Genomic DNA, 41896 nt, shown 5'->3' on the forward strand with positions numbered 1-41896 from the left:
CGCTGCGGGGTCGGCCAGAGTCGCGCGCAGGCGCATGAATTCGGCGATCGAGCTGTCGTCGTCCGCCGGAATGCGCAGGTAGCGGAACGGCTCGGAGGCGTTGTTGCGCACTCCGGCCAGGAACACGGCGGCGCCGTCCAGCTCGACGGGCAGCATGTAATTCTGGAATTCGTGGGCTTGGCCCGCATCGTCGATCAGCTTGTATTCGACGCTGGGACCGACGTTGCGCAGGTTTTCGTTCTTTTTGCCTGCGGCGCTGCCGGACACCGACGCGACATGGTCGGCAAAGCTCTGGTTGCCGCCCTTGGGCACGCCGCCGGTCAGATCCTCGACGTTGATGGGCCGCAGGGCCGTGATCTCGATCCCCATGCTGCGCGCGCCGCGGGCAGTGTGAGCGGTTACTTCGCTGGTCTTGCCCACCGTACCGTCAACCGCGAAGGTAGCGGCGTCAGATCCTACTAGCGGATAGCCTTTCAGCGTCACCGCGCTGCCGCCGTCGTCGAAGCTGGATTGGTAGACCGTCATGCCCTTGAAGCGCAGCGGCTCGTTGACCTCGATGGTGGAATCGAAACTCTTGCCGGTGTCCGGGTCGGTGACCTCGACCTCGCTGGCGAAGCGGCTGGGCATGCCGGTGGAGTAATAGTCGACCACGAACTTCTTGAGCTTCAGCGTGAAGGGCATGGGCTGCACCAGGGCGCCGTCGCCCACCATCACGACCGCCGTGCTGGCCTGGCCGCCCTCGGGCACCAGGACGCTGGCGCGGAAACTCGGGTTGTCGACCGACAAGCGGCCGCTTTCCGGCACTTCCGAGATCAGCATGTTTTCGACGATGGGTTTCTTACCACCGAACATGACCTGCAGGCGCACCGGCAACTCGCTGTCCAGCAGGCCGCCGATGCAGATGATGACCATGGCGGCGTGGGCGAACACGTAGCCCAGGCGGTTGGCGCTGCCCTTCTTCGCCGCCAGCAGCACGCCATCCGCATCCTGGCGTTCGCGCACCGCATAACCCAGCCGGCCCAACAGGGATTTGAGGCCCGCAGCCGTCTGCGGCACGTCGGTGGGCTCTTCGGTTTCCACCCGGTGCGGGAAGGCGCGCAAGCTGCTGGCGCGCACATGTTCGCGGAATGAGCGCGCATCGCGCAGCATCTTGGGCGCGTTGCGGATCAGGCAGACCGAGGTCGACACGACCAGGAACCCCATGATCAGCAGGAACCACCAGCTGTTGTAGACGTGCCAGATGGAGAACTTGTCGAACACTTCGAACCAGAACGGCCCGAATTGATCGATGTAGTTGTTGGACGAGCGGTTCTGCTGCAGGACGGTCCCGACCAGGCTCGCCACGCAGATGAACATCAGCAGGCTGACGGCGAAACGCATCGAACCCAGCAATTCGAAGAAATCGCCGGGCAGGCTGCGCAGGGAAGGACGGGAGTGTGTACGGGTCGAATTCATGAAAAAAGGGGGGCCGCGCTATCGGCTACCCCCCTCATAGACAGCGCGCGGCGGAAGCAGGTTCCGCTGCGCTGAGTTTGCAGAACGCGGACCAGCCGCGCGCGTGGCGGGCTGGCGCCTACCGCAGACCGGCGGCGTAGTCCGACACGGCCTTGATGTCGGCGTCCGACATGCGGTCCGCGATGGCGAACATGACGTCGTTCTTGCGGTCGCCGCTGCGGAACAGCTTCAGCTGCTCTTCAATGTACATGGGGAACTGGCCCGACAGCCGGGGGTACTGGCTGGGAATGCCCGCGCCATTGGCAGAATGGCACGAGGCGCAAGCCGGAACCTTGCGATCAGGCAAACCGCCGCGCCAGATCTTTTGACCCAGATCAACCAGCTTCTCCTGGCCGGCCGTGGCGGGCTCCTTGAGCGGCTGCTGCGCCAGGTACAGCGCGATGTTCTGCATGTCGGCGGGCGTCAGGTTCTGCGCCATGGCCGTCATCGGGGTGGGATTGCCGCCCGCGCCATTGCGCACCGGCAGCTTGGCGCCGGGCTTGACCTGGAAGTCGGCCAATTGCTTGGCCAGGTACTCGTGGGACTGCGCGGCCAGGTTGGGGTTCACCGGGATGGTGCTATTGCCCGCCGCGCCATGACAGGACGCACAGGCGATGATGCCCCTGGCCGCATCGCCCTGGTCAAACAGCTGTCCGCCCTTGGCGGCATCTGGTTTTACCGGGCCCGCGGCGCCTTCGGCGGCGAAACTCGTAGTAGATAAGGCGGAGGCGCCGAGCAACAGCCCGCTCGCAACCAACATCCGGGACAGCACACGCTTCATGAAGACCTCGACGATCGCATCGATCAAGGCGCAAAAAGGCGCCCACGCCTGCCCGCACACCCTGGAATACCGTATCGAACCTGTTTTGCCTTCCTGCCTGCGATGTTGCTGCGAACTTGCCGGATAAAGCGTTCAGCAAGCGAAACAGTAAGCAAAAAAGACGGCTCCGCGCACGGGGACCACTGTTGCAAACGCCGGATTATACAATAGGGCTCGAAACCAACCGTATCCAAAGCCACCCGTGTCCCTCCTACATCGCGCCTCTTTCCTCACGTCCGCGGCTCGCCTCGACCAGTTGCCGGCCGCCGGCGCTCCCGAGGTCTGCTTTGTCGGCCGCTCCAACGCCGGCAAATCCACGGCCATCAACGTGCTGTGCAACCAGCGCCGCCTTGCCTTCTCCAGCAAGACGCCGGGCCGCACGCGCCTGATCAATATGTTCAGCCTGCCCGACCCGCTGGATCCGGAAGGCCACATCGGCTATCTCGTCGACCTGCCCGGCTACGGCTACGCCTCCGTGGCCCGCGACGAAAAAGAAAAATGGGCCGACATCCTGGGCGGCTATCTGCGCGACCGCGAATCGCTGGCCGGCATCGTGCTGCTCATTGACATCCGCCGCGGCGTCACCGAACTGGACCGCCGCCTCGCCAACTTCATCGCCCCCACCGGCCGCCCGGTGCTGGCGCTGCTGACCAAGGCCGACAAGCTGCCCTACGGCCAGCGCGTGCGCACCGTGTTCTCCGTGCGCAAGGACCTGGCCGATATCGGCGCCCTGCACACCATCCCCTTCTCGGCGCCTGAACGCATCGGCCTGGAAGAGGCCGGCGCGCACATAGAAAACTGGATTTCACCCAAGGTCGTACCATGAACCCGCAGATCATCTCCCCTGAATTCCCGGTATCCCGCCCGCGCCGCCTGCGCCGCGACGACTTCACCCGCCGCCTGGTGCGCGAAAACGCCCTGACGGTCAACGATCTGATCTATCCCGTGTTCGTGGCCGAAGGCACTGGCCTGCAGCAAGCCGTGCCGTCGCTGCCGGGCGTGGTCCGCTATTCGCTGGACACGCTGCTGCCGGTGGCCCGCGAATGCGTGGACCTCGGCATTCCCGTGCTGGCGCTGTTCCCCGCCATCGACCCCTCGCTCAAGACGCCCGACGGCATCGAAGCCACCAACCCCAATGGCCTGATCCCGCGCGTGGTGCGTGAACTGAAGAAGCACGTCCCCGAACTCGGCATTCTGTGCGACGTGGCGCTGGACCCCTACACCAGCCACGGCCAGGACGGCGTCATCGACGAGAACGGCTACGTCATCAACGAAGCCACCGTCGAAATCCTGGTCAAGCAGGCGCTCACGCAAGCCGAGGCCGGCGTCGACATGGTCGCGCCCAGCGACATGATGGACGGCCGCATCGGCGCCGTGCGCCGCGCGCTGGAAGCCAACGGCCACATCCATACGCAGATCATGGCCTACTCCGCCAAGTACGCCAGCGCCTTCTACGGCCCGTTCCGCGACGCCGTGGGCTCGGCCACCAACCTGGGCAAGTCCAACAAGATGGCTTACCAGATGGATCCGGGCAACCTCGACGAAGCCCTGCGCGAAGTCGCCGCCGACCTGCAGGAAGGCGCCGACATGGTCATGGTCAAGCCCGGCATGCCCTACCTGGACGTGCTGCGCCGGGTCAAGGACACGTTCCGCGTGCCCACCTTCGCCTACCAGGTCAGCGGCGAGTACGCCATGATCAAGGCCGCCGCCGCCAACGGCTGGCTGGACCACGACAAGGTCATGATGGAAGCGCTCCTGGCGTTCAAGCGCGCCGGCGCCGACGGCATCCTGACGTACTTCGCGATCGAAGCCGCGAAGCTGCTGAAGAGCCAGCGTTAAGCGCTTGCGGCATCGCGGGCCAGGCCACCATGGGCCGCCCGCGACGCCTGCCGCAAATCAAGTCTTGGCGGCCGCATTGCGGCCCGCTGCCGGCGCCCCGCGCCGCAATCCCAGCCAGGTTCCCGCCAGCACGCAGGCCAGTCCCGCGACGTGCGTGGGCGTGACGTGCTCGTCCAGGAACAGGGCCGCGAACAGCAGGCCGAAGATCGGCAGCCAGTTCACGAACAAGGCTGCCCGGCTGATGCCCAGCCGCGCGATGCCGGCATTCCAGACGATGTTGCTGACGCCCGAGGCGATCACCGCGGAAAACAACAGCACCAGCCACGGCCACCACGTCATCTGCCAGGTATCGCCCTGGTAGGACGCGGGCGTCAGCGCCGCGTGCACCACCAGCATCAGGCCGCCGGCCAGGTACATGTACCAGAGCATGCCCAGCGGATCCATGCTGCGCGACATGCGCTGGATCACCAGCCCGCCGCAGACGAACACCAGCACCGCCACGAACACGATCGCATCGCCCCAACCCGTCAGGCCGATCCGCGCGCCGCTGCCGACCACCACCATGCCCACGCCCAGGAGCCCCAACAAGGCGCCGGAAATGCGCACGAGCGTCAGTTTCTCGCGATAGAAGATGGCCGCCAGCAACGCCGACAGCAAGGGGCTGGTCGCCATGATGAGCGTGCCGTTCGCGGCTGACGACACCCGCAGGCCTGTCACCAGTGCAATCTGGTGCGCGTACACGACCAGGAAGCCCGCCAGCGCAACCCAGCCCAGCTCCGCGCGCCCGAGGCGGGGGATGCGGCCGCGGCGGGCCTTGATGATGAGGGTGACTGTGATGAACGCAATGACGATGCGCACGGCCGCCAGGGCCTGCACATCCATGTGCAGCGTCAGGTACTTGACCGAGACGATGTTCAGGCCCCATGTGGCCATGACGAACATCAATTGAAGATAGATAAGACCTGTGCGGTCCTGGCTTGCATCAACTGTCGGGGACGTCACGGGCGCCGGCCTGGAAGGGGAATGGGACGCGCCGCCCACGCGGCGCCGCGGACATGGTATCGCGCCTGGGGCCTGGACTCAATGCGCGCCGAGGTATGCGGCCCGCACGTTGGGATCGCGCAGCAGTTCCGCGCCCGAGCCGCTCAGGGTGATGCGGCCGGTCTCCAGCACATAGGCCCGGTCCGCCACGCCCAACGCCTGGTTGGCCATCTGCTCCACCAGCACGATGGTCAGCCCGTCGTCGCGCAGCTTGCAGATCGCCGCGAAGATGTCCTGCACGATCAAAGGCGCCAGCCCCAGCGAGGGTTCGTCCAGGCACAGCAGGCGCGGTTCGCTCATCAGCGCGCGCGCCATCGCCAGCATCTGCTGCTCGCCGCCCGACAAGGTGCCGGCCAGCTGCTCGCGCCGTTCGCGCAGCCGCGGGAACAGCCGGTAGCCGCGCTCCACGCCTTCGGCCACTGCCGCGGGATCCCTGCGCCGGATGTAGGCGCCCAGCACCAGGTTGTCGTAGACGGTCTGGTCCGCGAACACGCCGCGCCCTTCCGGCGACAGCGCCAGGCCCAGGCCCACGCGCTGATGCGCCGCCACCTGCGTGATATCGCGCCCGTCGAAGGTCACGCGTCCGCCCTGCAAGGGCTCCAGGCCCGCCACGCCCTTCAAGAGCGTGCTCTTGCCCGCGCCGTTAGCGCCGATGATGGTCACGATCTCGCCCGCGCGGATCTCCAGCGACACATCGCGCACCGCCTGGATCGCGCCATACGAAATCTGCACGGATTCTAGTTTCAGCATCGTCTTACGGCCTGTTCCTACGCCTATGGCCTGGCCTCAGGCCATGCCGGTTCCCAGATACGCCTCGATCACGCGCTTGTCCGCCTGCACCTGGGCGGGCTTGCCCTCGGCGATCTTGATGCCGTAGTCCAGCACGATCACGTGATCGGAAATCGCCATCACCAGATCCATATGGTGCTCGACCATCAACAGCGTGATGCCGCAGGACTCGCCGATGCGCACCAGCAGCTCGCCCAGTTCCGCGGTCTCCTGCGGGTTCAACCCGGCCGCCGGCTCGTCCAGCAGCAGCAAGGTCGGTTCGGTGGCCAATGCGCGCGCCAGTTCCACCCTGCGCTGCAGGCCATACGGCAGGCTGCCCGCCGGCGTATCGGCCAGATGCTCCAGGCCCACCATGCGCACCAGGCGATAGGCGTGCTCGCGCGCGCGGCGCTCCTCGGCCCGCGCACGCGGCAGTCCCAGCAGCGAAGCCCAGAAGCCGTTCTTCATGCGGCTGTGGCGGCCCAGCAATACGTTATCCAGCACCGACAGCTCGCCGAACAGGCGCAGGTTCTGGAAGCTGCGGCCGATGCCCAGCTTGCAGATCACATGCGGCCGCTCGCCCGCGATATCCGTGCCCTGGAAGCGGACCACGCCCGCATCCGGCAGCACCACGCCGCTGAGCATGTTGATGAGGGTGCTTTTGCCCGCGCCGTTCGGTCCGATCAGCGCATGCACGTGGCCGCGCCGCAGGCAGAAGGAAATGTCCTGCGCCGGCTTCACGCCGCCATAGGCCTTGGAGAGGCTCTCGACCACCAGCAGCAGGTCTTCTTGCGCCCCAACGGCCTGCTTGGCCGCGGGCGGGGCCGCCGCCTCGCCCGCGCCTTGCGGCCGCGCATCCGCGACCCGCTGCGTGCGGCGCGAGAACAGTCCCATCACGCCGCCTGGCATGAAGTACAGCGCGAACAGCAGCAATGCGCCGTAGAAGAAATGCTGCACCGAGGGCCAGCGCGCCAGCATCGCGTCGATGATGGTCAGCGCAATCGCGCCCACGGCCGGCCCCGCCTTCGAGCCTGCACCGCCGAACAGCACCAGCAGCAGGATGAAGATCGACAGGTTGAAGCCGATGAAGTCCGAGTTGATGTACTGGTTCTGCTGCGCCACCAGCGCGCCCGCAATGCCGCAGGTCACGGCCGCCACCACGAAGGCGATGACCTTGGCGCGATACACGCGCACCCCGACGGAAGACGAGGCGATCTCGTCGGCCTGCACCGACAGCAGCGCGCGCCCGAAGCGCCCGTCCAGCACGTTGCGCAGCAGGAGCTGCGTCGCCACGCACAGCACCAGCGCGAACCACACCCACTGCTGGTTGGTGAACGGGTTGCCGCCCCAGGTCAGCGGCATGATGCCGAACAGGCCCGAAGGGCCGCCAAACACGTCCACCCATTCGGTGACGATCTTCTCCATGACGATGCCGAAGGCCAGCGTCACCATGGCCAGGTAAGGCCCTTTCACGCGCAGCGACGGCAGGGCGATCAGCACGCCGAACACGCCGGCCACCACGGGCGCCGCGGCCAGGGCCAGCCATGGATCGACTTGCCAGCGCGAGGTCAGCAACGCCGCCGTGTAGGCGCCGGCTGCAAAGAGGCCCGCCTGCCCCAGCGACTTCTGTCCCGCATACCCCACCAGCACGTTCACGCCCGCCGCGCACAAGTAGTACACGCAAGCCATGAACACGATGCGCAGGTAGTAATCGTTGTCCACCAGGGCGGCGAACAAGGCTAGCGCCGCCGCGAGCGCCACGGTTATCAAGGTCTGGCCGTGCCGCTTCATACCTTCTCCGCCAGACGCTTGCCGAACAGGCCGGTGGGCTTGACCGCCAGCACCAGGATCACCAATCCGAAGATCGCCACTTCACGCCATTGCGACTGCCAGAGGTTCACGTAGGACTCCAGCAGCCCCAGCACAAAGCCGCCCAGCACGCAGCCGCGCGGATTCGACAGGCCGCCTATCATCGCGCCGGAAAAGCCCTTCAGGCCGATGGCCAGGCCCATGAATATCGAAGCCGACGTGATCGGCGCGACCAGAAAGCCCGCCAGCCCGGCCAACGCCGAACTGGCGAAGAAGGCGCCGGTCATCACCGCGTTCACATTGATGCCCATCAGGTTGGCGACCGCGGGATTGGCGGCCACGGCCCGCATCGCCTTGCCCAGCACCGTGCGGTTCATGATGCGGTCGAACAGCACCATCACCACCACCGCCACGGCGAGCAACAGCAGTTCCTGGCTGCGCACGCCCGCGCCGAACACGCGGATCACGTCGTCGCCGAAGGGCGCCGGCACCGTGACGGGCGCCGGTCCCCAGACCGCGAACGCGGCGCTCTGCAGCAGGATGCCAAAGCCGAGCGTGCTCATGACCCACGCCATGCCCGGGCGCGAAGCGAACGGCCGCACGCCGAACACGTATAGCAGCACGCCCAGCATGCCCATCACCAGCACCGCCGCAAGCCCCGCCAGCAGATACTCCCAACCGCTCAATTCCAGCCCCGTGAAGGCCGCGGTGGTGACCGGCTTGCCGGCAAACAGGAACAAGGCGCCTACCCCGATGAACGCGCCCACGGACACGAATTCCCCATGCCCGAAGTTGAGCGTGCGCGTGGTCGTGAACGTGATGCTGAAGCCCAGCGCCACCAGCGCATAAGCGCCCCCCACTGCTAGCCCGCTGACGAGCGCCTGCAACAATGTCACCAACATGATGGCCCCTTATGCCTGTCGCTGTCCTGCTGCTACTTGGCGACGGCGACGGTCACGTCGTCGGCGTAAGGCACCAGCTTGCCGTCCTGCCAGTGCGCCCACTTGTAATCGCTTACCAGCAGCGCATCGTGCACCGTGGCCGAGAATGGCTTGGTGTAGGTCTTCATCGCGCCTTCGTAGGTGCCATCCAGGTTCTCCAGCGCCAGGCGCACCTTCTCGCCATCGGTGGAGTTCGCCTGCTTGATCGCCATGCCCAGCAGGTTCATGCCGTCATAGGCATGCGCCAGGAAGCCGAACGCGGTGGGCGAGGTCATCTTGGCCGACACGCGGTCATACAGCTTCTGCTGCGCGGCCGTGCGGTTGTCGGTGATGGTGCGCAGGAAGAAGGGCTTCTCCGACAGCGTCTTGCCCGCCGTATCGTAGAAGGCGATATTGTCCGCCGCCCACGAGGTCAGCGTCAGCGGGAACCAGTTGATCTTCTCCATGCTGCGGAACACGTGCGCGATCGGCGTGCTCTGCGCCCAGATCACCACCGTATCCACGCCCGCCGCCTTCAGCTTGTTCAGCTGCGACGTCATATCGGTATCGGCCACACCGAACTTCTCGACCGCCACGGCCTTGACGCCTTGCGCCGCGCCAACTTCCTCCAGGTCCTTGAGCGCGCTCTGGCCGTAGCCGGTGGTCTCGATCATGAAGCCTACATTCTTGACCTTGGGATTCTTCTTCAGGTAGCCGATCACGCCGTCCACCTGTTCGCGGTCCACCATGCCAACGCGGAACATGTAGTTGTCCGCGCCCGCGCGCATGGGCTTGGTGATGTCGGTGCCGGAACCGATGGCGCCCATGACGGGGATCTTCTTCTGGTTCGGGATGTGCTTCCAGGCCAGTGCGTTGCCGGAATTGGTGGGACCAACGATGGCCACGACCTTCTCGTTATCGATCAGGTCCGCCATGTTCTGGATGGACTTCGGCGGCTGCGACAGGTCATCGCGCACCACCAGCACCAGCTTGCGGCCGAGCAGGCCGCCATTGGCATTGATGTCGTCAATGGCCGTGCGCAAACCCAGCACCGCGGCCTGCCCGCTTTGCGCGGACGGCGAAGCCGACAGGTCGCCGTTAAAGCCGATCTTGATGTCCTGGGCGTAGGCCTGCGCGCCCACCGCCAACGCGCACAAGACGGCCGCCTTGGACAAGGTGGAAAAAATCCCCGTTGCTTTCATCGTTGTCTCCTGTGTTTTTCAGATGTGCTGCACGTCGATGATTCTTTTTTCTGCCTCTCGCCCGTGGAGCCTGGCGCTATACCGCGAGATAGCCGCCGTCCACCGGCAGGGACACGCCTGTCACGTACTGCGCCATCGGCGAAGCCAGGAACACGGCGGGTCCCACCAGGTCTTCGGGCTGTCCCACCCGTCCCAGCGGAATGCGCTGCATGAAGTTCGCCAGCCGGGCGGGATCGTCCCGCGTGTACTGCGTCATCGGCGTTTCGATGACGCCCGGCGCAATGGCGTTGACCCGTATGCCGTCGGGCGCGAGGTCGCGCGCCATGGCCTGCGTCATCATCTTCACGCCGCCCTTGGACGGCGAATAGCCCAGGGTGGCGCCTACCCCGGCGAACGACGCGATGGAGCCGACGTTGATGATGACGCCGCGCGTGGCGCGCAACGCCCCCAGGAAGGCGTGGATCATGTTGAAGCTGCCGTTCAGGTTCACGTCCAGCACGCGACGCCAGTTCTCGGCGGCGCGCGGGCTGTCTATGCCTTCGCGGATCAGGATGCCGGCGTTGTTGACCAGCACGTCGATCGGCCCCACTTCCAATTGCACCTGCGCCGCGACCGCCGCGCATGCCTCGGGGTCCGTCACGTCGAGCGCGTGGCTCCAGGCGTCGCCGCCGGTGTCGATGATGGCGCCTGCCGTCTGCGCGGCGTTGTCGGCCTGCACGTCGGTCGCCACCACGCGCGCGCCCGCGGCCGCCAGGCCCAGCGCCAATGCCCGTCCGTTACCCTGCCCCGCTCCCGTCACCAGGACCAGCTTGCCCTGCAGCAGTCCCGCCGGCGCGGCACTCATGCGGCCGCCTGCGCGGAAGCGTCCGCCTGCACGCGCGCTGCGGCCTTGCCGGCGGCGGCAATGCTCTGGCCCGCGATATAGCCGAAGGTCAGCGCCGGACCCAAGGTGATGCCCGCGCCCGGATAGTTGCCGCCCATGATGCTGCAGGCGTCGTTGCCCACGGCGTACAGGCCGGGTATGACCGCCCCCAGTTCGTTCAGTGCGCGGCCCTGGCCATCGACCTTCAGGCCGGCGAAAGTGCCGATGTCGCCGATCATGACCTTGATCGCGTAGTACGGCCCTTTCACGATGGGCGCCACGCAGGGATTCGGGCCATGCAGCGCATCGCCCTGATAGCGGTTGTAGGCCTTGCTGCCCTTGCCGAATTGCGGATCGCGGCCCAGCGCCGCCTCCCGGTTGTATGCTTCGACCGTCTGACGCAGGCTGCCGGCATCGATGCCGGTCTTCTGCGCCAGTTCCGCCACCGACGCGCCGCGAGTCAGATAGCCCGTGTCCAGATAGCGCTTGATGGGCAATGGGAACGGCGCCACGCTGCCCAGACCATACTTGCGCAGGGTCTTGTGGTCGCAGATCAGCCAGGCGCAGGTCTCGCCCTGCCCCTCGCATGCGCGCACCATCTCCTGCACGAAGTCGTGGTACGAACTGCCTTCGTTGGTGAAGCGACGGCCATTGCGCGTGACGGCGATGACGCCCGGCTTGGCGCGGTCGATGAAGTGCGGCATGTAGCCCGGGCTGCCGTCCTTGCGCGTCACCACGGACACCGGCACCCATGCCGCGGCATTGGGCAAGGCGGTGTTGACCTGCCCGCCCGCGCTCTCGGCCAGGCGCAGCCCGTCGCCGCTATTGCCCGTGGGCGACGGAGAGTAGTGTTCCGTGCCGTTGGGTGCGTGTGCATACAGCTGCTTGCGGCGTTCGATGTCGTACGGAAAGCCGCCGGAAGCCAGCACCACGGCGCGCGCGGCGCGCACGCGCACGGCCGCGCCATCGCGCTGCACGACCGCGCCGCGCACGGCGCCGTCTTCGATGATGAGGGACTTGGCCGGCGCGTTCAGCCACAGGGGCACGCCCAGCTTGAACGCGGAGGCCGCCAGCCGGCCCGCCAGCGCATTGCCGTTGGTCAGCGTCATGCCGCGGCCATGCTTGGCCACGTCCAGGAAATGCCGGGTCAGGCGCTTGGCCACGTACCAGGCCGAGGCCAGCGAGCGCGTGACCCGCATGAAGTGCACGATCTCCTTGCCCGAGCCCAGCATCATGCCGAACACAGTCAGCTCGGGCAGCGCGGGCGCCAGGTCCCTGACGTGGGCGCCGAGCTTGCGGCCGTCGTAGGGCCGCGCCACCATCGAGCGTCCGCCCTGCTTTCCGCCGGGCGCTTCCGCGTGATAGTCGGGGAACACCAGCGGCATGTCGAACTGCACTTCGGTGTTCGACGTGAAGAAGTCCACGGCGCGCGGCCCCTGCTCCAGAAAGGCATCCACTCGTTCAGCGTTGTAGCTGTCGCCGGCTTCGTGGCGCAGATAGGCGCGGCCTTCGTCCGGCGTTTCATGGATGCCCTGCACCTTGGCCAGCGAGGTGCCCGGTATCCACAGCCAGCCGCCGGAACGCGCGGTGGAGCCGCCGAAGCGCGGCTCTTTTTCAACGATAAGGACCTTCAGGCCTGACGTTGCCGCGGTGATTGCGGCAGCCATGCCCGACGCGCCCGACCCGACCACCAACACGTCGCAGTCGTATTGACGAGAATCTTCCACGTTGTCTCCATACCCTTGGGGCGGCTTGCTCCCGATCGCAAAACCGGGGCAGCCTTCTTATTCTTTCGACTGTAGAGAACGCATTTGATAATGTCAATATGGTTCACGATTAGCGAAAGTACTAACATAGGCAATCTCATTCGATAAAAGAAAATGGCCACCAGACCCAGCTCCGGCAAGCGCAATGCCGATCACGCTCCTGCCTCGCCGCCGCGCAGGCGCGGCATCCAGTCCATCGAAGTCGGCGGCAAGATTCTGCTGGCGCTGCTGGAACACTCGTCTTCGTTGCCGCTGGGCGCGCTGGCCAAGGCCGCCGGCATGTCGGGCGCCAACGCCCACGCCTATCTCGTCAGTTACGGCAATCTGGGCCTGGTCAGGCAAGACCCGAACACCGGCGAATACGAGTTGGGGCCGCTCGCGCTGCAGCTGGGGCTGGCGGCGCTGCACCGGCTCGATCCCATCAAGATCGCCATCCCCATGACGCGCGAGTTCGCCGAAAGAACCGGACAGACCATCGCCATCGCGGTGCTGGGCAACCTGGGGCCAGTCATCGTTCACCTGCACGAATCCAACTACCCCATCCACGTCAACATGCGCACCGGCACGGTCATGTCGCTGACCAACACGGCGACGGGCAAGGTGTTCGCGGCGCTGCTGCCGCCCAAAAAAATAGAAAGCCTGTTGCATGAAGACCATCTGCGCCTGGGCGCCGTGCCTTCTTTGGGCAAGACAGAAAAGTTCGAACGGACCCTGCGCGAAGTCCGCCAGCGCGGCGTCGCGCGCGCCATGGGCGACCCCATCCCCGGCATCAACGGCCTGAGCGCCCCCGTGTTCGACTCCAACGGCAACGTGGTGCTGGTGATCACAGCCATCGGCGCAGCCGGCGTGTTCGACGTGCGCTGGACCAGTCCGTTGATCGATGACATCAAGCGCTGCGCCGACGCCATCTCGGCTGAACTGGGCTGGCAGAACCACGACGTGCGCGCGACGCGCCAGGGCTAGCGTCCGCAGAACAGAAAGGCCACGCGGCAAAAAAAGGCCGCTGCACGGTCGGTTCCACGCAGCGGCCTTTTGTATGGCGGATCACGCTTGCGGCAAAGCCGCGCGCTTCAGCGCAGCAGGACCTTGTCCAGCGATTCAGTAAAGCGCTTGGCGTCCTGGAAGCCCACCACGCGCGCCTCGGGCAGCTCCTTGCCACCCGGTTCGAAGAACATGATGCCCGGCGGGCCGAACAGGCGGAAGCGCTTGAGCAGCGCGCGGTCATCGGCGTTGTTCGCGGTAACGTCGGCCTGCACCAGCAGCATGCCCGACATGCGCTGCGCAACGCCCGGATCGGTAAAGGTGAAGCGCTCCATCTCGCGGCACGACACGCACCAATCGGCGTAGAAATCCAGCATCACCGGCTGACGGCTTTGCGCCAGCAAGGCGTCCAGTTCCGCGTTGTTGCGCACGCGGGTGAAGTGCACCTCGCCGCTGCTGGCCGCCGCGCCCACGGGCGCATCGCCGCGCGCCGCCAGGTGCGACAACGGCTGCAGCACGTCGCGTCCGCCACTGGCCGCGCCGATCAGCCAGGCCGCGGCCGCCAGCGCCAGCAACAGGCCCACACCCTTGCCGAACATGCGCGCAGCGCCCGCGCCATCGGGCAAGGCATCGAACGCCCGCAGCATCACGGCGGCAACCACGGCCAGGAAAGCCCAGCCCGTCATCTGCACCCAGGTCGGCACTACCGGGATCAGCATCCACCAGGCGGTCGCCAGCAAGAGCATGCCGAACAAGCGCTTCACGCCGTCCATCCAGGGACCGGCCTTGGGCAGCAAGGCGCCCGAGGACGCCCCCACGATCAAGAGCGGCACGCCCATGCCCCAGGCCATTGCGAAGAGCGCCGATCCGCCCAGCACCACGTCCCCGGTCTGCGAGATATACAACAGCGCGCCCGCCAACGGCGCGGCCACGCAGGGGCCGACGATCAGCGCCGACAAGGCGCCCATCACCAAGGCGCCGGTGTAGCGCCCGCCCGGAATGCGCGCCGAGCGCTGCGACAGCCAGCCCTGGATGCCGGCAGGCATCTGGAACGTGAAGGCATCGAACATGGCCAGCGCCAACACAGCCAGCAGGATGGCGAACAGGGTCAGGATCCAAGGCGTCTGCAGCCAGGCGGCGAGTCCGGCCCCGCTCAATCCGGCCGCCACGCCCAGCGCGGTGTAGACGACGGACATGCCCAGCACATAGGTCGCGGCCAGAGCCAGGCCGCGGCCGCGCGACGGCTTGGCCTGCGCGGCCCCGCCGAGCACGATGGAGGACAGGATGGGAATCATGGGCAACACGCAGGGCGTGAATGCCAGCAACAGGCCCAGCACCAGGAACACGCCGGCGGTCTTTACCCAGCCCAGGCCGCCCAGGGCGTCGGCCAGGCCGGTGTCGCCCGCGTTGACCAGCGCGCCGAGCCCGCTGGATGCGCCAGACGCGGCGGCCGGGATTCCTCCCGGTCCAGCCAGTGCATAGCCACCTGCCACCGGCGTGAGTTTCACGCTGCTGTCCATGGGCGGGTAGCACAGCCCCGCATCGGCGCAGCCTTGCGCGGTCAGGGTCAGGGTGAAGGGCTGTCCGCCCGCAGCCACCGGCACGCGGATCACCACGTCCTGGTGGAAGACCTCCATGTCCTTCTCGAAGGTCGGGTCGTACTTGACCTCGCCCTTGGGATAGACGGCTTCGCCCAGCTTGGCGGCGCCGATGGGACTGATGGTGATGCCGAAGCGCTCGCGGTACATGTAGTAGCCGGGCGCGACGCGGTAGCGCAGTTCCAGCGTTTCAGGCGCCACCATCTCGGCGCTGAACACGAAGGCCTTCTCGGGCTCCAGGAACTCGGCCTCGGCGCGCGCGGCAGCCTGCCAGCCCAGCAACAGCAGCATCATGGCCAACAAGGCCAGCCACTGCCTGAAGAAGGCGCGCGGCGCGCGGGACTCGCGCCGGAGCGCGCCGATACCGACTAGTTGCAACATCAGTCTCTCTTGTTCTGCGTGACGGCCGTCTGTTCACGCACCCAGTCCAGATAGGGCGCCGCGCCGCCAATGACAGGCAGCACGATGATCTCGGGCACATCGTAGGGATGCATCTGCGCCAGGGCCTGCACTACGGCCTGGTGGCGCGCGTATGTGGTCTTGATGTGGATGGGGATTTCTTCCGCCCCTTCGACCTCTCCTTTCCACATGTAGATGGACAGGCCCGGCGCGCCAAGGTTCACGCAGGCGGCCAATCCGTCTTCGACCAGGACATGCGCAATCCGCTTGGCCAGCAGCAGGTCGGGCGCATTGCTGATGACCAGCACAACGTCGTCATCTCGCAACATGGAGGCTCCTCGGGATACCCGTATGGGACGTAACTCGGGGTATTTTATCGGTATTGCGGCCATCGTCCGGATCCGCCGGGCCTGAACGCGCCGCCATGCCACCCGCACCCACCGAGGCACGCATGTCCGATAACTGCCTGTTCTGCCGCATCGCCCGTCACGAAATCCCCGCGCACGTGGTCCACGAGGATGAACGCCTGCTGGCCTTTCTCGATATCCACCCGGTGCGCCCCGGGCATGTGCTCATCATCCCCAAGCAGCACTATCCCTATTACGAGGATATGCCGGCCGACCTGGCAGGCAGCATCCTCAACCTGGGCCAGAAGCTCGGACGCCACATGAAGCGCCTGTATGACGTGGAACGCGTGGGCTTCGCCTTCACCGGCATCCACGTGGCGCATGCGCACGCCCACGTCATCCCCATGCATCACCCGCAGGACGTCACGTCCACCCAATACATCGAGCAGCAGGACCTGACCTTCAAGATGCCGCCGCAGCCCGCGACCGAGGCGCTGGCCGCAACGGCGGCGCAACTGCGCAGCGAGCTGCACGCCTCGTAGCGCGCGGCGGCCGCACAAAAAAACAAGGGCGGGTCCGAAGACCCGCCCTTGTCGCTTATCGAGCTACCGAAATTATTCGGCGCTGTCCTCAGCGGCTTCATCGACTTCCGGACGGTCAACCAGTTCCATGAAAGCCATGGGAGCGTTGTCGCCTTGACGGAAGCCCATCTTCAGCACGCGGGTGTAGCCGCCGTTACGGGCCGCGTAGCGCGGGCCGATTTCGGCGAACAGCTTCACCACCGCATCGCGATCGCGCAGACGGGCAAAAGCCAGACGCTTGTTCGCGAGCGTGGGCTCCTTGCCCAGCGTGATCAGGGGTTCGATGACGCGGCGCAATTCTTTCGCCTTCGGCAGCGTGGTCTTGATGGCTTCGTGGGTGATCAACGAAACGGCCATGTTGCGGAACATGGCAAGACGGTGACTGCTGGTGCGGTTGAGCTTACGCAAGCCATTACCGTGACGCATGATAAGTTTCCTTTGAATCTAAAGATGGCGTCAGCCATCGGGTTGCCGGCTCTTCTATCAACCTGCAATCAGGCCGCGGTCCGGTAGAAAACGGTGCATTTTACGACGGTTTCGCAAACTGGCCGGCGCGAGGCCGGCTGCCTGCGGGAACCGCCCCTTTCCAGAGGCGGCACCCTTTCAAGACTTAGGGACGCTCCAGGCCCAGGGGGGGCCAGTTTTCGAGCTTCATGCCCAGCGTCAGGCCGCGTGCGGCCAGGACTTCCTTGATCTCGTTGAGCGACTTGCGACCCAGGTTCGGGGTCTTGAGCAGCTCGTTTTCGGTACGCTGGATCAGGTCGCCGATGTAGTAGATGTTTTCGGCCTTCAGGCAGTTGGCCGAACGCACGGTCAGTTCCAGGTCGTCGACCGGGCGCAGCAGCACCGGATCGATCTGCGGCGTGCCGCGGACCGGGGCTTCGTACGAATCGCCAGCGCCTTCCAGGGCGGCGAAGACCGAGATCTGGTCCATCAGGATGCGAGCCGACTGGCGCACCGCTTCCTCGGGCGAGATAACGCCGTTGGTTTCGATGTCCAGGACCAGCTTGTCCAGGTCGGTACGCTGTTCCACACGGGCGCTTTCAACCGCGTAGCTCACGCGGCGGACCGGGCTGAACGAAGCGTCCAGAACGATGCGGCCGATGGTGTGGGTGCGGTCTTCCGACAGCGCGCGCACGTTGCCCGGCACGTAGCCGCGGCCCTTTTCAACCTTGATCTGCATTTCCAGCTTGCCTGCATCCGTCAGGTTGCAGATGGCATGGCCGGGGTTGATGATCTCGACGTCGTGCGGCAGCTCGATGTCGCTGGCCAGCACGGTGCCCGCGCCGGTCTTGCGCAGAACCAGGGTCACTTCGTCGCGATTGTGCAGCTTGAAGACCACGCCCTTCAGGTTCAGCAGGATGTCGACGACATCTTCGCGAACGCCCGGGATGGTCGAGTATTCGTGCACCACGCCCGTCATCTGGACTTCGGTGGGCGCGTAGCCGGTCATCGAAGACAGCAGGATGCGGCGCAGGGCGTTGCCCAGCGTGTGACCGTAGCCACGCTCGAACGGCTCCATCACGATCTTGGCATGGTGCGTGCCGACCGGTTCGACTTCAATGGAGCGCGGCTTCAGGAAACCTTGAGTGGACATTTACTGTGTTCCTTTTCAATACCCTCGGCTCGTTACACCGATAAGGCTGATGGACAGGGTGAAACTTGAAATGCGGACGGCGCGAAAAACACCGGCCAATACTTACCGCAAAGCCCGCTCCGCCTGAAGGCGGAAAGCGGGCTGCTGCGGGACGTGCAAACGGGTCGCGAGACCAGCTCGCCGGCGCATTGCGAAGGTAGCGCCAGCAGGCCTGATTAACGCGAGTACAGTTCGACGACCATCGATTCGTTGATGTCGCGAGCGACGTCAGCGCGATCGGGGGCCGACTTGAACGTACCGGTCAACTTGGTCGTATCGACTTCCACCCACTGGGGGATGCCGATGCTGGTGGCCAGGTCGAGCGATTCCTTGATGCGGCCTTGCTTCTTGGCCTTTTCGCGGACCGACACGACGTCGCCAGCCTTGACCAGCATCGAAGCGATGTCAGCCGTGTGGCCGTTCAGTTCGATGGCGCGGTGGCTCACCAACTGGCGAGCTTCGGCGCGGGTCGAGCCGAAGCCCATGCGGTAGACGACGTTGTCCAGGCGCGATTCCAGCAGCTGGATCAGCGTTTCGCCGGTGTTGCCACGGCGACGCTCGGCTTCAGCGAAGTACTTGCGGAATTGCTTTTCCAGCACGCCGTACATGCGCTTGAGCTTTTGCTTTTCGCGCAGCTGCAGACCGTAGTCGGAAGTGCGGGCACCCGAAGTGCGGCCGTGTTGGCCAGGCTTGGAATCCAGCTTGCACTTGGAATCCAGCGAGCGGCGGGCGCTCTTCAGGAACAGATCAGTACCCTCGCGACGCGAGAGCTTGCATTTGGGTCCAGTATAACGAGCCATGTGGATTCCCTTTAGATACGACGACGCTTCGGCGGACGGCAGCCGTTGTGCGGAACGGGCGTGATGTCGGCGATGGACGAAATCTTGATGCCCAGCGCGTTCAGAGCGCGGACCGACGATTCGCGGCCAGGGCCGGGGCCCTTGATGCGCACTTCCAGCGTCTTGATGCCGTACTCCAGCGCAACGCGGCCAGCCGTTTCAGCAGCGACCTGCGCGGCGAACGGGGTCGACTTGCGCGAACCCTTGAAGCCAGCACCGCCCGACGTGGCCCACGACAGCGCGTTGCCCTGACGATCGGTGATGGTGATGATGGTGTTGTTGAACGACGCGTGAACGTGCGCGATGCCGTCCGAGACGTTCTTCTTGACCTTTTTGCGCACGCGCGAAGCGCCGCTGGTGGAAGCTTTCGCCATAATCCAGTTCCTCGATTATTTCTTCAGGGACGCAGCAGCACGACGCGGGCCCTTACGGGTGCGGGCGTTGGTGCGAGTGCGCTGGCCGCGCACGGGCAAACCGCGCTTGTGACGCATGCCGCGGTAGGTTCCCAGGTCGATCAAACGCTTGATCGAGAGCTGTACTTCACGACGCAGGTCGCCTTCAACCGTGAACAAACCAACATGTTCGCGGACGCGTTCCAATTCAGCGTCGCTCAGATCCTTGACCTTTTTGTCAAAGGGTACGTTTGCCGCTTCGCAAATCTTGCGAGCGCGCGTACGACCGATGCCAAAAATGGCGGTCAGGCCGATCTCGGCGTGCTGTTGCGGCGGAATGTTAATGCCAGCAATACGGGCCATGACTGTTCCTTGAATAAATCCGTTGCGTAGTCGCTAACCCGAGTTAGCCTTGACGCTGCTTGTGACGCGGGTCGGTGCAGATAACGCGCACCACGCCGTGACGTTTGATAACTTTGCAGTTGCGGCAGATCCGCTTAACCGATGCCATTACTTTCATGGTTGACTCCTAATTTTCCGTAATCCGGTTCCGCTCATTTGGAGCGGAAAACTATCCTGGCTCGCGTCAGGTCATAGGGCGTGAGCTCCACTGTGACCTTGTCACCCGGCAGGATCCGGATGTAATGCATACGCATCTTGCCGGAAATATGGCCCAACACCACGTGGCCGTTTTCGAGCTTGACGCGAAATGTCGCGTTCGGGAGGTTCTCAAGAACCTCACCTTGCATCTGAATGACGTCGTCCTTGGACATTCTTTTGCTTACCGCATCGGCAAACCCGCGCCCTTGAAGTTAGCCTTCTTGAGCAACGAGTCGTACTGGTGAGACATCATGTAGGCCTGAACCTGCGCCATGAAATCCATCGTCACCACCACAATAATCAACAGGGACGTACCACCGAAGTAGAAAGGAACGTTCCAGCGCATCACCAAGAATTCCGGCAACAGGCACACCAACGTGATGTAGATGGCACCTGCGAGCGTCAGACGCATCAGGATCTTGTCGATGTAGCGCGCTGTTTGTTCGCCCGGACGGATGCCCGGAACAAACGCACCACTCTTCTTCAGGTTGTCCGCCGTTTCGCGGCTGTTGAACACCAGAGCCGTGTAGAAAAAGCAGAAGAAAATAATCGCGACCGAGTACAGCGTGATGTAGAGCGGTTGACGAGGCGACAGGGCCGCAGCCAGGTCGCTAAGCCAGCGCATGTTCTCACTGCTGGAGAACCAGCTCGTGATCGTGGCCGGGAACAGAATGATCGACGATGCGAAGATCGGCGGAATCACCCCTGCCATGTTCAGCTTCAGCGGCAAATGCGAGCTTTGACCACCGTAGACCTTGTTGCCGACCTGACGCTTGGCGTAGTTCACCGTGATCTTGCGCTGTCCGCGTTCCACGAACACCACAAAAGCGGTAACCAGCACCACCAGAGCCACGATGAACAGTGCCGAAAGCACGGACATCGAGTTGGTGCGGACCAGGTCCAACAGTGCAGCCAGCGCCGCGGGCAGACCCGCAACGATACCTGCGAAGATCAGGATGGAAATCCCGTTGCCCAGACCACGTTCCGTGATTTGCTCACCCAGCCACATGACGAACATGGTGCCGGTGACCAAGGTCACGACGGTCGTAAAGCGGAACAGCATGCCCGGATCGATCACCAGTCCCTGCTGGGACTCCAACGCTACCGAAATGCCCACAGCCTGCACCAGCGCCAGCACGACCGTGCCGTAGCGGGTGTATTGGGTGATCTTCCGACGGCCGGCTTCGCCCTCTTTCTTGAGCGATTCCAGCGACGGCACCACCACAGACATAAGCTGCATGATGATGGATGCCGAAATGTACGGCATGATCCCCAGGGCAAAAATCGAGAAGCGCGAGAGCGCCCCGCCCGAGAACATGTTGAACAGGCCCAGGATCCCGCCCTGGTTCTGACGGAACAAGTCCGCCAGCGCATCCGGGTTGATGCCCGGCACGGGGATGTGTGTACCCAAACGGTAAACCACCAGGGCGAGCACCAGGAACACGAGGCGGCGCTTCAGATCGCCGTACCGTGCTCCGGTTTTGCCCAATGCCTGCGCGTTAGCCACTCGTCACCTCGTGATCAAGCAAGCGAGCCGCCCGCGGCTTCGATGGCGGCGCGAGCGCCGGCCGTCGCGGTAATGCCCTTGAGCACGACCTTGCGCGAGAGTTCACCCGACTTGATGACCTTGGCGAAACGAACCGCCTGGCCAATCACGCCAGCGGCCTTCAGCACTTGCACGTCGACTTCGTCGATGGGCAGGGCTTGCAGGTCCGACAGACGGACTTCGGCGTACAGGTGCTGACCGAGCGGGGTGAAACCACGCTTGGGCAGGCGACGCTGCAGCGGCATTTGACCGCCTTCGAAGCCAACCTTATGGAAACCGCCCGAACGCGACTTCTGACCCTTGTGACCACGGCCGGCGGTCTTACCCAGACCCGAACCGATGCCACGGCCGACGCGGCGCTTGGCGTGCTTGCTGCCCTCAGCGGGCTTCAGCGAATTAAGTTGCATATCCGACATGGTGATTCCTTAGGCTTCCGAGACGGAAACGAGATAATCCACCTTACGGATCATCCCACGCACCTCGGGCGTATCGACCAGCACGCGGCTGCTGTTGATACGGCCCAAGCCCAAACCGCGAACCGTGTCACGGTGCGATTGCTTGGTACCGATCACCGAGCGCACGAGGGTCACTTTGATCTGCTTCTGAGCCATGATTTACCCCAGGATTTCTTCGACCGACTTGCCGCGCTTGGCAGCAACATCAGCCGGAGTCATGGAGGCGCGCAGGCCGTTCAACGTGGCGCGAACCATGTTGTAGGGGTTGCTCGAGCCCAGGCTCTTGGCAACCACGTTACGCACACCCATCACATCAAAAATAGCGCGCATCGGGCCGCCGGCGATAACGCCGGTACCTTCAGCAGCGGGCGAGATCAGCACGGTAGCGGCGCCATGCTTGCCAACCACGGTGTGGTGCAGCGTGCCGTTCTTCAGAGCGACCTTGAACATGCCGCGACGGGCCTGTTCCATAGCCTTCTGAACGGACACCGGCACTTCACGCGCCTTGCCCTTACCCATGCCGATGCGGCCATCGCCATCGCCAACCACGGTCAGCGCGGCAAAGCTCATGGTGCGACCACCCTTGACCACTTTGCTCACGCGGTTGACCGCGATCATCTTTTCGCGGAGGCCGTCATCGTTCTCTTTTTCCGCGGCGTTCTTGCCTTGTACTTTAGCCATTTGACAGATCCTCGCTTAGAACTTCAGGCCGGCTTCACGCGCGGCATCGGCCAGCGCTTTCACGCGGCCATGGTAACGAAAGCCCGAGCGATCGAAAGCGACCAGTTCAATACCGGCAGCCTTGGCCTTTTCGGCCACGCGCTTGCCGACCAGCGACGCAGCGGCTTTGTTGCCGCCCTGACCGGACTGGCCGGACAGTTGCGCGCGCACTTCGGCTTCGACCGTCGAGGCGCTGACCAAAACGCGATCGCCTTCCGGCGAAATGATGTTGGCGTAGATGTGCTGGTTCGAGCGGAAAATCGAGAGGCGATGAACGCGCAGCTCGTTGATCTTCCGGCGGGTCGGAACCGCACGACGCAAACGGGAAACTTTTTTGTCCATGATTCGTCCTTGCGTGCGCCGTTATTTCTTCTTGGTTTCTTTGATGACGACGCGTTCGTCCGAGTAACGCACGCCCTTGCCCTTGTAGGGTTCGGGTTCGCGGTACGCGCGGATTTCAGCGGCCATCTGACCGACGACTTGCTTGTTGGCGCCCTTGATGACGATTTCCGTCTGGGTCGGGCACTCGGCCTTGATGCCGGCCGGCAACTGGTGCAAAACGTCGTGCGAGAAACCGAGCTGCAGCTTAACGGCGTCGCCTTGGATCGATGCGCGGTAACCCACGCCGACCAGGGTCAGCTTGCGCTCGAAGCCCTTGCTCACGCCCGTGACCATGTTGGCCACCAGAGCGCGCACGGTACCCGACATGGCGTTGGCGTGACGGCTGTCGTTGGCGGCGGCAAACGTGAGCTTGCCGTTGTCCAACGCAATCGTGACGTCGCCGGTCAGGGCTTGGGTCAGGGAGCCCAGCGGGCCCTTGACGGTGATCTGATCCTGCTGGATGTTGGCTTCAACACCCTTGGGCAGTTCGACCGGATACTTAGCGATACGTGACATTCGAATTTCTCCTTAGGCCACGTAGCACAGCACTTCGCCGCCGACGCCGTTGGCGCGAGCCTTACGGTCGGTCATGACGCCGCGCGAGGTCGAAACGATAGCCACGCCCAGGCCGTTCATGACCTGAGGAATGCTGGTACGGCCCTTGTAGATACGCAGACCGGGGCGCGAAACGCGTTCGATGCGCTCGATGACCGGACGGCCAGCGTAGTACTTCAGGGTGATCTCGAGCTCAGGCTTGGCCTGGGTGCCCTTGATTTCAAAGCTGTCGATGTAGCCTTCGTCCTTCAGCACAGCGGCAATGGCCGCCTTCAGCTTCGAGGAGGGCATGCTCACCGTAACTTTGTCCACTTGCTGCGCATTGCGAATGCGGGTCAGCATATCGGCGATGGGATCGCTCATGCTCATATTGTTTCTCCTACCAGCTGGCCTTGGTGATGCCGGGGATTTCACCCTTCATCGCCATTTCACGCAGTTTGTGGCGCGTCAGGCCGAACTTGCGGAACACGCCGCGCGGACGACCGGTGACCACGCAACGGTTACGTTGACGCGTCGGGTTGGCATTGCGCGGCAGCTGTTGCAGCTTGAGCCGAGCTTGGTAACGTTCTTCGTCGGTCTTCGACTGGTCGTCGATGATCGCCTTCAACTCAGCGCGCTTGGCGGCGAACTTGTCAGCCAGCTTGGCGCGCTTGATGTCGCGATTGATGAGGGAAAGTTTAGCCACGTCATCAGCCCCTTAGTTACGGAACGGGAAGCTGAAGGCCGTCAACAGCGCCTTGGCTTCTTCGTCGGTCTTCGCGGTGGTGGTGATGCTGATGTTCAGCCCACGCAGCGCGTCGATCTTGTCGTACTCGATTTCGGGGAAAATGATCTGCTCTTTCACCCCGATGTTGTAGTTGCCACGGCCGTCGAACGCACGACCCGAGATGCCGCGGAAGTCGCGCACGCGAGGCAGCGCAACCGCCACCAGGCGATCCAGGAATTCGTACATGCGTTGACCGCGCAGCGTGACCATGCAACCGATCGGGTAGTTTTCGCGGATCTTGAACCCGGCGATAGCCTTCTTGGTCTTCGTCACGACGGGCTTCTGGCCGGCGATCTTGGTCAGGTCGCCAACAGCGTGCTCGATGACTTTCTTGTCCGACACCGCTTCCGACACACCCATGTTCAGGGTGATCTTGGTGATGCGCGGCACTTCCATCGTGCTCTTGTAGCCAAACTTGGCTTGCAGGTCGGCAGCGACCTTGCTCTTGTAGAGATCTTGCAAACGAGACATGTCTATCGCCCCTTACGCCTTGGCGCCGACAACGGCACCATTGGAACGGAACACGCGAACCTTGCGGCCTTCGACTTCTTGCACGCCGACGCGATCGCCACGGCCGGTGGCCGGGTTGAACAGCGCGACGTTCGAGATGTGAATCGGCATGGTCTTTTCGACAATCCCGCCCGGGTTGTTAGCCATCGGGTTGGCTTTCACGTGCTTCTTGACGACGTTGACGCCTTCGACCAGAACGTGGTCGGCATCGACGCGCGCCAGCACGGTACCGCGACGCTTCTTGTCGCGGCCGGTCAGGACAATGACTTCGTCGCCTTTACGAATGTTGTTCATCGTAGGGCTCCTTACAGCACTTCCGGGGCCAACGACACGATCTTCATGAACTTCTCGGTACGCAGTTCACGCGTAACGGGTCCGAAGATGCGGGTGCCGATGGGCTCCAGCTTGGCGTTGAGCAACACGGCGGCATTGCCACCGAAACGAATCAGCGAACCGTCTTTACGGCGCACGCCCTTGGCGGTACGAACCACCACGGCATTGTAAATTTCGCCTTTCTTGACGCGTCCGCGCGGAGCCGCATCTTTGACGCTCACCTTGATGATGTCGCCGATACCGGCATAACGGCGCTTGGAGCCACCGAGCACCTTAATGCACATGACATGACGCGCACCAGTGTTATCGGCCACATCCAGCGTGGTCTGCATTTGGATCATGATTTTTCCTGTTCCAACTTAACTGGAAATACGGTTTTCCCAACAAGGGAACACTGCAATTCCTGCCAGTTTTGGTCCCGTCAGGTCTGCCGCCCTGCTTTTGTGTTGGCATGTCTGGAGCTTTCGCCCTACTCACGCAACTGGTTGGCAACGCAACGACCCTGGGTTGAAATCCTGCGGGTATTCCCCCAACACGTCGGGCTAACCTGCATAGGCGCGGGCCAACTCGATCGACAATCTGGGAAAGCTGATAATTCTAACGTGGTTAATTTTTGAGCGCAAGCACTTTGTGTGGATAACCCACAAAAGCCACGCTTTCCCCTTGGCCGGGGGTGAACCGAGGCTATCCGCCCCCTATTTCTGGCGGTAGTAGCCCTTCTCCCAGGCATCGTGGTTGGCCTTGCCGCGACGGATTTCGTCCGTGAAGGGGGCAGCCATGAGCACCAGGCGGTTGAGCCATTTTACCGGAGCGCGGCAGGGACGCTCGAAGTCCACGAAGAGCACGGCGCGCAGTCCGGCGGTGTCGTTGTGGACCTGGTGCGGGTACAGGTCGTCGAACACCACCGCCTGCCCTTCGCGCCAACTGTAACGCTCGCCCCCGACCTCGATCCAGCATTGCTCGGCCGGTTCGGGTACCACCAGCCCCAGGTGCAGGCGCAGGACGCCGTTGTACGGCCCCGTGTGCAGGGGGATGCGCTTGCCGGCCTCCAGGATGGAGAAGAACGCCGTGCGGATGCCCGGGATTCCCTGCAGCGCCCGGGCGGTCGCCGGGCAGCGCGCCAGATTGCGCTCGGAGCGCAGGCCGTAGCCCATGAAGACGAAAGTCTTCCATTGGTCGTCCGAGGTGATCTGGCCCACGTCGGGAGAGATTTCATGGAAGGCGGGCAGGTGCTGGCGTTCGGAGAGCAGGCCTGCCAGCTCAGCGCGGATGGCGGGCGCCTGGGCCTCGAGCGCGGCGACCCAGGGAAACTGGCCATTGTCGAAAATGGGACGGTCGCCGACCAGCGAGGCCTGGGCGATCCGGTTGCGCAACCAGTCTATGAAACGGAAAAAGGTGCGCGAGTAGAAACTGGGCTTGCTGGGCGGACGCGCATCGAGGGGTTGCACAATAGGTAGCCGGATAGACAGCCAAAGATGCACCATTTTGTCCATGCCGGCGCGGGCACGCAAGACTTGCGCCAGCAGATTGGCTCCAAGGCGCCGCCGGGCATTGGCCCTCCCCGCCGCGGACAAGCTGGTTTAGACTGGCGTGGGCGACAGTGATCGCTATCCACTCCTATTTCGCAAGGGAAGACAGGCATGTATGAACAGTTGGCGCTGTATATCGACGGCGAATTCGTCGCCGGAGAGGGCAGGCGCACCCAGGACGTCATCAACCCGGCCACGCTGGAAGTTCTCGGCCAGCTGCCCCACGCCACCGAAGCGGATCTGGATCGCGCGCTAGCCGCCGCCCAGCGCGCGTTCGAGTCGTGGAAGAAATCCTCTCCCATGGACCGCTCGGCCATCCTGCGCAAGGTTGCGACGCTATCGCGCGAACGCGCCCAGGAAATCGGCCGCAACATGACGCTGGACCAGGGCAAGCCGCTGGCCGAAGCCGTGGGCGAAGTCACCTCCTGCGCCGAACACGCCGACTGGCACGCCGAGGAATGCCGCCGCATCTACGGCCGCGTGGTCCCGCCTCGCAATCCTGACGTGCGCCAGATCGTGGTGCGCGAACCCATCGGCGTCTGCGCCGCGTTCACGCCCTGGAACTTCCCGTACAACCAGGCCATCCGCAAGATCGCCGCCGCCATCGGCGCCGGCTGCACGGTAGTGCTGAAGGGTCCCGAGGACTCGCCCAGCGCCGTCATGGCCATTGCGCGCATGTTCCACGACGCCGGCCTGCCCAAGGGCTGCCTGAACATCGTCTGGGGCGAACCCGCCAAGATCTCCGACTACCTGATCCGCTCGCCCATCGTGCGCAAGGTGTCGTTCACCGGCTCCGTGCCGGTGGGCAAGCAGCTGGCCGCGCTGGCCGGCGCCCACATGAAGCGCGTCACCATGGAACTGGGCGGCCACTCGCCCGTGCTGGTGTTCGACGACGCCGACATCGACCGCGCCGCCACCATGCTGGCCAAGTTCAAGGTCCGCAACGCCGGCCAGGTGTGCGTGTCGCCGACCCGCTTCTATGTCCAGAACGGCGCCTACGAGCAGTTCCTCGCGCGCTTCTCCGAAGTGCTGAAGAACATCAAGGTCGGCGACGGCCTGGAAGCCGGCACCGACATGGGCCCGCTGGCGCACGAGCGCCGCGTCCCCGCCATGAGCGCCTTCATCGACGACGCCAAGAAGCACGGCGGCAAGGTGGTGGTCGGCGGCGGCCCGCTGGACCGCAAGGGCTTCTTCTTCGCCCCCACGGTCGTGACCGAAGTGCCCGACAACTCCATGCTGATGACCGAGGAGCCCTTCGGCCCGGTCGCGCCGGTGGTCCGTTTCACGGATACCGATGAAGTGCTGCGCCGCGCGAACAGCCTGCCCTTCGGCCTGTCGTCCTACGTGTTCACGAACTCGCTGCAGACGGCCACCAAGGTCTCCAACGGCCTTGAAGCCGGCATGGTCAACATCAACCACTTCGGCAGCGCCCTGGCCGAGACGCCCTTCGGCGGCATCAAGGACAGCGGCATCGGCAGCGAAGGCGGTCTGGAAACGTTCGACGGCTACCTGGTCACGAAGTTCATCACGCACATCTGACCCGGCAGTGACAACAAAGCCCCGCAGGATTTCTGCGGGGCTTTGTTTTGCCTCATGCCTGGAGAACCGGGCCGGGATGTCCGCGAAAGAAGGCCGCTCAGGAACTTGCCCGCAAATCGCGCGGCGTCATGCCAAACCGGCGCTTGAACAGTCGGCTGAAATGCGAGGGATGCGAGAAGCCCACTTGATAGGCCAGTTCGGCAATGCTGCGGTGGCTGTGCTGCGGGCTCAACAAAAGCTCGCGGCACTTGTCGAGCCGCTGGTCGAAGATGAAGGATTCCACCGACAGACCGCCCGCGCGCAGGATGCGATGCAGATAGGCCACCGACAAGCCGCAGCCCTGCGCCACCTGCTGCGGGGACAACGCGGGATCCGCCAGATGCTGGCGGATATAGGCCAGCACGCGCTGCCGATGCGCCAGCGTGACGCTGCTGTCCGACTCCGATGCATGCCCCTGCCCTGATTGCACCAGAAACAGTACGATCAGGTCGATCAGGCGCTCGCCCAGTTCCGCCGCCTCGACATCCGACCAGCCGTCCACGCCTTTGAACAAGTGGTCCATGTAGCTGGCCAGCAAAGCGCCGCGCGGCGAACCGTCGTCGACGCGCAGCTTGTAGAAGGCGCCGACGCGGGAATCGCGCTGCAATAGGGCGCTGCGCGGAAACGACACGCTCAGGCTGCGGTACCCCGCAGCGCCCTGTGCCGTGGCCTGGTAGGGCAGGCTCTGGTTCATCAGATAGACGCAGCCGGGTTCGACCTGGAACTCCCGCCCCTGCTGCTGCACAACCAGGGGTCCCGCCAGCGGCAGACCGAAGGTATAGAACTCCTGATCCAGGCGCGACACGTTGCCGGCGGTGCGCTCCAGCTTCTGTCCCTGGTAATGGAGGTCGTTGAACTGCAGGCTGCCCCGCCGCGCGTAGCGCACATGTCCGGCGAAATTGTCGGGCCGGCCGCCATGCACCTCGAAGGGACCGAACGCGTGCGACAACGCCGCGCGCCATTCGTCGCGCCGGTCAGCGCCAGCGCTGACCGAAATGGCGAATTCCGTATCGGACATGGTTCGGTCTCCTTGGACGCCTGCGCCGCGGCCGGGCGCTCGTGATCCTGCGTCTACATATTCTTGACTCACCCTGCTGCGGGGTGTCCGGCGCCTTGAAGGCGCGCTTGGCGCAAGTCTATATTCAGCCCGATAAGCACACAACCTGGACAACCCGGGAGGAGACTCATGGCACCAGCGCCCGCACCAGCCGGCCGCCACGCGCCGGCTTCGCGCTATCTGCGCTGCGCAGGCCGCGAGCTGCATTACACCGAATGGGGCGCCGCGGACGCGCCCCCCGTCATCATGTGGCATGGCCTGGCCCGCACTGGCCGCGACTTCGACGACCTGGCGCAGGCGCTGGCGGACGACTACCGCATCATCTGCCCGGACGCGATCGGCCGCGGCCTGTCGCAATGGAGCCCCGACCCGGTCGCCGAGTACCAGCTCGACTTCTATGCAACGCTGGCCCGCGCCCTGGCGGACGGGCTGTCGCTGGATCGCGTGCGCTGGGTGGGGACGTCCATGGGTGGCGCCACCGGCATGCACGCTGCCGCCACGACCCTGCGCGACCGGATCTCGCACCTGGTCGTCAATGACATCGGGCCCGAACTGCCGCAGGCCGCCATCGACCGCATCGTGGCCTATGTCGGCGCGCCGCCGGCCTTCGATACGGTCACCGAACTCGAAGCCTGGCTGCGCGTCGCCTATAAGCCCTACGGCTGGCAGAGCGACGAGCAATGGCGCCGTATGGCAGAAACATCCGTGCGCCGGCTGCCGGACGGCCGGATCACCCTGCACTACGATCCGGCCATCGTCGGCCAGTTCAGCAACCACCCGCGGGACTACGACCGCTGGAATGGTTACGACTCGCTGCGCATGCCGCTGCTGTTGCTGCGCGGCGCCGATTCGGACCTGCTGCTGCCCGAAGTCGCCGACGCCATGACCCGCCGCGGGCCGCGCGCGCAGCGCATCGACTTCCCCGATTGCGGCCACGCCCCTGCTCTCAATGTCGCTGCGCAGATCGACGCCATCCGCCAGTTCCTTGCCACGCCGGACCACACGGCGGCTGACCGCCCCCAATAACAGGAGATACCCATGAAACGCGTCCTGCTCGCCGCGCTCGCCGGCCTCTGCATGAATTCCGCCATCGCGGCGAAAGACTTCGTCGTGGCCCACGTCTACGACAAGACCGGCCCCCTGGAGGCCTACGCCAAGCAAACCCAGAACGGCCTGATGCTGGGGCTGGAGTATGCGACGCAGGGCACCATGACGGTCGCCGGGCGCAAGATCCGCGTCATCGAAAAGGACAACCAGGGCAAGCCCGACGTGGCGCGCGCGCAGTTGGCCTCGGCCTATGCGGACGACAACGCCGACATCGCCGTCGGCCCCACCTCTTCCGGCGTCGCGCTGGCCATGCTGCCCATCGCCGAGGAGTACGAAAAGATCCTGCTGGTCGAACCCGCGGTGGCGGATTCGATCACGGGCGACAAGTGGAACAAGTACATCTTCCGCACCGGCCGCAACTCGTCGCAGGACGCCATCGCCAACGCGGTTGCCTTCGACCAGGCCGGCACCTCGATTGCCATGCTGGCGCAGGACTATGCCTTCGGCCGCGACGGCGTGAAGGCGTTCAAGGGCGCCTTGAAGAACGCCAAAATCGTGCACGAGGAATACCTGCCCGCCAACGCCACCGACTTCACCGCCGGTGCGCAGCGCCTGTTCGATGCGTTGAAGGACAAGCCGGGTCGCAAGATCATCTTCATCCTGTGGGCGGGCGCGGGCAACCCGTTCAAGATCGCCGACCTGGACCCCAAGCGCTTCGGCATCGAGATCGCCACGGGCGGCAACACGCTGGCCGCGATGACGCCGCTGAAGTCGCTGGCGGGCATGGAAGGCGCCACCTATTACTACTACGGCATCCCCAAGAATCCGATCAACGACTGGCTGGTGGCGGAGCACCAGAAGCGCTACGGCCAGCCGCCGGACTTCTTCACCGCAGGCGGCATGGCCTCGGGCATCGCCATCGCCACCGCGCTGGCCAAGACCAAGGGCGACTCCGATACCGACACACTGATCAAGGCCATGGAAGGCATGAGCTTCGAGACGCCCAAGGGCAAGATGACCTTCCGCCCCGAGGACCACCAGGCCATGCAGTCCATGTACCACTTCCGCATCAAGAACGATCCGTCGGTGCCGTGGGCCGTGCAGGATCTGGTCAAGGAAATCACGCCGGACCAGATGTCGGTGCCGATCCAGAACAAACGCTGAGCGCGTAGCCCATCCATGCTGGAAACCCAATCGCTCACGATCCGTTTCGGCGGACACGTGGCGGTCAATGAAGTCAGCTGCAGCTTTGCGCCTGGCACCCTGACCGCCATAGTCGGCCCAAACGGCGCGGGCAAGACCACCTACTTCAACCTGATCTCCGGGCAGCTGCGCGCCAGCGCCGGGACGGTGCGCCTGAACGGGCGCGACCTGACCCCGCTGGCCGCCCCCGCGCGCATGCATGCGGGACTGGGGCGTGCCTTTCAGCTGACCCAGCTGTTCCCGCGCCTGAGCGTGCATGAGAACGTGCGCCTGGCCCTGCAATCGCGCCAGCAAGGCATGAGCTGGCGCCAGATCCGGTTCTGGCGCACCTGGAGCGACGACCGGGGCCTGATCGAACGCGCCGACGCGCTGCTGGAACGCACCCGCCTGTCCGCGCGCCGTGACCAGCCTGCCGCCGACTTGCCGCACGGCGACCAGCGCAAGCTGGAGATCGCCATGCTGATCGCGCTGGAGCCGCAGGTTTTCATGTTCGACGAACCGACGGCAGGCATGAGCGTGGACGACGTGCCCGTCGTGCTGGACCTGATCCGCGAACTCAAGAACGATCCGACGAAAACGATTCTGCTCGTGGAGCACAAGATGGACGTGGTGCGCGAACTGGCGGACCGCATCGTGGTGCTGCACAACGGCCAGCTGATGGCCGACGGCGACCCGGCGGCGGTGATCGCCTCGCCCATCGTGCAGCAGGCCTATCTGGGCGTGAGCCCGGCGGAGAAGGCGGCATGACGCAGGCGTTGCTGGAATTGAAGAACGTGCACACGCACATCGGCGCGTACCACATCCTGCACGGCGTGGACCTGGCGGTCGCGCCGGCGGCCGTGACCATGCTGCTGGGCCGCAACGGCGCCGGCAAGACCACCACGCTGCGCACCATCATGGGATTGTGGCGCGCATCGCAAGGCCAGGTGAGCTTTGACGGCACGCCCGTCGGCGGCCCGGGCACGCGCACCTCGCCGCCCGACATGGCACGCATGGGCATGGCTTACGTGCCCGAAAGCATGGGCATCTTCGCCGACCTGTCCGTGAAGGAGAACATCCTGCTCGCGGCGCGCCAAGCCAGGAACGCCAGCCAGCTGGATACGGCGCGGCTGGAATGGATTTTCGGGTTCTTTCCGGCATTGAAGAAGTTCTGGCTACATCCCGCCGGCAAGCTGTCGGGCGGTCAAAAGCAGATGCTGGCCGTGGCGCGCGCCATCATCGAGCCGCGCCGGCTGCTGCTGGTGGATGAGCCCAGCAAAGGCCTGGCGCCCGCCATCATCCAGAACATGATCGACGCCTTCATTGAACTGAAGCAGGCGTCCACCACCATCCTGCTGGTCGAGCAGAACTTCAACTTCGCGCGCCTGGTCGGCGACCACGTCGCCGTGATGGACAACGGCCGCGTCGTCCATGCAGGCGGCATGGCCGAACTGGCCGCGGACGATGAACTACAGACGCGCCTCTTGGGCCTGTCGCTGGGAAGCCATCAATGAGCACGCTCGAACTCGATACCCCGCTGCCGCGCGTGCGCGCGGACCTGCGCCCCGTGCTGCTGGTGGTCGCGCTGGCCGCACTTGCCCTGCCCCTGGTGGGTTCCTTCTCCACCTGGGTCACCCTGACCCTGGCGGGGCTGGCCATGGGCATGATCATCTTCATCGTGGCCTCGGGCATGACGCTGGTCTTCGGCCTGATGGACGTGTTGAACTTCGGCCACGGCCTGTTCATCGCAATCGGCGCGTACATGGCCGCAACCGTGCTGGGCTCCATGGCCGACTGGACCCAGTCGGGCAGCTTGTGGATCAACCTGGGCGCGGTGCTGCCCGCCATGATCGTCGGCATGCTGGTCGCGGGCGCAGTGGGCCTGGCGTTCGAACGCGTCATCGTGCGGCCTGTCTACGGCCAGCATCTGAAGCAGATCCTCATCACCATGGGCGGCATGATCATCGGCGAGGAGATCATCAAGATGCTGTGGGGTCCGCAGACGATTTCCCTGCCGCTGCCCGAGGCGCTGCGCGGCGCATTCCTGCTGGGCGATGCCGCCATCGAGAAGTTCCGCATTGTCGCCCTGCTGACGGGCCTGCTGGTGCTGGCCGGCATGCTGTGGCTGCTCAACCGAACCAAGCTGGGCCTTCTGATCCGCGCTGGCGTCGAGGACCGCGAGATGGTGGAAAGCCTGGGCTACCGCATCCGTCATCTGTTCGTCGGCGTGTTCGTGGCCGGCTCGATGCTGGCGGGACTGGGCGGCGTGCTATGGGGCATGTACCAGCAATCGGTCGTGCCGCAGCTGGGCGCGCAGGTCAACGTGCTGATCTTCATCGTCATCATGATCGGCGGCCTGGGTTCCACTGTGGGCTGCCTGATCGGCGCGCTGCTGGTGGGGCTGATGGCCAACTACACCGGCTTCCTGCTGCCCAAGGCCGCCCTGTTCTCGAACATCGCGCTGATGGTCGCCATCTTGCTGTGGCGTCCCCAAGGCGTGTACCCGGTCACGAATCGCTAGGAACCGCCGACATGTCCGTACGCCTGCTTTCCGGCGATCCTCCGCGCAGCACGCTGCTGGCCCTGGCGCTTATCGCCATCGTGGCCCTGCTTGCCGCCGCACCCTTCCTCTTTCCCGGTCCCAAGTCGCTGGCGGTGGCCGCGAAGATCCTGGTGTTCGTGATTCTGGTCGCGAGCTATGACTTGCTGCTGGGCTACACCGGCATCGTCAGCTTTGCGCACACCATGTTCTTCGGCATCGGCGCGTATGGCGTGGCGATCGCCAGCATCCGCATGGAACCGGGCTGGACCGCGGTGTTCGCAGGCCTGGGCGGCGGCCTGGTGGTATCGCTTGCGTTCGCCTTGCTGATCGGCCTGGCCAGCCTGCGCGTGCGCGCGATCTTCTACGCCATGATCACCCTGGCCGTCGCCGCGGCGTTCCAGACGCTGGTGTCGCAATTGTCCGATCTGACGGGTGGCGAGGATGGGCTGAACTTCAAGGTGCCGCAGATGCTGCGGCCGGCCTTCCGGCCTTTCTCGGAGCAGATCTTCGGCGTGACGGTGGACGGCCGCGTCATCACCTACTACCTGATCGCAGCGGTCTGCGTGGTGCTGTTCCTGCTGTTGCTGCGCATCGTGAATTCGCCCTTCGGCCGGGTGTTGCAAGCCATACGCGAGAACCCGTTCCGCGCCGAAGCCATCGGCTACCGCACGGTGCTTTACCGCAGCCTGTCCAATCTGCTGGCGGCCGCCTTCGCCACGCTTGCGGGCGCCATGTACGCGCTCTGGCTGCGCTACAACGGCCCGGATACCTCGCTGTCGTTCGAGATCATGCTCAACATTCTGCTGATGCTGGTGATCGGCGGGATGGGCACCATGTACGGCGCCGTGGTGGGCGCAAGCCTGTTCGTGTTCGCGCAGAGCTATCTGCAAGATGGGCTCCACGTGATCCACGACGCGGTGTCGGGCGTGGCGCCGTTGGCGCTGCTGTTCGAGCCAGACCGGTGGCTGTTGTGGCTGGGAATCCTGTTCGTGGTGTCGGTCTATTACTTCCCGACGGGAATCGCGGGGCGGTTGCGGGAACTGGCGCGGCGCCCTTGACGGGGCCGGCCCTCAGCGGCCACGCTGCCCCAACGCATCGGCCTCGCGCCGCAATCCGTCGACGCGCCGCTGCATGTCATCCAGGCTGCGGCGCGTGTCCTGGGCGCCGCGGTCCAGCTGCGAACCGGACGGGGTCGGCGTCAGAGCCGGCATGGTCATGTCGGCGCCCGGCTTCAATGGAATCATCATCGGCGGATGCGATCCGGCCGCAGACTTCTCGCTGAAGAGCTTCTCCAGCATCCGCATCTGTTCCCTGCGTTCCCCGATGGCCCGATCCTGGTCCATCAAGGCCTGCTCATTCGCGTCTTCAGTGCCGAAGATCGCCGCGTGATCGCGCGACAGGCCGTCCATGCGCACCCTGGCGTCGGGACCGGCGTCGAGCAAGGCGCGGCCCAGGGCTGCAGGATCCTGCGCCGGCGATGGCTGCTGTCCCGAGGGCGCGGCAGTCTGAGCGGCGGCCGGCAGCGCCGCCATCCATGCGCAAGCCATCAACAAGCCAAACCGCGCCGCATTCATGAAACCGCGCATGATGTCCTGATTCCTGAGTTCGAAGCAAAAGGTCCGGGCGAAAAAAAACGGCAAGGGTTTGATCCCTTGCCGTCTTATATCAGAACGGCGCGCCGTTCCGATGTACTGCTTTACTTAGATGATACGTGCGGCTTCAACCAGACGCACCACGCGCCACGACTTCGAGCGCGAGATGGGACGGCCTTCAGCGATTTCAACCGTATCGCCTTCGTTGTACTGGTTCGATTCATCGTGCGCCTTGTACTTCGCGGAACGCATGATGATCTTGCCGAAGATGGGGTGCTTGACGCGGCGCTCAACGAGCACGACGACAGTCTTGTCCATCTTGTTGCTGACGACCTTGCCAACCAGCGTGCGCTGGCGCTTGGCCACTTGGGTGTTTTGAGTTTCGCTCATCTTTATTTCCCTGCCTTCTCGGTCAGCAAGGTACGAACGCGCGCGATGTCGCGACGCACGTTGCGCAGCTGGCTGGTGTTGGCCAGTTGCTGCGTGGCCTTCTGCATGCGCAGACCGAATTGTGCCTTCAGCAGGCTTTCGAGCTCTTTGCCGAGCTCGGCGGCATCTTTCGAACGGAGTTCGCTAGCTTTCATGTTAGTACTCCTTAAGCACCGATATGACGCGCGACGAACGTGGTCGAAATCGGCAGCTTGGCAGCGGCCAGGCGGAAAGCTTCACGCGCGAGCTCTTCGCTAACCCCTTCCATTTCGTAGAGCACCTTGCCGGGCTGAATTTCAGCAACCCAGTACTCCGGGTTGCCCTTACCGTTACCCATACGGACTTCGGCAGGCTTCTGCGAGATGGGCTTATCCGGGAAAATGCGAATCCAGATACGGCCGCCACGCTTGATGTGACGATTGATGGCACGACGAGCAGCTTCGATCTGGCGAGCGGTCAGACGGCCACGGCCGGTGGCCTTCAGACCGAATTCGCCGAACGACACGTGGGTACCACGGGTCGCCAGACCGGTGTTGCGGCCCTTCTGCTCTTTGCGATACTTTCTGCGAGAGGGTTGCAGCATGGTTATTCTCCTTCAGGCGCCGGAGCAGCGTCCGCCTTGCGGGGACCACCACGACCACGACCACCCGGACGACCGGTGCGAGCACCGTCCGGACGATCACCACGCGGAGCGCGGCGCGGACGACGTTCTTCTTCGCGCGGGGCAGCGGTTTCCGGCGGCAATTCGCCGTTGGCCAGCATGTCGCCCTTGTAGACCCAGACCTTGATGCCGATCACGCCATAGGTCGTGTGGGCTTCGGAGGTGCCGTAGTCGATGTTGGCCTTCAGGGTGTGCAGCGGCACACGGCCTTCGCGATACCACTCGGTGCGAGCAATTTCGATACCGTTCAGACGGCCCGAGCTCATGATCTTGATGCCTTGGGCACCCAGACGCATGGCGTTCTGCATCGCGCGCTTCATGGCGCGACGGAACATGATGCGCTTCTCGAGCTGTTGCGAGATCGAGTCGGCGATCAGTTGAGCATCGGTTTCCGGCTTGCGGATTTCTTCGATGTTGACGTGCACAGGCACGCCCATCAGACGCTGCAGATCAGCCTTCAGGCTTTCGATGTCTTCGCCGCGCTTGCCGATCACCACGCCCGGACGAGCCGAGTAGACGGTGATGCGGGCATTCTTGGCGGGACGCTCGATGATCACGCGACCGACGGAGGCGCTCTTGAGCTTCTTCTTCAGGTACTCGCGAACGCGAATGTCTTCGGCCAGCATCGAGCCGAAGGCCTTGTCGTCGGCGAACCAACGCGAGGACCAATTACGGGTGACCGCGAGACGGAACCCAGTGGGGTGAATTTTCTGACCCATCGTGACTCCTTAAGCTCCGACCTTGACCGTGATGTGGCAGGTCTGCTTCTCGATACGGTTGCCGCGGCCCTTGGCGCGAGCGGAGAAGCGCTTCATCGACTGAGCCTTGTCCACGAAGATCGTGGTGACTTTCAGTTCGTCGATGTCGGCGCCGTCATTGTGCTCGGCGTTGGCGATGGCGGATTCGACAGCCTTCTTCAGGATGGCGGCCGCCTTCTTCGGCGAGAAGGTGAGGATGTTCAGCGCTTGCGAGACGGACTTGCCGCGGATCAGGTCCGCAACCAGTCGGGTCTTTTGAGCGGAGATGTGAACCCCACGGATAATGGCAGTAGTTTCCATCGCTTACCTCTTCGCCTTCTTGTCCGCGGCGTGACCCTTGAACGTACGGGTCAGCGCGAACTCGCCCAGCTTGTGACCGACCATGTTCTCGTTGATGTAAACGGGAACGTGCTGCTTGCCGTTGTGCACAGCGATCGTCAGACCGATGAACTCGGGCAGGATCGTGGAGCGACGCGACCAGGTCTTGATCGGCTTCTTGTCTTTGCCCGCGACGGCCGTGTCCACCTTTTTGATCAGGTGAGCATCGACAAACGGGCCTTTCTTGATCGAACGTGACATAGTGTTCGCCTCTTACTTGCGCTTGCGCCGTTGGACGATCATATTGTTCGTCCGCTTGTTGCGACGGGTCTTGTAACCCTTCGCCGGAGTGCCCCACGGGCTGACCGGTTCGCGTGCTTCGCCGGTACGGCCTTCGCCGCCACCGTGCGGGTGATCCACCGGGTTCATGGCAACGCCACGAACCGTCGGGCGGACACCGCGCCAACGCATTGCACCGGCCTTGCCGATTTGGCGCAGGCTGTGTTCTTCGTTACCGACTTCACCGATGGTGGCGCGGCATTCGATGTGCACACGGCGGACTTCACCCGAGCGCAGACGCACTTGAGCGTAGATGCCTTCGCGAGCCAGCAGGACGGCGGAAGCGCCGGCCGAACGGACCATCTGGGCACCCTTGCCAGGCAGCATTTCGACGCAGTGAATCGTCGTACCCACCGGGATGTTGCGGATCGGCAGCGTGTTGCCAGCGCGGATCGGGGCTTCGACGCCCGACAGCAGCGTGGCGCCGACTTCCAGACCGCGCGGAGCGATGATGTAGCGACGTTCGCCGTCGGCGTAGCACAGCAGAGCGATGTGCGCCGTACGGTTGGGGTCATATTCCAGACGCTCGACCTTTGCCGGGATGCCATCCTTGTCGCGACGGAAGTCGACGACGCGGTAGTGCTGCTTGTGGCCACCGCCACGATGACGGATCGTGATGTGACCGTTGTTGTTACGGCCAGAACCACGGGTCTTCTTTTCCAGCAGCGGCGCGTAGGGCTCACCCTTGTGCAGGTTCGGGCTGACAACCTTCACCATGCCACGGCGGCCAGCCGAAGTCGGCTTAACTTTTACGAGGGCCATTTACTTCACCTCCGCAAAGTCGATTTCCTGGCCGTCCTTGAGCGACACGTAAGCCTTGCGCTCATTGCGACGACGGCCAACGAATCGGCCAAAGCGCTTGACTTTGCCCTTACGGTTGAGGACCTGCACGGACTCGACCTGCACCTTGAAGAGCAGTTCGACGGCAGCCTTGATTTCCGGCTTGGTAGCGTCAGCCACGACACGGAAAGCGACTTGCTGATTCTTCTCGGCAACGAAGGTGGCCTTTTCGGTCACGATCGGGGCCAGAATGACTTGCATCAAGCGTTCAGCGTTCATCCCAGCATCTCCTCGAGTTGAGCGATGGCCGGCTTGGTGATCAGCACTTTCTTGTAGTGGACCAGCGACAACGGATCGGCATAACGGGGCTCGACAACAGCAACGTGCGGCAGGTTGCGGGTGGCGAGGTAAACATTTTCATCAACGCTGTCGGTGATGATCAGGACCGAGTCCAGGCCCAGGCTCTTCAGCTTGGCAGCTGCGTCCTTGGTCTTGGGCGATGCCAGATCAAACGATTCGACGACGGCGATGCGGTCTTCGCGAGCGAGCTGCGACAGGATCGAACGGATCCCGGCGCGGTACATCTTCTTGTTGACCTTCTGGCTGAAGTTCTCTTCGGGCGAGTTCGGGAAAATCCGACCACCGCCACGCCACAGCGGCGACGAAGTCATACCGGCGCGAGCGCGGCCGGTACCCTTCTGGCGCCAGGGCTTCTTGGTCGAGTGCTTGACTTCAGTGCGATCCTTCTGAGCGCGGTTACCCGAACGGGCGTTGGCTTGGAAAGCCACCACGATCTGATGAATCAGCGCTTCGTTGAAGTCACGGCCGAAGATGGTGTCCGGTGCGCTGAACGTAGCAGCGGCCTGACCTTGGTCGTTCAGGAGCTTGAGATCCATTTACTTACGCTCCCTTCTTGGCCGGGGCCTTGATGGCCGGGCGCACGACGATGTCGGCGCCAGCGTGGCCGGGGACAGCGCCCTTGACCAGCAGCAGGCCGCGCTCAACGTCAACGCGAACGACGTCGAGGTTTTGAACGGTGCGGGTGACATCACCCAGGTGACCGGCCATGCGCTTACCCGGGAAAATACGGCCCGGATCTTGAGCTTGACCAATCGAGCCCGGGACGCGGTGCGAACGGGAGTTACCGTGCGACGCGCGCTGCGAACCGAAGTTGTGACGCTTGATGGTACCGGCGAAGCCTTTACCAATGGTGGTGCCCGTGACGTCGACCTGTTGGCCGGCTTCGAACACCGATTCCACGGCGATCACGGAACCGGCCGCAAATTCAGCGGCGCGAGCGGGATCAAGGCGGAATTCTTTGAGGATGCTACCGGCTTCAGCGCCGGCTTTGGCGTAGTGGCCCGTTTGCGGCTGAGCCACACGCGAGGCACGACGAGTGCCATAAGCCACTTGGATCGCGGCGTAGCCGTCGGTTTCCAGCGACTTAACTTGGGTCACGCGGTTGTTCGACACGTCCAGCACGGTCACCGGGATGGATTCACCTTCCTCGGTAAAAATGCGGGTCATGCCGACCTTGCGACCCACCAGCCCCAGCCGGTGAGCGGCGGGCGTGGGTGTCGAATTCGACATCGTTTTCTCCATTCCCGACTGCGATTGGTCGGGGCTAATCAGGCAAAAGGTAACGGCCTTTGCCCTACGACTATGTTCAACCTGGTACGAATTCCGGCGGGGGCCGCCTTTCTTTTTCCCATAGTTGCTCTTGCCACAAAATGGCAAGCTTCGCATATTAGCACGTTTTTTCCAGTGGACACAAGCACTTAGCGCGCTTCGGCGCCACTGCAAAGGGCAAATTCACCACAGCCAGCATAAGCAGACCGCCTTGGCGGCGTTGGCTGGGGCTGAATCCGGTAGTGAGCGCCTGCTAACAAAATCCGGAAGGAAACGTTTGGGCGCCCTGCCCGCCCGGAACCGGGCGTCGCGCTCAGCGGTTCCAAAACAAAATGGCCGCACTCCCGAGGGATGCGGCCATTTTTATTTCGTGCCTGCCGGCGAAGGTAGCAGGCCCGAAGCGCTTTATTACTGCAGCGCGATTTCGACGTCGACGCCGGCCGGCAGGTCCAGACGCATCAGAGCGTCAACGGTCTTGTCGGTGGGATCAACGATGTCCATCAGGCGCTGGTGCGTACGGATTTCGAACTGGTCGCGCGACGTCTTGTTGACGTGCGGCGAGCGCAGGACGTCGTAGCGACGGATACGCGTGGGCAGCGGCACCGGACCGCGGACAACTGCGCCGGTACGCTTGGCGGTATCGACGATTTCAGCGGCCGATTGATCGATCAGCTTGTAATCGAAGGCTTTCAAGCGGATACGGATCTTTTGGTTTTTCATGGCGTTTCCTAAAGAACGAGAGGCGAAGGCGACGAGGCCGCCCTCGCTGGTTGTGTGCTGCTTAAGTGATCCGAATTACTTCAGGATCTTGGCGACGACGCCGGCGCCGACGGTACGACCGCCTTCACGGATGGCGAAACGCAGGCCTTCTTCCATGGCGATGGGGGCCAGCAGCTTGACCGTCATGGCCACGTTGTCGCCCGGCAGAACCATTTCCTTGTCGGCCGGCAGTTCGATCGTGCCCGTCACGTCCGTCGTGCGGAAGTAGAACTGGGGACGATAGCCTTGGAAGAACGGGGTGTGACGGCCGCCTTCTTCCTTGGACAGGATGTACACCTCGGAGGTGAAGTCGGTGTGCGGGGTGATCGAGCCCGGCTTGGCCAGAACTTGGCCGCGCTGGACGTCTTCACGCTTGGTGCCGCGCAGCAGGATGCCCACGTTGTCGCCGGCTTGACCTTGGTCCAGCAGCTTGCGGAACATTTCCACGCCCGTGCAGGTCGTCTTGACCGTCGGAACGATACCGACGATTTCGAGTTCTTCGCCGACCTTGATCACGCCGCGTTCGATACGGCCGG

General features: G+C 64.0%; 55 protein-coding genes (1 of these 55 running past the window's edge). 11 read left to right on the plus strand and 44 right to left on the minus strand.

Features of this window, described 5'->3' with window-relative positions:
- Positions 1 to 1455, minus strand: partial view of a cytochrome c biogenesis protein ResB gene (locus IB258_RS21335; RefSeq protein WP_175160055.1) — the 5' portion only. 624 nt of this gene lie to the left of the window's left edge; 1455 of the gene's 2079 nt are visible here — the first part of the coding sequence; it begins with the start codon at positions 1453 to 1455; its stop codon lies off the left edge, out of view.
- Between the two features lie 118 nt (positions 1456 to 1573).
- On the minus strand, positions 1574 to 2275 hold the full coding sequence (locus IB258_RS21340) for a c-type cytochrome (RefSeq protein ID WP_042797483.1): 702 nt from the start codon (positions 2273 to 2275) through the stop codon (positions 1574 to 1576).
- Positions 2276 to 2516: 241 nt separating this feature from the next.
- Between IB258_RS21340 and yihA the strand changes: the two genes are divergently transcribed.
- Together yihA and hemB are read left to right on the plus strand one after the other, a co-directional pair.
- A complete protein-coding gene (gene yihA / locus IB258_RS21345; RefSeq protein ID WP_042795930.1) occupies positions 2517 to 3140 on the plus strand; it encodes a ribosome biogenesis GTP-binding protein YihA/YsxC in 624 nt (207 codons plus the stop codon).
- The gene (gene hemB, locus IB258_RS21350; RefSeq protein ID WP_054457239.1) at positions 3137 to 4153 is read left to right on the plus strand and encodes a porphobilinogen synthase; all 1017 of its coding nucleotides are present in this window, start codon (positions 3137 to 3139) and stop codon (positions 4151 to 4153) included. Before yihA ends, hemB begins: the two co-directional genes overlap by 4 nt.
- 57 nt (positions 4154 to 4210) lie before the next feature.
- Here the strand turns inward: hemB and IB258_RS21355 are convergent, their stop codons facing one another.
- The 7 genes from IB258_RS21355 to IB258_RS21385 all read right to left on the minus strand — a co-directional run bounded on the left by IB258_RS21355 (position 4211) and on the right by IB258_RS21385 (position 12482).
- Positions 4211 to 5095, minus strand: a complete 885-nt coding sequence (locus IB258_RS21355) for a DMT family transporter (RefSeq protein ID WP_119449922.1) — start codon at positions 5093 to 5095, stop codon at positions 4211 to 4213.
- Between the two features lie 138 nt (positions 5096 to 5233).
- A complete protein-coding gene (locus tag IB258_RS21360; RefSeq protein WP_054457241.1) occupies positions 5234 to 5944 on the minus strand; it encodes an ABC transporter ATP-binding protein in 711 nt (236 codons plus the stop codon).
- Between the two features lie 36 nt (positions 5945 to 5980).
- Positions 5981 to 7753 (minus strand): ATP-binding cassette domain-containing protein, encoded by a 1773-nt coding sequence (locus tag IB258_RS21365; protein ID WP_054457244.1) that lies wholly within the window; start codon positions 7751 to 7753, stop codon positions 5981 to 5983.
- Complete coding sequence (locus tag IB258_RS21370; RefSeq protein WP_192353171.1) at positions 7750 to 8673, minus strand: branched-chain amino acid ABC transporter permease; 924 nt, start codon at positions 8671 to 8673, stop codon at positions 7750 to 7752. Before IB258_RS21370 ends, IB258_RS21365 begins: the two co-directional genes overlap by 4 nt.
- Before the next feature lie 32 nt (positions 8674 to 8705).
- Positions 8706 to 9893, minus strand: coding sequence for an ABC transporter substrate-binding protein (locus IB258_RS21375; protein WP_119449743.1), 1188 nt, complete (start codon positions 9891 to 9893; stop codon positions 8706 to 8708).
- Positions 9894 to 9969: 76 nt separating this feature from the next.
- The gene (locus IB258_RS21380) at positions 9970 to 10737 is read right to left on the minus strand and encodes an SDR family NAD(P)-dependent oxidoreductase (RefSeq protein ID WP_054457250.1); all 768 of its coding nucleotides are present in this window, start codon (positions 10735 to 10737) and stop codon (positions 9970 to 9972) included.
- Positions 10734 to 12482, minus strand: a complete 1749-nt coding sequence (locus IB258_RS21385; RefSeq protein ID WP_054457252.1) for an FAD-dependent oxidoreductase — start codon at positions 12480 to 12482, stop codon at positions 10734 to 10736. The genes IB258_RS21380 and IB258_RS21385 overlap by 4 nt, the downstream gene beginning before the upstream one ends.
- Positions 12483 to 12635: 153 nt before the next feature.
- Between IB258_RS21385 and IB258_RS21390 the strand changes: the two genes are divergently transcribed.
- Positions 12636 to 13484 carry an IclR family transcriptional regulator gene (locus IB258_RS21390; RefSeq protein WP_082401217.1) on the plus strand — a complete coding sequence of 283 codons (849 nt, stop codon included), beginning with the start codon at positions 12636 to 12638 and terminating at the stop codon, positions 13482 to 13484.
- Between the two features lie 107 nt (positions 13485 to 13591).
- Here the strand turns inward: IB258_RS21390 and dsbD are convergent, their stop codons facing one another.
- Together dsbD and cutA are read right to left on the minus strand one after the other, a co-directional pair.
- A complete protein-coding gene (gene dsbD, locus IB258_RS21395) occupies positions 13592 to 15481 on the minus strand; it encodes a protein-disulfide reductase DsbD (protein WP_156337431.1) in 1890 nt (629 codons plus the stop codon).
- The gene (gene cutA, locus IB258_RS21400; RefSeq protein WP_054457254.1) at positions 15481 to 15828 is read right to left on the minus strand and encodes a divalent-cation tolerance protein CutA; all 348 of its coding nucleotides are present in this window, start codon (positions 15826 to 15828) and stop codon (positions 15481 to 15483) included. The genes dsbD and cutA overlap by 1 nt, the downstream gene beginning before the upstream one ends.
- A gap of 122 nt (positions 15829 to 15950) precedes the next feature.
- Here cutA and IB258_RS21405 point away from each other — a divergent pair, with 122 nt between their 5' ends.
- On the plus strand, positions 15951 to 16388 hold the full coding sequence (locus IB258_RS21405; RefSeq protein WP_054457256.1) for an HIT family protein: 438 nt from the start codon (positions 15951 to 15953) through the stop codon (positions 16386 to 16388).
- A 72-nt stretch (positions 16389 to 16460) separates the two neighbouring features.
- Here IB258_RS21405 and rplQ read toward each other — a convergent pair whose 3' ends face one another.
- The 19 genes from rplQ to IB258_RS21500 form a co-directional block, all read right to left on the minus strand.
- On the minus strand, positions 16461 to 16853 hold the full coding sequence (gene rplQ / locus IB258_RS21410) for a 50S ribosomal protein L17 (protein WP_006389635.1): 393 nt from the start codon (positions 16851 to 16853) through the stop codon (positions 16461 to 16463).
- Positions 16854 to 17037: 184 nt separating this feature from the next.
- Positions 17038 to 18024 (minus strand): DNA-directed RNA polymerase subunit alpha, encoded by a 987-nt coding sequence (gene rpoA / locus IB258_RS21415; RefSeq protein ID WP_006216514.1) that lies wholly within the window; start codon positions 18022 to 18024, stop codon positions 17038 to 17040.
- A gap of 215 nt (positions 18025 to 18239) precedes the next feature.
- Positions 18240 to 18863, minus strand: coding sequence for a 30S ribosomal protein S4 (gene rpsD, locus IB258_RS21420; protein ID WP_054457258.1), 624 nt, complete (start codon positions 18861 to 18863; stop codon positions 18240 to 18242).
- An 11-nt stretch (positions 18864 to 18874) separates the two neighbouring features.
- Positions 18875 to 19276, minus strand: a complete 402-nt coding sequence (gene rpsK / locus IB258_RS21425; protein WP_006216516.1) for a 30S ribosomal protein S11 — start codon at positions 19274 to 19276, stop codon at positions 18875 to 18877.
- A gap of 15 nt (positions 19277 to 19291) precedes the next feature.
- Entirely contained in the window at positions 19292 to 19657 is a 366-nt protein-coding gene (gene rpsM / locus IB258_RS21430; protein WP_008168996.1) for a 30S ribosomal protein S13, read from the minus strand.
- 43 nt (positions 19658 to 19700) lie between these two features.
- Complete coding sequence (gene rpmJ, locus IB258_RS21435; protein WP_003806928.1) at positions 19701 to 19814, minus strand: 50S ribosomal protein L36; 114 nt, start codon at positions 19812 to 19814, stop codon at positions 19701 to 19703.
- Positions 19815 to 19848: 34 nt separating this feature from the next.
- Positions 19849 to 20067 (minus strand): translation initiation factor IF-1, encoded by a 219-nt coding sequence (gene infA, locus IB258_RS21440; protein ID WP_003806927.1) that lies wholly within the window; start codon positions 20065 to 20067, stop codon positions 19849 to 19851.
- A gap of 8 nt (positions 20068 to 20075) precedes the next feature.
- Positions 20076 to 21401, minus strand: coding sequence for a preprotein translocase subunit SecY (gene secY / locus IB258_RS21445; protein WP_013397001.1), 1326 nt, complete (start codon positions 21399 to 21401; stop codon positions 20076 to 20078).
- 14 nt (positions 21402 to 21415) lie between these two features.
- Positions 21416 to 21856: a 50S ribosomal protein L15 gene (gene rplO / locus IB258_RS21450; RefSeq protein ID WP_059379401.1), complete on the minus strand. Its 441-nt coding sequence runs from the start codon at positions 21854 to 21856 to the stop codon at positions 21416 to 21418.
- 9 nt (positions 21857 to 21865) lie between these two features.
- On the minus strand, positions 21866 to 22051 hold the full coding sequence (gene rpmD / locus IB258_RS21455) for a 50S ribosomal protein L30 (protein ID WP_006216520.1): 186 nt from the start codon (positions 22049 to 22051) through the stop codon (positions 21866 to 21868).
- A 3-nt stretch (positions 22052 to 22054) separates the two neighbouring features.
- Positions 22055 to 22576, minus strand: a complete 522-nt coding sequence (rpsE, locus tag IB258_RS21460) for a 30S ribosomal protein S5 (RefSeq protein WP_013397003.1) — start codon at positions 22574 to 22576, stop codon at positions 22055 to 22057.
- A 15-nt stretch (positions 22577 to 22591) separates the two neighbouring features.
- Complete coding sequence (rplR, locus tag IB258_RS21465) at positions 22592 to 22957, minus strand: 50S ribosomal protein L18 (RefSeq protein WP_054457260.1); 366 nt, start codon at positions 22955 to 22957, stop codon at positions 22592 to 22594.
- Between the two features lie 21 nt (positions 22958 to 22978).
- A complete protein-coding gene (gene rplF, locus IB258_RS21470; RefSeq protein ID WP_054457262.1) occupies positions 22979 to 23512 on the minus strand; it encodes a 50S ribosomal protein L6 in 534 nt (177 codons plus the stop codon).
- Positions 23513 to 23524: 12 nt separating this feature from the next.
- Positions 23525 to 23920: a 30S ribosomal protein S8 gene (rpsH, locus tag IB258_RS21475; protein WP_006216525.1), complete on the minus strand. Its 396-nt coding sequence runs from the start codon at positions 23918 to 23920 to the stop codon at positions 23525 to 23527.
- Between the two features lie 10 nt (positions 23921 to 23930).
- Positions 23931 to 24236 (minus strand): 30S ribosomal protein S14, encoded by a 306-nt coding sequence (gene rpsN, locus IB258_RS21480; protein ID WP_006216527.1) that lies wholly within the window; start codon positions 24234 to 24236, stop codon positions 23931 to 23933.
- Positions 24237 to 24248: 12 nt separating this feature from the next.
- Complete coding sequence (gene rplE / locus IB258_RS21485; protein ID WP_054457265.1) at positions 24249 to 24788, minus strand: 50S ribosomal protein L5; 540 nt, start codon at positions 24786 to 24788, stop codon at positions 24249 to 24251.
- A 12-nt stretch (positions 24789 to 24800) separates the two neighbouring features.
- Positions 24801 to 25121, minus strand: coding sequence for a 50S ribosomal protein L24 (rplX, locus tag IB258_RS21490; protein ID WP_006389623.1), 321 nt, complete (start codon positions 25119 to 25121; stop codon positions 24801 to 24803).
- 11 nt (positions 25122 to 25132) lie between these two features.
- Positions 25133 to 25501, minus strand: a complete 369-nt coding sequence (gene rplN / locus IB258_RS21495; RefSeq protein WP_006216531.1) for a 50S ribosomal protein L14 — start codon at positions 25499 to 25501, stop codon at positions 25133 to 25135.
- A 354-nt stretch (positions 25502 to 25855) separates the two neighbouring features.
- Positions 25856 to 26608 carry an aspartyl/asparaginyl beta-hydroxylase domain-containing protein gene (locus IB258_RS21500; protein WP_125470774.1) on the minus strand — a complete coding sequence of 251 codons (753 nt, stop codon included), beginning with the start codon at positions 26606 to 26608 and terminating at the stop codon, positions 25856 to 25858.
- A 192-nt stretch (positions 26609 to 26800) separates the two neighbouring features.
- Here IB258_RS21500 and IB258_RS21505 point away from each other — a divergent pair, with 192 nt between their 5' ends.
- Entirely contained in the window at positions 26801 to 28228 is a 1428-nt protein-coding gene (locus tag IB258_RS21505; protein WP_054457266.1) for an NAD-dependent succinate-semialdehyde dehydrogenase, read from the plus strand.
- Between the two features lie 97 nt (positions 28229 to 28325).
- Here IB258_RS21505 and IB258_RS21510 read toward each other — a convergent pair whose 3' ends face one another.
- Positions 28326 to 29285 (minus strand): helix-turn-helix domain-containing protein, encoded by a 960-nt coding sequence (locus IB258_RS21510; RefSeq protein WP_125470773.1) that lies wholly within the window; start codon positions 29283 to 29285, stop codon positions 28326 to 28328.
- Positions 29286 to 29453: 168 nt separating this feature from the next.
- Here IB258_RS21510 and IB258_RS21515 point away from each other — a divergent pair, with 168 nt between their 5' ends.
- From IB258_RS21515 to IB258_RS21540, 6 genes are read left to right on the plus strand one after another with little or no spacing between them, the layout of a single operon-like run.
- Positions 29454 to 30350 (plus strand): alpha/beta fold hydrolase, encoded by an 897-nt coding sequence (locus tag IB258_RS21515; protein WP_054457271.1) that lies wholly within the window; start codon positions 29454 to 29456, stop codon positions 30348 to 30350.
- Positions 30351 to 30362: 12 nt separating this feature from the next.
- Positions 30363 to 31535, plus strand: a complete 1173-nt coding sequence (locus IB258_RS21520; RefSeq protein ID WP_119449747.1) for a substrate-binding domain-containing protein — start codon at positions 30363 to 30365, stop codon at positions 31533 to 31535.
- A gap of 15 nt (positions 31536 to 31550) precedes the next feature.
- Complete coding sequence (locus IB258_RS21525; protein ID WP_054457275.1) at positions 31551 to 32321, plus strand: ABC transporter ATP-binding protein; 771 nt, start codon at positions 31551 to 31553, stop codon at positions 32319 to 32321.
- Positions 32318 to 33067 (plus strand): ABC transporter ATP-binding protein, encoded by a 750-nt coding sequence (locus IB258_RS21530; RefSeq protein ID WP_119449748.1) that lies wholly within the window; start codon positions 32318 to 32320, stop codon positions 33065 to 33067. The genes IB258_RS21525 and IB258_RS21530 overlap by 4 nt, the downstream gene beginning before the upstream one ends.
- The gene (locus IB258_RS21535; RefSeq protein WP_054457279.1) at positions 33064 to 34074 is read left to right on the plus strand and encodes a branched-chain amino acid ABC transporter permease; all 1011 of its coding nucleotides are present in this window, start codon (positions 33064 to 33066) and stop codon (positions 34072 to 34074) included. The genes IB258_RS21530 and IB258_RS21535 overlap by 4 nt, the downstream gene beginning before the upstream one ends.
- 11 nt (positions 34075 to 34085) lie before the next feature.
- On the plus strand, positions 34086 to 35153 hold the full coding sequence (locus tag IB258_RS21540) for a branched-chain amino acid ABC transporter permease (protein WP_054457281.1): 1068 nt from the start codon (positions 34086 to 34088) through the stop codon (positions 35151 to 35153).
- A gap of 12 nt (positions 35154 to 35165) precedes the next feature.
- Here the strand turns inward: IB258_RS21540 and IB258_RS21545 are convergent, their stop codons facing one another.
- The 13 genes from IB258_RS21545 to IB258_RS21605 form a co-directional block, all read right to left on the minus strand.
- On the minus strand, positions 35166 to 35681 hold the full coding sequence (locus IB258_RS21545) for a hypothetical protein (RefSeq protein ID WP_054457283.1): 516 nt from the start codon (positions 35679 to 35681) through the stop codon (positions 35166 to 35168).
- 114 nt (positions 35682 to 35795) lie between these two features.
- Positions 35796 to 36077 (minus strand): 30S ribosomal protein S17, encoded by a 282-nt coding sequence (rpsQ, locus tag IB258_RS21550; RefSeq protein WP_006216549.1) that lies wholly within the window; start codon positions 36075 to 36077, stop codon positions 35796 to 35798.
- Between the two features lie 2 nt (positions 36078 to 36079).
- Positions 36080 to 36271, minus strand: coding sequence for a 50S ribosomal protein L29 (rpmC, locus tag IB258_RS21555; protein WP_003806912.1), 192 nt, complete (start codon positions 36269 to 36271; stop codon positions 36080 to 36082).
- Positions 36272 to 36282: 11 nt separating this feature from the next.
- Positions 36283 to 36699 (minus strand): 50S ribosomal protein L16, encoded by a 417-nt coding sequence (rplP, locus tag IB258_RS21560; RefSeq protein WP_006389610.1) that lies wholly within the window; start codon positions 36697 to 36699, stop codon positions 36283 to 36285.
- A 2-nt stretch (positions 36700 to 36701) separates the two neighbouring features.
- Positions 36702 to 37496: a 30S ribosomal protein S3 gene (gene rpsC, locus IB258_RS21565; protein ID WP_042795906.1), complete on the minus strand. Its 795-nt coding sequence runs from the start codon at positions 37494 to 37496 to the stop codon at positions 36702 to 36704.
- 9 nt (positions 37497 to 37505) lie between these two features.
- Positions 37506 to 37835, minus strand: coding sequence for a 50S ribosomal protein L22 (rplV, locus tag IB258_RS21570; RefSeq protein ID WP_043541551.1), 330 nt, complete (start codon positions 37833 to 37835; stop codon positions 37506 to 37508).
- Positions 37836 to 37838: 3 nt separating this feature from the next.
- Positions 37839 to 38114, minus strand: a complete 276-nt coding sequence (rpsS, locus tag IB258_RS21575) for a 30S ribosomal protein S19 (protein WP_006216555.1) — start codon at positions 38112 to 38114, stop codon at positions 37839 to 37841.
- A 12-nt stretch (positions 38115 to 38126) separates the two neighbouring features.
- Positions 38127 to 38954: a 50S ribosomal protein L2 gene (rplB, locus tag IB258_RS21580; protein WP_054457285.1), complete on the minus strand. Its 828-nt coding sequence runs from the start codon at positions 38952 to 38954 to the stop codon at positions 38127 to 38129.
- Entirely contained in the window at positions 38955 to 39251 is a 297-nt protein-coding gene (gene rplW / locus IB258_RS21585) for a 50S ribosomal protein L23 (protein WP_006216557.1), read from the minus strand.
- Positions 39248 to 39868: a 50S ribosomal protein L4 gene (gene rplD / locus IB258_RS21590; RefSeq protein ID WP_013397019.1), complete on the minus strand. Its 621-nt coding sequence runs from the start codon at positions 39866 to 39868 to the stop codon at positions 39248 to 39250. Before rplD ends, rplW begins: the two co-directional genes overlap by 4 nt.
- Positions 39869 to 39872: 4 nt before the next feature.
- Positions 39873 to 40562: a 50S ribosomal protein L3 gene (gene rplC, locus IB258_RS21595; protein ID WP_008168945.1), complete on the minus strand. Its 690-nt coding sequence runs from the start codon at positions 40560 to 40562 to the stop codon at positions 39873 to 39875.
- A gap of 447 nt (positions 40563 to 41009) precedes the next feature.
- Entirely contained in the window at positions 41010 to 41321 is a 312-nt protein-coding gene (rpsJ, locus tag IB258_RS21600; protein WP_003806903.1) for a 30S ribosomal protein S10, read from the minus strand.
- A 75-nt stretch (positions 41322 to 41396) separates the two neighbouring features.
- Positions 41397 to 41896: EF-Tu/IF-2/RF-3 family GTPase (locus IB258_RS21605; protein ID WP_255508605.1), on the minus strand; the 500-nt coding region annotated here is incomplete at its 5' end.

Source organism: Achromobacter sp. ACM02, assembly GCF_014851605.1.
In the GTDB taxonomy this organism is placed as follows: Bacteria; Pseudomonadota; Gammaproteobacteria; order Burkholderiales; family Burkholderiaceae_B; genus Achromobacter; species Achromobacter aegrifaciens.

Coding starts and splice junctions, on each gene's coding strand:
- IB258_RS21340 (WP_042797483.1), bottom strand. CDS start 2,275: ATGAAGCGTGTGCTGTCCCGGATGTTGGTTGCGAGCGGGCTGTTGCTC.
- hemB (WP_054457239.1), top strand. CDS start 3,137: ATGAACCCGCAGATCATCTCCCCTGAATTCCCGGTATCCCGCCCGCGC.
- IB258_RS21355 (WP_119449922.1), bottom strand. CDS start 5,095: ATGTTCGTCATGGCCACATGGGGCCTGAACATCGTCTCGGTCAAGTAC.
- IB258_RS21360 (WP_054457241.1), bottom strand. CDS start 5,944: ATGCTGAAACTAGAATCCGTGCAGATTTCGTATGGCGCGATCCAGGCG.
- IB258_RS21365 (WP_054457244.1), bottom strand. CDS start 7,753: ATGAAGCGGCACGGCCAGACCTTGATAACCGTGGCGCTCGCGGCGGCG.
- IB258_RS21370 (WP_192353171.1), bottom strand. CDS start 8,673: ATGTTGGTGACATTGTTGCAGGCGCTCGTCAGCGGGCTAGCAGTGGGG.
- IB258_RS21375 (WP_119449743.1), bottom strand. CDS start 9,893: ATGAAAGCAACGGGGATTTTTTCCACCTTGTCCAAGGCGGCCGTCTTG.
- IB258_RS21380 (WP_054457250.1), bottom strand. CDS start 10,737: ATGAGTGCCGCGCCGGCGGGACTGCTGCAGGGCAAGCTGGTCCTGGTG.
- IB258_RS21390 (WP_082401217.1), top strand. CDS start 12,636: ATGGCCACCAGACCCAGCTCCGGCAAGCGCAATGCCGATCACGCTCCT.
- dsbD (WP_156337431.1), bottom strand. CDS start 15,481: ATGTTGCAACTAGTCGGTATCGGCGCGCTCCGGCGCGAGTCCCGCGCG.
- cutA (WP_054457254.1), bottom strand. CDS start 15,828: ATGTTGCGAGATGACGACGTTGTGCTGGTCATCAGCAATGCGCCCGAC.
- IB258_RS21405 (WP_054457256.1), top strand. CDS start 15,951: ATGTCCGATAACTGCCTGTTCTGCCGCATCGCCCGTCACGAAATCCCC.
- rplQ (WP_006389635.1), bottom strand. CDS start 16,853: ATGCGTCACGGTAATGGCTTGCGTAAGCTCAACCGCACCAGCAGTCAC.
- rpoA (WP_006216514.1), bottom strand. CDS start 18,024: ATGTCCACTCAAGGTTTCCTGAAGCCGCGCTCCATTGAAGTCGAACCG.
- rpsD (WP_054457258.1), bottom strand. CDS start 18,863: ATGGCTCGTTATACTGGACCCAAATGCAAGCTCTCGCGTCGCGAGGGT.
- rpsK (WP_006216516.1), bottom strand. CDS start 19,276: ATGGCGAAAGCTTCCACCAGCGGCGCTTCGCGCGTGCGCAAAAAGGTC.
- rpsM (WP_008168996.1), bottom strand. CDS start 19,657: ATGGCCCGTATTGCTGGCATTAACATTCCGCCGCAACAGCACGCCGAG.
- rpmJ (WP_003806928.1), bottom strand. CDS start 19,814: ATGAAAGTAATGGCATCGGTTAAGCGGATCTGCCGCAACTGCAAAGTT.
- infA (WP_003806927.1), bottom strand. CDS start 20,067: ATGTCCAAGGACGACGTCATTCAGATGCAAGGTGAGGTTCTTGAGAAC.
- rplO (WP_059379401.1), bottom strand. CDS start 21,856: ATGTCGGATATGCAACTTAATTCGCTGAAGCCCGCTGAGGGCAGCAAG.
- rpmD (WP_006216520.1), bottom strand. CDS start 22,051: ATGGCTCAGAAGCAGATCAAAGTGACCCTCGTGCGCTCGGTGATCGGT.
- rpsE (WP_013397003.1), bottom strand. CDS start 22,576: ATGGCTAAAGTACAAGGCAAGAACGCCGCGGAAAAAGAGAACGATGAC.
- rplR (WP_054457260.1), bottom strand. CDS start 22,957: ATGGACAAAAAAGTTTCCCGTTTGCGTCGTGCGGTTCCGACCCGCCGG.
- rplF (WP_054457262.1), bottom strand. CDS start 23,512: ATGTCACGTATCGCTAAGTATCCGGTCGAACTGCCCAAGGGTGTTGAA.
- rpsH (WP_006216525.1), bottom strand. CDS start 23,920: ATGAGCATGAGCGATCCCATCGCCGATATGCTGACCCGCATTCGCAAT.
- rplE (WP_054457265.1), bottom strand. CDS start 24,788: ATGTCTCGTTTGCAAGATCTCTACAAGAGCAAGGTCGCTGCCGACCTG.
- rplX (WP_006389623.1), bottom strand. CDS start 25,121: ATGAACAACATTCGTAAAGGCGACGAAGTCATTGTCCTGACCGGCCGC.
- rplN (WP_006216531.1), bottom strand. CDS start 25,501: ATGATCCAAATGCAGACCACGCTGGATGTGGCCGATAACACTGGTGCG.
- IB258_RS21505 (WP_054457266.1), top strand. CDS start 26,801: ATGTATGAACAGTTGGCGCTGTATATCGACGGCGAATTCGTCGCCGGA.
- IB258_RS21510 (WP_125470773.1), bottom strand. CDS start 29,285: ATGTCCGATACGGAATTCGCCATTTCGGTCAGCGCTGGCGCTGACCGG.
- IB258_RS21515 (WP_054457271.1), top strand. CDS start 29,454: ATGGCACCAGCGCCCGCACCAGCCGGCCGCCACGCGCCGGCTTCGCGC.
- IB258_RS21520 (WP_119449747.1), top strand. CDS start 30,363: ATGAAACGCGTCCTGCTCGCCGCGCTCGCCGGCCTCTGCATGAATTCC.
- IB258_RS21525 (WP_054457275.1), top strand. CDS start 31,551: ATGCTGGAAACCCAATCGCTCACGATCCGTTTCGGCGGACACGTGGCG.
- IB258_RS21530 (WP_119449748.1), top strand. CDS start 32,318: ATGACGCAGGCGTTGCTGGAATTGAAGAACGTGCACACGCACATCGGC.
- IB258_RS21535 (WP_054457279.1), top strand. CDS start 33,064: ATGAGCACGCTCGAACTCGATACCCCGCTGCCGCGCGTGCGCGCGGAC.
- IB258_RS21540 (WP_054457281.1), top strand. CDS start 34,086: ATGTCCGTACGCCTGCTTTCCGGCGATCCTCCGCGCAGCACGCTGCTG.
- IB258_RS21545 (WP_054457283.1), bottom strand. CDS start 35,681: ATGCGCGGTTTCATGAATGCGGCGCGGTTTGGCTTGTTGATGGCTTGC.
- rpsQ (WP_006216549.1), bottom strand. CDS start 36,077: ATGAGCGAAACTCAAAACACCCAAGTGGCCAAGCGCCAGCGCACGCTG.
- rpmC (WP_003806912.1), bottom strand. CDS start 36,271: ATGAAAGCTAGCGAACTCCGTTCGAAAGATGCCGCCGAGCTCGGCAAA.
- rplP (WP_006389610.1), bottom strand. CDS start 36,699: ATGCTGCAACCCTCTCGCAGAAAGTATCGCAAAGAGCAGAAGGGCCGC.
- rpsC (WP_042795906.1), bottom strand. CDS start 37,496: ATGGGTCAGAAAATTCACCCCACTGGGTTCCGTCTCGCGGTCACCCGT.
- rplV (WP_043541551.1), bottom strand. CDS start 37,835: ATGGAAACTACTGCCATTATCCGTGGGGTTCACATCTCCGCTCAAAAG.
- rpsS (WP_006216555.1), bottom strand. CDS start 38,114: ATGTCACGTTCGATCAAGAAAGGCCCGTTTGTCGATGCTCACCTGATC.
- rplB (WP_054457285.1), bottom strand. CDS start 38,954: ATGGCCCTCGTAAAAGTTAAGCCGACTTCGGCTGGCCGCCGTGGCATG.
- rplW (WP_006216557.1), bottom strand. CDS start 39,251: ATGAACGCTGAACGCTTGATGCAAGTCATTCTGGCCCCGATCGTGACC.
- rplD (WP_013397019.1), bottom strand. CDS start 39,868: ATGGATCTCAAGCTCCTGAACGACCAAGGTCAGGCCGCTGCTACGTTC.
- rplC (WP_008168945.1), bottom strand. CDS start 40,562: ATGTCGAATTCGACACCCACGCCCGCCGCTCACCGGCTGGGGCTGGTG.
- rpsJ (WP_003806903.1), bottom strand. CDS start 41,321: ATGAAAAACCAAAAGATCCGTATCCGCTTGAAAGCCTTCGATTACAAG.